The sequence below is a fragment of the Castellaniella hirudinis genome, assembly GCF_047468865.1.
Taxonomy (GTDB): Bacteria; Pseudomonadota; Gammaproteobacteria; order Burkholderiales; family Burkholderiaceae_B; genus Castellaniella; species Castellaniella hirudinis_A.
This window is the reverse complement of record NZ_JBLGTV010000002.1, coordinates 115,343-167,841: the sequence shown is the minus strand read 5'-3', so window position 1 is coordinate 167,841 and position 52,499 is coordinate 115,343. Positions and strand designations below refer to the sequence as shown.

The 52,499-nt window shown below is 64.8% G+C and carries 69 protein-coding genes (2 of these 69 running past the window's edge); 41 read left to right on the top strand and 28 right to left on the bottom strand.

The window, feature by feature from the left end:
* Together ACMHYJ_RS04375 and aroE are read left to right on the top strand one after the other, a co-directional pair.
* On the top strand, positions 1-1,965 hold the 3' portion of the coding sequence (locus ACMHYJ_RS04375) for a sensor histidine kinase (protein WP_414244989.1). Its footprint begins 186 nt before the window's first position; the window shows 1,965 of its 2,151 coding nt (coding positions 187-2,151); the start codon falls outside the window, past its left edge; the stop codon is at positions 1,963-1,965.
* A gap of 23 nt (positions 1,966-1,988) precedes the next feature.
* Positions 1,989-2,804: a shikimate dehydrogenase gene (aroE, locus tag ACMHYJ_RS04370; protein ID WP_414244988.1), complete on the top strand. Its 816-nt coding sequence runs from the start codon at positions 1,989-1,991 to the stop codon at positions 2,802-2,804.
* Positions 2,805-2,867: 63 nt separating this feature from the next.
* Here aroE and aroQ read toward each other — a convergent pair whose 3' ends face one another.
* On the bottom strand, positions 2,868-3,323 hold the full coding sequence (gene aroQ, locus ACMHYJ_RS04365) for a type II 3-dehydroquinate dehydratase (protein WP_414244987.1): 456 nt from the start codon (positions 3,321-3,323) through the stop codon (positions 2,868-2,870).
* Between the two features lie 265 nt (positions 3,324-3,588).
* Between aroQ and rpsL the strand changes: the two genes are divergently transcribed.
* The 17 genes from rpsL to ACMHYJ_RS04280 all read left to right on the top strand — a co-directional run bounded on the left by rpsL (position 3,589) and on the right by ACMHYJ_RS04280 (position 15,942).
* A complete protein-coding gene (rpsL, locus tag ACMHYJ_RS04360) occupies positions 3,589-3,963 on the top strand; it encodes a 30S ribosomal protein S12 (protein ID WP_322995767.1) in 375 nt (124 codons plus the stop codon).
* A 148-nt stretch (positions 3,964-4,111) separates the two neighbouring features.
* The gene (gene rpsG / locus ACMHYJ_RS04355) at positions 4,112-4,582 is read left to right on the top strand and encodes a 30S ribosomal protein S7 (protein WP_298014796.1); all 471 of its coding nucleotides are present in this window, start codon (positions 4,112-4,114) and stop codon (positions 4,580-4,582) included.
* 30 nt (positions 4,583-4,612) lie between these two features.
* Positions 4,613-6,715: an elongation factor G gene (gene fusA / locus ACMHYJ_RS04350; protein ID WP_414244986.1), complete on the top strand. Its 2,103-nt coding sequence runs from the start codon at positions 4,613-4,615 to the stop codon at positions 6,713-6,715.
* Positions 6,716-6,782: 67 nt separating this feature from the next.
* The gene (tuf, locus tag ACMHYJ_RS04345) at positions 6,783-7,973 is read left to right on the top strand and encodes an elongation factor Tu (RefSeq protein WP_414244985.1); all 1,191 of its coding nucleotides are present in this window, start codon (positions 6,783-6,785) and stop codon (positions 7,971-7,973) included.
* A gap of 55 nt (positions 7,974-8,028) precedes the next feature.
* Positions 8,029-8,340 (top strand): 30S ribosomal protein S10, encoded by a 312-nt coding sequence (gene rpsJ / locus ACMHYJ_RS04340; protein WP_132477883.1) that lies wholly within the window; start codon positions 8,029-8,031, stop codon positions 8,338-8,340.
* A gap of 417 nt (positions 8,341-8,757) precedes the next feature.
* Entirely contained in the window at positions 8,758-9,447 is a 690-nt protein-coding gene (gene rplC / locus ACMHYJ_RS04335; protein WP_414244984.1) for a 50S ribosomal protein L3, read from the top strand.
* Between the two features lie 2 nt (positions 9,448-9,449).
* Entirely contained in the window at positions 9,450-10,073 is a 624-nt protein-coding gene (rplD, locus tag ACMHYJ_RS04330) for a 50S ribosomal protein L4 (RefSeq protein ID WP_414244983.1), read from the top strand.
* On the top strand, positions 10,070-10,366 hold the full coding sequence (gene rplW, locus ACMHYJ_RS04325; RefSeq protein WP_414244982.1) for a 50S ribosomal protein L23: 297 nt from the start codon (positions 10,070-10,072) through the stop codon (positions 10,364-10,366). Before rplD ends, rplW begins: the two co-directional genes overlap by 4 nt.
* A complete protein-coding gene (rplB, locus tag ACMHYJ_RS04320) occupies positions 10,367-11,194 on the top strand; it encodes a 50S ribosomal protein L2 (RefSeq protein WP_414244981.1) in 828 nt (275 codons plus the stop codon).
* Positions 11,195-11,206: 12 nt separating this feature from the next.
* Complete coding sequence (gene rpsS / locus ACMHYJ_RS04315; protein WP_414244980.1) at positions 11,207-11,482, top strand: 30S ribosomal protein S19; 276 nt, start codon at positions 11,207-11,209, stop codon at positions 11,480-11,482.
* Positions 11,483-11,485: 3 nt separating this feature from the next.
* Positions 11,486-11,815 (top strand): 50S ribosomal protein L22, encoded by a 330-nt coding sequence (rplV, locus tag ACMHYJ_RS04310; RefSeq protein WP_043678994.1) that lies wholly within the window; start codon positions 11,486-11,488, stop codon positions 11,813-11,815.
* Between the two features lie 9 nt (positions 11,816-11,824).
* Positions 11,825-12,610: a 30S ribosomal protein S3 gene (gene rpsC, locus ACMHYJ_RS04305; RefSeq protein WP_414244979.1), complete on the top strand. Its 786-nt coding sequence runs from the start codon at positions 11,825-11,827 to the stop codon at positions 12,608-12,610.
* Positions 12,611-12,612: 2 nt separating this feature from the next.
* Entirely contained in the window at positions 12,613-13,029 is a 417-nt protein-coding gene (gene rplP / locus ACMHYJ_RS04300; RefSeq protein ID WP_414244978.1) for a 50S ribosomal protein L16, read from the top strand.
* An 11-nt stretch (positions 13,030-13,040) separates the two neighbouring features.
* Entirely contained in the window at positions 13,041-13,232 is a 192-nt protein-coding gene (gene rpmC, locus ACMHYJ_RS04295) for a 50S ribosomal protein L29 (protein WP_414244977.1), read from the top strand.
* A 1-nt stretch (position 13,233) separates the two neighbouring features.
* Positions 13,234-13,515: a 30S ribosomal protein S17 gene (gene rpsQ / locus ACMHYJ_RS04290; protein WP_414244976.1), complete on the top strand. Its 282-nt coding sequence runs from the start codon at positions 13,234-13,236 to the stop codon at positions 13,513-13,515.
* A gap of 137 nt (positions 13,516-13,652) precedes the next feature.
* Positions 13,653-15,446, top strand: a complete 1,794-nt coding sequence (ggt, locus tag ACMHYJ_RS04285; protein WP_414244975.1) for a gamma-glutamyltransferase — start codon at positions 13,653-13,655, stop codon at positions 15,444-15,446.
* A gap of 85 nt (positions 15,447-15,531) precedes the next feature.
* Complete coding sequence (locus ACMHYJ_RS04280) at positions 15,532-15,942, top strand: ribonucleotide reductase subunit alpha (protein ID WP_414244974.1); 411 nt, start codon at positions 15,532-15,534, stop codon at positions 15,940-15,942.
* A 118-nt stretch (positions 15,943-16,060) separates the two neighbouring features.
* Here ACMHYJ_RS04280 and ACMHYJ_RS04275 read toward each other — a convergent pair whose 3' ends face one another.
* From ACMHYJ_RS04275 to ACMHYJ_RS04260, 4 genes are all read right to left on the bottom strand, one after another.
* Positions 16,061-17,740: an AMP-binding protein gene (locus ACMHYJ_RS04275; RefSeq protein WP_414244973.1), complete on the bottom strand. Its 1,680-nt coding sequence runs from the start codon at positions 17,738-17,740 to the stop codon at positions 16,061-16,063.
* Positions 17,741-17,771: 31 nt separating this feature from the next.
* The gene (locus ACMHYJ_RS04270; RefSeq protein WP_414244972.1) at positions 17,772-18,398 is read right to left on the bottom strand and encodes a chalcone isomerase family protein; all 627 of its coding nucleotides are present in this window, start codon (positions 18,396-18,398) and stop codon (positions 17,772-17,774) included.
* 87 nt (positions 18,399-18,485) lie between these two features.
* Complete coding sequence (locus ACMHYJ_RS04265; RefSeq protein WP_414244971.1) at positions 18,486-19,826, bottom strand: OmpP1/FadL family transporter; 1,341 nt, start codon at positions 19,824-19,826, stop codon at positions 18,486-18,488.
* Positions 19,827-19,996: 170 nt separating this feature from the next.
* Positions 19,997-20,749, bottom strand: coding sequence for a TetR/AcrR family transcriptional regulator (locus tag ACMHYJ_RS04260; protein WP_414244970.1), 753 nt, complete (start codon positions 20,747-20,749; stop codon positions 19,997-19,999).
* 165 nt (positions 20,750-20,914) lie between these two features.
* Here ACMHYJ_RS04260 and ACMHYJ_RS04255 point away from each other — a divergent pair, with 165 nt between their 5' ends.
* The 22 genes from ACMHYJ_RS04255 to dsbD all read left to right on the top strand — a co-directional run bounded on the left by ACMHYJ_RS04255 (position 20,915) and on the right by dsbD (position 34,475).
* Positions 20,915-22,462 (top strand): EAL domain-containing protein, encoded by a 1,548-nt coding sequence (locus ACMHYJ_RS04255; protein WP_414244969.1) that lies wholly within the window; start codon positions 20,915-20,917, stop codon positions 22,460-22,462.
* Positions 22,462-22,635: a hypothetical protein gene (locus ACMHYJ_RS04250; protein ID WP_414244968.1), complete on the top strand. Its 174-nt coding sequence runs from the start codon at positions 22,462-22,464 to the stop codon at positions 22,633-22,635. Before ACMHYJ_RS04255 ends, ACMHYJ_RS04250 begins: the two co-directional genes overlap by 1 nt.
* A 147-nt stretch (positions 22,636-22,782) precedes the next feature.
* Entirely contained in the window at positions 22,783-23,151 is a 369-nt protein-coding gene (rplN, locus tag ACMHYJ_RS04245; protein ID WP_350382609.1) for a 50S ribosomal protein L14, read from the top strand.
* 10 nt (positions 23,152-23,161) lie between these two features.
* The gene (gene rplX / locus ACMHYJ_RS04240) at positions 23,162-23,482 is read left to right on the top strand and encodes a 50S ribosomal protein L24 (RefSeq protein WP_414244967.1); all 321 of its coding nucleotides are present in this window, start codon (positions 23,162-23,164) and stop codon (positions 23,480-23,482) included.
* An 11-nt stretch (positions 23,483-23,493) separates the two neighbouring features.
* A complete protein-coding gene (rplE, locus tag ACMHYJ_RS04235; RefSeq protein ID WP_414244966.1) occupies positions 23,494-24,033 on the top strand; it encodes a 50S ribosomal protein L5 in 540 nt (179 codons plus the stop codon).
* Positions 24,034-24,042: 9 nt separating this feature from the next.
* Positions 24,043-24,348: a 30S ribosomal protein S14 gene (gene rpsN, locus ACMHYJ_RS04230; protein WP_414244965.1), complete on the top strand. Its 306-nt coding sequence runs from the start codon at positions 24,043-24,045 to the stop codon at positions 24,346-24,348.
* Positions 24,349-24,359: 11 nt separating this feature from the next.
* Entirely contained in the window at positions 24,360-24,755 is a 396-nt protein-coding gene (gene rpsH / locus ACMHYJ_RS04225) for a 30S ribosomal protein S8 (protein WP_414244964.1), read from the top strand.
* Positions 24,756-24,769: 14 nt separating this feature from the next.
* Positions 24,770-25,303: a 50S ribosomal protein L6 gene (rplF, locus tag ACMHYJ_RS04220; RefSeq protein ID WP_414244963.1), complete on the top strand. Its 534-nt coding sequence runs from the start codon at positions 24,770-24,772 to the stop codon at positions 25,301-25,303.
* A 21-nt stretch (positions 25,304-25,324) separates the two neighbouring features.
* On the top strand, positions 25,325-25,690 hold the full coding sequence (gene rplR, locus ACMHYJ_RS04215; RefSeq protein WP_414244962.1) for a 50S ribosomal protein L18: 366 nt from the start codon (positions 25,325-25,327) through the stop codon (positions 25,688-25,690).
* 9 nt (positions 25,691-25,699) lie between these two features.
* Complete coding sequence (rpsE, locus tag ACMHYJ_RS04210) at positions 25,700-26,221, top strand: 30S ribosomal protein S5 (RefSeq protein WP_414244961.1); 522 nt, start codon at positions 25,700-25,702, stop codon at positions 26,219-26,221.
* A gap of 3 nt (positions 26,222-26,224) precedes the next feature.
* Positions 26,225-26,410 (top strand): 50S ribosomal protein L30, encoded by a 186-nt coding sequence (gene rpmD, locus ACMHYJ_RS04205; protein WP_043678932.1) that lies wholly within the window; start codon positions 26,225-26,227, stop codon positions 26,408-26,410.
* 14 nt (positions 26,411-26,424) lie between these two features.
* On the top strand, positions 26,425-26,865 hold the full coding sequence (rplO, locus tag ACMHYJ_RS04200; protein WP_414244960.1) for a 50S ribosomal protein L15: 441 nt from the start codon (positions 26,425-26,427) through the stop codon (positions 26,863-26,865).
* Positions 26,866-26,874: 9 nt separating this feature from the next.
* Complete coding sequence (secY, locus tag ACMHYJ_RS04195; protein ID WP_414244959.1) at positions 26,875-28,197, top strand: preprotein translocase subunit SecY; 1,323 nt, start codon at positions 26,875-26,877, stop codon at positions 28,195-28,197.
* Positions 28,198-28,203: 6 nt separating this feature from the next.
* On the top strand, positions 28,204-28,422 hold the full coding sequence (gene infA, locus ACMHYJ_RS04190; RefSeq protein ID WP_043678924.1) for a translation initiation factor IF-1: 219 nt from the start codon (positions 28,204-28,206) through the stop codon (positions 28,420-28,422).
* A gap of 28 nt (positions 28,423-28,450) precedes the next feature.
* Positions 28,451-28,564 carry a 50S ribosomal protein L36 gene (gene rpmJ, locus ACMHYJ_RS04185; protein WP_003805360.1) on the top strand — a complete coding sequence of 38 codons (114 nt, stop codon included), beginning with the start codon at positions 28,451-28,453 and terminating at the stop codon, positions 28,562-28,564.
* Positions 28,565-28,597: 33 nt separating this feature from the next.
* Positions 28,598-28,963: a 30S ribosomal protein S13 gene (gene rpsM / locus ACMHYJ_RS04180; RefSeq protein WP_414244958.1), complete on the top strand. Its 366-nt coding sequence runs from the start codon at positions 28,598-28,600 to the stop codon at positions 28,961-28,963.
* A gap of 12 nt (positions 28,964-28,975) precedes the next feature.
* Positions 28,976-29,374: a 30S ribosomal protein S11 gene (gene rpsK, locus ACMHYJ_RS04175; protein ID WP_322995735.1), complete on the top strand. Its 399-nt coding sequence runs from the start codon at positions 28,976-28,978 to the stop codon at positions 29,372-29,374.
* A 10-nt stretch (positions 29,375-29,384) separates the two neighbouring features.
* Positions 29,385-30,008 carry a 30S ribosomal protein S4 gene (rpsD, locus tag ACMHYJ_RS04170; protein WP_414244957.1) on the top strand — a complete coding sequence of 208 codons (624 nt, stop codon included), beginning with the start codon at positions 29,385-29,387 and terminating at the stop codon, positions 30,006-30,008.
* A gap of 177 nt (positions 30,009-30,185) precedes the next feature.
* Positions 30,186-31,184, top strand: coding sequence for a DNA-directed RNA polymerase subunit alpha (locus ACMHYJ_RS04165; protein ID WP_414244956.1), 999 nt, complete (start codon positions 30,186-30,188; stop codon positions 31,182-31,184).
* Positions 31,185-31,360: 176 nt separating this feature from the next.
* Positions 31,361-31,741 (top strand): 50S ribosomal protein L17, encoded by a 381-nt coding sequence (rplQ, locus tag ACMHYJ_RS04160; protein ID WP_414244955.1) that lies wholly within the window; start codon positions 31,361-31,363, stop codon positions 31,739-31,741.
* Positions 31,742-31,894: 153 nt separating this feature from the next.
* Entirely contained in the window at positions 31,895-32,296 is a 402-nt protein-coding gene (gene cutA / locus ACMHYJ_RS04155) for a divalent-cation tolerance protein CutA (RefSeq protein ID WP_414244954.1), read from the top strand.
* 145 nt (positions 32,297-32,441) lie between these two features.
* Positions 32,442-34,475: a protein-disulfide reductase DsbD gene (gene dsbD, locus ACMHYJ_RS04150; protein ID WP_414244953.1), complete on the top strand. Its 2,034-nt coding sequence runs from the start codon at positions 32,442-32,444 to the stop codon at positions 34,473-34,475.
* 12 nt (positions 34,476-34,487) lie between these two features.
* Here dsbD and tatC read toward each other — a convergent pair whose 3' ends face one another.
* The 23 genes from tatC to ACMHYJ_RS04035 all read right to left on the bottom strand — a co-directional run.
* Positions 34,488-35,297 (bottom strand): twin-arginine translocase subunit TatC, encoded by an 810-nt coding sequence (tatC, locus tag ACMHYJ_RS04145; RefSeq protein WP_414244952.1) that lies wholly within the window; start codon positions 35,295-35,297, stop codon positions 34,488-34,490.
* A 7-nt stretch (positions 35,298-35,304) separates the two neighbouring features.
* On the bottom strand, positions 35,305-35,811 hold the full coding sequence (gene tatB, locus ACMHYJ_RS04140) for a Sec-independent protein translocase protein TatB (RefSeq protein ID WP_414244951.1): 507 nt from the start codon (positions 35,809-35,811) through the stop codon (positions 35,305-35,307).
* Positions 35,812-35,840: 29 nt separating this feature from the next.
* Positions 35,841-36,071, bottom strand: a complete 231-nt coding sequence (tatA, locus tag ACMHYJ_RS04135) for a Sec-independent protein translocase subunit TatA (RefSeq protein WP_414244950.1) — start codon at positions 36,069-36,071, stop codon at positions 35,841-35,843.
* Positions 36,072-36,110: 39 nt separating this feature from the next.
* Positions 36,111-36,479, bottom strand: coding sequence for a histidine triad nucleotide-binding protein (locus ACMHYJ_RS04130; RefSeq protein ID WP_414244949.1), 369 nt, complete (start codon positions 36,477-36,479; stop codon positions 36,111-36,113).
* Between the two features lie 159 nt (positions 36,480-36,638).
* Positions 36,639-36,983 (bottom strand): phosphoribosyl-ATP diphosphatase, encoded by a 345-nt coding sequence (locus ACMHYJ_RS04125; RefSeq protein WP_414244948.1) that lies wholly within the window; start codon positions 36,981-36,983, stop codon positions 36,639-36,641.
* A gap of 91 nt (positions 36,984-37,074) precedes the next feature.
* The gene (gene hisI, locus ACMHYJ_RS04120; RefSeq protein ID WP_414244947.1) at positions 37,075-37,509 is read right to left on the bottom strand and encodes a phosphoribosyl-AMP cyclohydrolase; all 435 of its coding nucleotides are present in this window, start codon (positions 37,507-37,509) and stop codon (positions 37,075-37,077) included.
* Entirely contained in the window at positions 37,506-38,321 is an 816-nt protein-coding gene (gene hisF / locus ACMHYJ_RS04115; protein ID WP_414244946.1) for an imidazole glycerol phosphate synthase subunit HisF, read from the bottom strand. Before hisF ends, hisI begins: the two co-directional genes overlap by 4 nt.
* Positions 38,318-39,100, bottom strand: a complete 783-nt coding sequence (gene hisA, locus ACMHYJ_RS04110) for a 1-(5-phosphoribosyl)-5-[(5-phosphoribosylamino)methylideneamino]imidazole-4-carboxamide isomerase (protein WP_414244945.1) — start codon at positions 39,098-39,100, stop codon at positions 38,318-38,320. Before hisA ends, hisF begins: the two co-directional genes overlap by 4 nt.
* Positions 39,101-39,146: 46 nt before the next feature.
* Positions 39,147-39,788 (bottom strand): imidazole glycerol phosphate synthase subunit HisH, encoded by a 642-nt coding sequence (gene hisH / locus ACMHYJ_RS04105; RefSeq protein ID WP_414244944.1) that lies wholly within the window; start codon positions 39,786-39,788, stop codon positions 39,147-39,149.
* A 41-nt stretch (positions 39,789-39,829) separates the two neighbouring features.
* A complete protein-coding gene (gene hisB, locus ACMHYJ_RS04100; RefSeq protein ID WP_414244943.1) occupies positions 39,830-40,417 on the bottom strand; it encodes an imidazoleglycerol-phosphate dehydratase HisB in 588 nt (195 codons plus the stop codon).
* A 30-nt stretch (positions 40,418-40,447) separates the two neighbouring features.
* Positions 40,448-41,752, bottom strand: a complete 1,305-nt coding sequence (gene hisD / locus ACMHYJ_RS04095) for a histidinol dehydrogenase (RefSeq protein ID WP_414244942.1) — start codon at positions 41,750-41,752, stop codon at positions 40,448-40,450.
* A 102-nt stretch (positions 41,753-41,854) separates the two neighbouring features.
* Positions 41,855-42,526: an ATP phosphoribosyltransferase gene (gene hisG / locus ACMHYJ_RS04090; protein WP_414244941.1), complete on the bottom strand. Its 672-nt coding sequence runs from the start codon at positions 42,524-42,526 to the stop codon at positions 41,855-41,857.
* Between the two features lie 7 nt (positions 42,527-42,533).
* On the bottom strand, positions 42,534-43,787 hold the full coding sequence (murA, locus tag ACMHYJ_RS04085; protein WP_414244940.1) for a UDP-N-acetylglucosamine 1-carboxyvinyltransferase: 1,254 nt from the start codon (positions 43,785-43,787) through the stop codon (positions 42,534-42,536).
* Positions 43,780-44,031: a BolA family protein gene (locus ACMHYJ_RS04080; RefSeq protein ID WP_414244939.1), complete on the bottom strand. Its 252-nt coding sequence runs from the start codon at positions 44,029-44,031 to the stop codon at positions 43,780-43,782. Before ACMHYJ_RS04080 ends, murA begins: the two co-directional genes overlap by 8 nt.
* Positions 44,032-44,038: 7 nt before the next feature.
* Positions 44,039-44,830, bottom strand: a complete 792-nt coding sequence (locus ACMHYJ_RS04075; RefSeq protein WP_414244938.1) for an ABC transporter permease — start codon at positions 44,828-44,830, stop codon at positions 44,039-44,041.
* On the bottom strand, positions 44,827-45,615 hold the full coding sequence (locus tag ACMHYJ_RS04070; RefSeq protein WP_414244937.1) for an ABC transporter ATP-binding protein: 789 nt from the start codon (positions 45,613-45,615) through the stop codon (positions 44,827-44,829). The genes ACMHYJ_RS04075 and ACMHYJ_RS04070 overlap by 4 nt, the downstream gene beginning before the upstream one ends.
* A 51-nt stretch (positions 45,616-45,666) precedes the next feature.
* Positions 45,667-46,308 carry a phospholipid-binding protein MlaC gene (locus ACMHYJ_RS04065; RefSeq protein WP_414244936.1) on the bottom strand — a complete coding sequence of 214 codons (642 nt, stop codon included), beginning with the start codon at positions 46,306-46,308 and terminating at the stop codon, positions 45,667-45,669.
* A 69-nt stretch (positions 46,309-46,377) separates the two neighbouring features.
* Positions 46,378-47,220 carry a VacJ family lipoprotein gene (locus ACMHYJ_RS04060; RefSeq protein WP_414244935.1) on the bottom strand — a complete coding sequence of 281 codons (843 nt, stop codon included), beginning with the start codon at positions 47,218-47,220 and terminating at the stop codon, positions 46,378-46,380.
* Positions 47,221-47,280: 60 nt separating this feature from the next.
* Positions 47,281-47,760 carry an outer membrane lipid asymmetry maintenance protein MlaD gene (gene mlaD / locus ACMHYJ_RS04055; protein ID WP_414244934.1) on the bottom strand — a complete coding sequence of 160 codons (480 nt, stop codon included), beginning with the start codon at positions 47,758-47,760 and terminating at the stop codon, positions 47,281-47,283.
* A 50-nt stretch (positions 47,761-47,810) separates the two neighbouring features.
* The gene (gene mlaE, locus ACMHYJ_RS04050) at positions 47,811-48,602 is read right to left on the bottom strand and encodes a lipid asymmetry maintenance ABC transporter permease subunit MlaE (protein ID WP_414244933.1); all 792 of its coding nucleotides are present in this window, start codon (positions 48,600-48,602) and stop codon (positions 47,811-47,813) included.
* Positions 48,599-49,420: an ABC transporter ATP-binding protein gene (locus ACMHYJ_RS04045; protein WP_414244932.1), complete on the bottom strand. Its 822-nt coding sequence runs from the start codon at positions 49,418-49,420 to the stop codon at positions 48,599-48,601. Before ACMHYJ_RS04045 ends, mlaE begins: the two co-directional genes overlap by 4 nt.
* 74 nt (positions 49,421-49,494) lie before the next feature.
* Entirely contained in the window at positions 49,495-50,958 is a 1,464-nt protein-coding gene (locus ACMHYJ_RS04040) for a glutamate synthase subunit beta (protein WP_414244931.1), read from the bottom strand.
* Between the two features lie 11 nt (positions 50,959-50,969).
* Positions 50,970-52,499: the 3' end of a glutamate synthase-related protein gene (locus ACMHYJ_RS04035; protein WP_414244930.1), read on the bottom strand. It continues 3,276 nt past the right edge of the window; only the last 1,530 of its 4,806 coding nucleotides appear in the window; its start codon lies beyond the right edge, outside the window; its stop codon occupies positions 50,970-50,972.

Below are 52,499 nucleotides of genomic sequence, written 5' to 3'. Positions count from 1 at the left end.
GTCGGCAGTCAGCTGGTGGCTATCCAGGGCGGGGGCGATATCCACCGGTTCAGCGCGCTGGACTTCATTGTCGAGCCCGATGGCAATGTCCGCACATACCCCGAATATCATCAATTCTTGAAAAACATGGGGCAGCTGGCCGACATCCAGGATGCGCCCCGGGTGCAACTCAGCGACCGCCAGGGCCGGATATTCAGCCTGACGCCGGCGCCTTGGCGGCCGCTGTGGACGCTGCCCGTGGATTTCTGGGTGCAAGTCGCCGTGGGGCTGATTGCCTGGCTGATTGTCTCCGCCGTCTGGGCGTTTCGGCCCCGGCAAAGCGGCGTGCGCTACTTGCTGTTCAATGGGGCCACCACGCTGATGTTTGCTCCGGGTGCGGCGGTCTACACCACCCGGGAGCTGGCTATCCCCTTGAGCGAAATGATCGTCCTGAAAACCATGAATTTCGGCGGCGGCTTGATGTTTTGCGCCAGTTTTACCGCCTTGCTGCTGGTGTATCCGCGGCGCCTGGCCCCCGCCTGGCTGGGTTTGCTGATCCTGTCCGCCTATGCGCTGTGGTTCGTGGCCCAGGCCTTTGGCGCCTTCGACTCCGTCATGCTGGGGCGCCGGGTTCCGGTGTTCGCGGCGCTGATCGCCAGCACCGCGCTGGCATTGATCCAGTGGCTGAGGGCATACCGCGACCCCATCGCCCGGGCGGCGCTGCGCTGGTTTCTGCTGTCCTGGCTGGTGGGGGTCAGCCTGTTTGTCCTGCTGATCATGGTGCCGCAGATCATCGAGGTCGATACCGGGCGTCTGCAGGGTTACAGCTTTCTGCTGTTTCTCTTGATGTATGGCGGTATCGCGCTGGGGGTGCTGCGCTATCGCCTGTTCGACCTGGGCCTCTGGTGGTTCAGGGCGATTGCCTGGGTGGTGGGCGCGCTGGCCCTGGTCGGGTTGGATTTGCTGCTGGTATTCGGCCTGCAACTGCCCTCGGGCTGGTCGCTCAGTCTGTCGCTGCTGGTTTGCGCATTGTTGTGGCTGCCTTTTCGCAATTGGCTGTGGGCGCGGCTTGTTTCGCCGCCCGTGCCGCCGGGCAACCTGTTCAATAGTGTGACCCGCGTGGCGCTGGCCCCCAGCGCCGATGAATGCACGCGCCGCTGGAAAGCCCTGCTGCAGGCGCAGTTCGCTCCTTTGGAGATCCAGGCGGTTGCCGCCCAGGAGCAAGTGACCCTGGGTGACGATGGTCTCAGCCTGAGCTTCCCCGCCGCCGCCCACGCCCCCGCCTTGCGGCTGCGCTATCCCGGCCAGGGCCGGCGCTTGTTCAGTTCGCTGGACTTGGCCCGCGCGCGCCAGATCAGCGCCATGCTGGCCTATGCGGAAGAAAGCCGCGAAGCCTATGCCCAGGGGGCGCGTGAAGAACGCCAGCGCATTGCCCAGGATCTGCATGACGATCTGGGGGCCATTCTGCTGTCCGGCCTGCACCAGCGCAATCTGGATCAGGCCCACGACAGCCTGACCCAGGCCATGGGGGAAATGCGGGTGATCGTGCAGGGTTTGAGCGGCGAACAGCACCCCTGGGCCGCCGTGCAGGCCGATTTGCGCTCTGAACTGGCGAACCGCCTGGAAGCGGCCGGCATCCAGCTGGATTGGCGGGATCGGGCGCTCGACCCCGGCCTGCAGCTGGATTATGTCGTCTTCAAGCACTTGACGTCCGTTCTGCGAGAGCTGATCAGCAATGTGATCCGCCACGCGCAAGCCAGCCGGGTGGCCGTCGACATCCAGTGCGATCAGGGCGCGCTGATCCTGTCGGTCTCGGACAACGGCTGCGGCCTGAGCGCTGACCGGCCCGATTGCGGCGGCCATGGCCTGGCCAACCTGCGCCGCCGTCTGGATGCGCTGGGGGGATCGGTGCGGGCGTTAGAATCGACCCGACAAGGCACCGCCTTGCAGCTGTTCATACCGCTGGAAGCGGGCCGAAACACTTGAAAGCCAAGGATCGAAACACCGACATGACCGACCAATATGCCGTCATTGGCAACCCGATTGCGCAATCCAAGTCGCCCATTATCCATGCCGCCTTCGCCCGCCAGTTGGGGCACGATCTGTCCTACGAGGCTTTGCTGGCCGAGGTGGATGATTTCGACGCCACGGTGCGGGGGTTCATTGCGCGAGGCGGCAAGGGCATGAACGTCACCGCGCCCTTCAAGCTGCAGGCGCTGGCCCTGTCGGATCGCCTGAGCGCGCGCGCGCAGGCCGCCCAGGCGGTCAATACCCTGAGCTTTACGCCGGATGGCATTCTGGGCGACAACACGGACGGCCTGGGCTTGGTGCAGGATATCCGCGATCAGATCGGCAAGCCTTTGGCCGGGGCCCGGGTGCTGCTGGTGGGGGCGGGCGGCGCGGCGCGGGGCGTGCTGCTGCCCTTGCTGCAGGCCGGGCCGCGCCAGCTGCTGCTGCTCAACCGCAGCGTCGAGAAAGCCCGGGCCTTGATTGCGCCCTGGGCCGGCGCTTATCCGGTGGCCGCCGGCGATTTGGCGGCCGGGGCCGGCGGCCGCTTCGATGTGGTCATCAACGCGACTTCCGCCGGCTTGAGCGCGCAGGGGCTGGATCTGGGCGCCGGCCTGTATGCGCCCGATGCATTGGCTTACGATATGGTCTACGGCAAGGGCGACACGCCGTTCATGGCCGATGCCCGCCGCCAGGGCGCCGCGCGGGTGGCGGATGGGTTGGGCATGCTGGTGGGGCAGGCCGCCGAGTCTTTCGTCATTTGGCGGGGCGTGCGCCCGGACGTGGCGGCCGTGCGGGCCTTGTTGCGGCAATATTGAAGGGCCCTTGATTGAAGGGCCTTTGATTACCCCGCCGGGCCCTGTGCGCCGTGCCCCGGGCGGCTATTGCGTTTTTGCGCGGGCGGGGGAAATCGCCCCCACGGCCGCCCGCAGGCCCAGCAGATAACTGTCCGCGCCGAAACCGCAGATTTGCCCGCGCACGATCGGGGCCAGCACGGATTCGTGGCGGAAGGCTTCGCGGGCATGGATGTTGGACATGTGCACTTCGATCACCGGGCGGCGCAGGATCGCCAGGGCGTCGCGGATGGCGTAGCTGTAGTGCGTCCAGGCGCCCGCGTTGATCAGCACGGCGTCGGCGCCGTCGGCGTGCGCCTGGTGGATGCGCTCGACCATGACGCCTTCGTGGTTGGTCTGGAAGCAGTCCAGCCGTACCTGCAGTTCCGCCGCCAGCCGATGCAGTTGCCGGTCGATATCGGCCAACGTCACCGTGCCGTATTGGGCCGGGTCGCGCTGGCCGAACAGGTTCAGGTTGACGCCGTGCAGGACAAGGATGTTCATGGCTAGATCTTCTTGCTGTTCCAGAAGATTGCATGCTACACTGGATGGCTTATCAAATAAAGGCCCGCTTCTGGTATGCGCCAAGCAAGTGGGCTATTTGTGTAGTAGCCGCGCCCGGGAAACCACCCGGGCAAACCCGGGCCGCAAAAACCCGGGGTGGATTGTGCAAGGCCCGCTCTTTTACGTATTCGTGTCAGGCGGATTTTGTACATGTCACCTGAACATCGACGTAAAGTACGCAAGTACAAAGGAAGCATAAAAGGTCATGCCTACCATTGCTCAACTGCTGCGCAAGCCGCGCCAGGTCAGCCGCGAAAACAGCAAGAGCCCGGCCCTGGAAAACTGCCCCCAGCGCCGTGGCGTGTGCACCCGCGTGTACACCACCACTCCTAAAAAGCCTAACTCCGCCCTGCGCAAGGTCGCCAAGGTGCGCCTTACCAATGGCTACGAGGTCATCTCGTACATCGGCGGCGAAGGCCACAACCTGCAAGAACACTCCGTGGTTCTGGTGCGGGGCGGCCGGGTCAAGGACTTGCCGGGTGTGCGCTATCACATCGTGCGCGGGTCGCTCGACCTCCAAGGCGTGAAAGACCGCAAGCAGGCCCGTTCCAAATACGGCGCCAAGCGGCCCAAGAAGTAATCAACCGCCGTTCTGCCGTTCCCCATCGGCCGTGTATCGGCCAACAACGTGCAGCCAGGGCCATTTGGCTTTGGCAGGTAAGTGGCTCTCCTGATGGAAGCCGTGGCCGCACAGTGCGGCTCAACTGAATCGTCACAAGGAAATCGAAATGCCTCGTCGTCGCGAAGTACCCAAGCGTGAAATCCTCCCAGATCCCAAGTTCGGCAGTGTCGAGCTGGCCAAATTCATGAACGTCGTCATGCTGTCCGGCAAAAAAGCCGTGGCGGAACGCATCGTGTATGGCGCCTTTGACCAGATCCAGGCCAAAACCGGGAAGGAACCCATCGAAGTCTTCAATACCGCCATCAACAACATCAAGCCCGTGGTCGAAGTCAAGTCCCGCCGCGTGGGTGGTGCCAATTACCAGGTTCCGGTCGAAGTCCGCCCCGTGCGCCGCCTGGCCCTGGCCATGCGTTGGTTGCGCGAAGCCGCCAAGAAACGCGGCGAGAAGTCCATGGATCTGCGTCTGGCGGGCGAACTCATGGACGCCGCCGAAGGCCGCGGCGGCGCCATGAAAAAACGCGAGGACACCCACAAGATGGCAGAAGCCAACAAGGCCTTCAGCCACTTCCGTTGGTAATCCGACCGGCCATTCACCAGGAAACACATCATGTCTCGCAAGACCCCTATCCAGCGCTACCGCAACATCGGTATTTCCGCGCACATTGATGCCGGCAAGACCACCACGACCGAGCGCATTCTGTTCTACACCGGCGTCAACCACAAGATTGGCGAAACCCATGAGGGCTCCGCCACCATGGACTGGATGGAGCAGGAGCAGGAACGCGGCATCACCATCACGTCGGCGGCCACCACTGCCTTCTGGAGGGGGATGGAACACCAGTACGACGAACACCGCATCAACATCATCGACACCCCGGGCCACGTGGACTTCACCATCGAAGTCGAACGCTCCATGCGGGTGCTGGATGGCGCCTGCATGGTGTATTGCGCCGTGGGCGGCGTGCAGCCGCAGTCCGAAACCGTCTGGCGTCAGGCCAACAAGTACGGCGTGCCGCGCTTGGCCTTCGTCAACAAGATGGATCGCACCGGCGCCAACTTCTTCAAGGTCTACGAGCAGATGCGCACGCGTCTGAAGGCCAACCCTGTGCCTATCGTCATCCCCATCGGGGCCGAGGACACCTTCAAGGGCGTCATCGACCTGACCAAGATGAAAGGCATTATCTGGGATGAAGCCTCTCAGGGCACCAAGTTCGATTACATCGATGTGCCTGCCGAAATGGCCGAAGAAGCCGCCAAGTGGCGCGAAAACCTGGTCGAAGCCGCCGCCGAAGCCAACGAGGAACTGATGAACAAGTACCTCGAAGACGGCGAACTCACCGAACAGGAAATCGACAAGGGTATTCGCCTGCGCACCATCGCGGGTGAAATCCAGCCGATGCTGTGCGGCACCGCCTTCAAGAACAAGGGCGTGCAGCGCATGCTGGACGCGGTCATCGACTACCTGCCCTCCCCGGTGGACATCCCCCCGATGGAAGGCACGGACGACGAAGGCAATGTGGTCACCCGCAAGGCCGACGACAGCGAAAAACTGGCGGCCCTGGCCTTCAAGCTGATGACCGACCCGTTCGTTGGCCAATTGACCTTCATCCGCGTGTACTCGGGCGTGCTGAAGTCCGGCGATACCGTCTTCAACCCCATCAAGGGCAAGAAAGAACGCATCGGCCGCATCCTGCAGATGCACGCCAACAACCGCGCCGAACTCAAAGAAGTCGTGGCTGGCGACATCGCCGCCGTCGTGGGCCTGAAAGACGTCACCACGGGTGAAACCCTGTGCGACGTGGGCGATCACGTCCTGCTCGAAAAAATGGAGTTCCCGGAACCCGTGATTTCCCAGGCCGTCGAACCCAAGTCCAAGGCCGACCAGGAAAAAATGGGCATCGCCCTGTCGCGCCTGGCGGCTGAAGATCCGTCCTTCCGCGTGCACAGCGACGAAGAATCCGGCCAGACCATCATCTCCGGCATGGGCGAACTGCACCTCGAAGTGCTGGTCGACCGCATGCGCCGCGAATTCAACGTCGAAGCCAACGTCGGCAAGCCCCAGGTGGCCTACCGCGAAACCATCCGCAAGACCTGCGAAGAAGTCGAAGGCAAGTTCGTCAAGCAATCCGGCGGGCGCGGCCAGTACGGCCACGTCGTGCTCAAGCTCGAACCCCTGGAACCCGGCAGCGGCTACGAATTCGTGGACGCCATCAAGGGCGGGGTGGTGCCGCGTGAGTTCATCCCGGCGGTCGACAAGGGCATCCAGGAAACCCTGCCTGCGGGCGTGGTGGCCGGCTATCCGGTGGTCGACGTCAAGGTGACGCTGTTCTTCGGTTCGTACCACGACGTGGACTCGAACGAAAACGCCTTCAAGATGGCCGGCTCCATGGCCTTCAAGGAAGGCATGCGCAAGGCCAGCCCGGTGCTGCTCGAACCCATGATGCACGTGGAAGTCGAGACCCCGGAAGACTACGCCGGCACGGTGATGGGCGATTTGTCCTCGCGGCGCGGCATGGTTCAGGGCATGGATGACATCCCGGGCGGCGGCAAGAACATCAAGGCCGAGGTTCCCCTGGCCGAAATGTTCGGTTATGCGACCAGCCTGCGTTCACAGACGCAAGGCCGCGCCACCTACACGATGGAATTCAAGCAGTACGCAGAGGCCCCGCGCAACGTGGCCGAAGAAGTCATCGCCGCTCGCGGCAAGTAATTATTGGTCCCGGCCTGCGGGTCGGGGCGAAACCTCTTTTATTTCCTAGGAAATTACAGGAATCATCATGGCAAAAGGTAAGTTTGAACGGACCAAACCGCACGTGAACGTGGGTACGATCGGGCACGTTGACCACGGCAAGACGACGCTGACGGCGGCGATCACGACGGTGCTGGCCAAGGCGATGGGCGGCGAAGCCAAGGGCTACGACCAGATCGACAACGCGCCCGAGGAAAAGGCGCGCGGCATCACCATCAGCACCTCGCACGTGGAATACGAAACGGCCAACCGCCACTACGCGCACGTGGACTGCCCGGGCCACGCCGACTACGTGAAGAACATGATCACGGGCGCGGCCCAGATGGACGGCGCGATTCTGGTGTGCTCGGCCGCTGACGGCCCCATGCCGCAAACGCGCGAACACATCCTGCTGGCGCGCCAGGTGGGCGTGCCCTACATCGTCGTGTTCCTGAACAAGTGCGACATGGTCGACGACGAAGAACTGCTGGAACTGGTCGAAATGGAAGTGCGCGAGCTGCTCTCCAAGTACGACTTTCCGGGCGACGACACGCCGATCATCAAGGGTTCGGCCAAGCTGGCGCTCGACGGCGACGAAGGCCCCCTGGGTTCGCAGGCCATCATGGCCCTGGCCGAGGCGCTGGACACCTATATTCCCCAGCCCGAGCGCGCCGTGGACGGCACGTTCCTGATGCCTGTGGAAGACGTGTTCTCGATCTCGGGTCGCGGCACGGTGGTGACGGGCCGCATCGAGCGCGGCGTGATCAAGGTGGGCGAGGAAATCGAGATCGTCGGCATTCACGACACGGTCAAGACCACCTGCACGGGCGTGGAAATGTTCCGCAAGCTGCTGGATCAGGGCGAAGCGGGCGATAACGTCGGTATTTTGCTGCGCGGCACCAAGCGCGAGGAAGTCGAGCGCGGCCAGGTGCTGGCCAAGCCCGGCTCGATCCATCCGCACACGGACTTCGACGCCGAGGTCTACATTCTGTCCAAGGACGAAGGCGGCCGCCACACGCCGTTCTTCAAGGGCTATCGTCCGCAGTTCTACTTCCGCACGACGGACGTGACCGGCACGATCGAGCTGCCCGAAGACAAGGAAATGGTGCTGCCGGGCGATAACGTTTCCATGAAGGTCAGCCTGATTGCGCCGATCGCCATGGAAGAAGGCCTGCGCTTCGCCATCCGCGAAGGCGGCCGCACCGTCGGCGCCGGCGTCGTCGCCAAAATCAACAAGTAATTGGTGCGCTGGCGGGGGCTTCGCCCCCGCCTAGTCTCGTTCTTTAGGGATTCCCATGAAAAACCAAAAAATCCGCATCCGCCTGAAGGCGTTTGATTACAAGCTGATCGACCAATCCGCCGCCGAGATTGTCGATACGGCCAAACGCACGGGCGCCGTGGTTCGTGGTCCCGTGCCACTGCCCACGCGTATTCGCCGCTACGACGTGCTGCGTTCGCCGCACGTCAACAAGACGTCGCGTGACCAGTTCGAAATGCGCACGCATCAGCGCCTGATGGACATCGTCGATCCCACCGACAAGACCGTGGACGCGCTGATGCGCCTGGATCTGCCCGCCGGCGTGGATGTCGAAATCGCACTGCAGTAAACGGTTCGCAGCGCTTCCGGCCCGCCGGAAGCACCGTGCCAGCGCCCCCGTCGCACAGGATGCCACGGGGGCGTTCCGGTTTTTGCGGCTGCGTTTTCTGTCGCGCATGCGGCCGGCCTCCGCTCGACCGGGCAGCACACGCGGCGAGGTGCCTGCCGTCGTTGCGCCAACGCAAATAGGTAAATAGGGCCAACCACTTGATCAAAAACTGGTCAAGTGCTAGAATTTAAGGCTTGGTCGTATATTGGCAATAGGTGCACGCGCGCCCATTGCCTGTTTTCGGTCATGGGCTGGCTGTAAAACCGCAGTATCCAGGCGGCATACAAGCAGCCGCAGCACAAGCAACCGCAGTACCCAAGCCCCAAGCAATCGTACTTGGGATTCAAGCTTAAGGGCTTTAATGCCCCGGAGAAAACAATGTCGAATTCGACACCTACGCCCGCGGCCTGGCGCCTCGGGCTTGTGGGGCGCAAAGTCGGCATGACCCGCATCTTTACCGAGGAAGGCGATTCCATCCCGGTAACTGTGCTGGACGTGTCCAACAACCGCGTCGCCCAGGTCAAGACGCCTGAAATCGACGGCTATGCAGCAGTGCAGTTGGCTTATGGCACGCGTCGCGCTTCCCGCGTGGCCAAGGCCCAGGCGGGCCACTATGCCAAGGCCGGCATCGAAGCCGGCGCCATCCTGAAGGAATTCCGCCTCGACCCCGTCGTGGCCGCCGAATACACGGCAGGCGCCGTGGTGGCCGTGGAATCCGTCTTCCAGGCCGGCCAGCAGGTCGATGTCACCGGCACCAGCATCGGTAAGGGCTTTGCCGGCACCATCAAGCGCCATAATTTCGGCGCCCAGCGCACTTCCCACGGCAACTCGCGCTCGCACCGCGTGCCCGGTTCCATCGGCCAGGCTCAAGACCCCGGCCGCGTGTTTCCCGGCAAGAAGATGTCCGGTCACCTGGGCGATGTCACCACCACGGTGCAGAACCTGGATGTCGTGCGTGTCGACGCCGAACGCGGCTTGCTGCTGGTGCGCGGCGCCGTCCCCGGCCACAAGAATGCCGACATCGTCGTGCGTCCGGCCATCAAGGCCGCACCCAAGAAAGGAGCCTAATCATGGAACTCAAGCTCCTGAATGATCAGGGTCAGTCCTCGGCCACCGTTGCGGGCGCCGACGAAATCTTCGGCCGCGAATTCAACGAAGCGCTGGTGCATCAGATCGTGGTGGCCTATCAGGCCAATGCCCGCATGGGCAACCGCGCGCAGAAAAACCGCGAAACCGTCAAGCACTCCACCAAGAAGCCGTGGCGCCAGAAAGGCACCGGCCGTGCCCGTTCGGGCATGACGTCCTCGCCGATCTGGCGTGGGGGTGGCCGTGCGTTCCCCAATTCGCCCGACGAAAACTTCAGCCACAAGGTCAACAAGAAAATGTACCGCGCCGGCTTGCGCGCCATTTTCTCGCAGCTGGTGCGCGAAGACCGTCTGGCCGTGGTCGAATCCTTCACCCTGGAAGCCCCCAAAACCAAGCTGGCCGCGGCCAAGCTGAAGGATTTGGGCATTACCGAATCCGTCCTCATCATCACTGATGCCATGGACGAGAACGTCTATCTCGCGACGCGCAACCTGCCCAACGTGGCGGTGATTGAAACGCGCTACGCCGATCCGCTGTCCCTGGTCCACTACAAGAAAGTGCTGGTCACCAAGTCGGCGATCGCCCAACTCGAGGAGTTGCTGGGATGAATGCCGAACGTCTGATGCAAGTCATTCTGGCACCCGTGGTCACTGAAAAGGCCACGATGATTGCCGAAAAAAACAACCAGGTCGCTTTCCGCGTTGTCGCCGATGCCACCAAGCCCGAGATCAAGGCCGCCATCGAACTCCTGTTCAAGGTCGAGGTCGATTCCGTGCAGGTTTCCAACCGCAAGGGCAAGGAAAAACGCTTTGGCCGCTTCATTGGCCGTCGCCGCAACGAACGCAAGGCCTATGTGTCGCTCAAGGCGGGCCAGGAAATCGACTTTACGGAGGTGAACTAAATGCCGCTGGTAAAAGTCAAACCCACATCCGCCGGCCGCCGGGGCATGATCAAGGTCGTGCACCCCGAGCTGCACAAGGGCCCGGGCTATGCCCCCCTGCTGGAACCCAAATCCCGGGGCTCCGGGCGCAACAACAACGGCCACATCACCGTGCGCCATCGCGGGGGCGGTCATAAGCAGCACTATCGCGTCGTCGATTTCCGCCGCAACAAGGACGGCATCGTCGCCCGCGTCGAACGCCTGGAATACGACCCCAACCGCACCGCTCACCTGGCGCTGCTGTGCTATGCCGATGGCGAACGCCGCTACATCATCGCACCGCGCGGCCTGGCCGTCGGCGCGTCCGTGGTCTCGGGCCTCGAAGCCCCGATTCGCGCCGGCAACACGCTGCCGATCCGCGCCATTCCTGTGGGCTCCACCATCCACTGCATCGAAATGCAGCCGGGCAAGGGCGCCCAGATCGCCCGTTCGGCCGGCGCGTCCGCCGTGCTGATGGCCCGCGAAGGCGTTTACGCCCAGGTTCGCCTGCGTTCCGGCGAAGTCCGCCGCATCCACATCGATTGCCGCGCCACCATCGGCGAAGTCAGCAACGGCGAACACAGCCTGCGCCAGATCGGCAAGGCCGGCGCAGTGCGCTGGCGCGGGGTGCGTCCGACCGTTCGTGGCGTGGCCATGAACCCGGTGGATCACCCGCATGGCGGCGGCGAAGGCCGCACTGGCGAAGGCCGCGAACCCGTCAGCCCGTGGGGGACTCCCACCAAGGGCTACCGGACCCGTCGTAACAAGCGCACAGACAATATGATTGTCTCGCGCCGCAAGCGCAAATAAGGGGCGAACACTATGTCACGTTCGATCAAGAAAGGCCCATTCGTCGATGCGCATCTGATCAAAAAGGTCGATGCCGCCGTCGGGGGCAAGGAAAAAAAGCCGATCAAGACCTGGTCGCGCCGTTCTACCATTTTGCCCGAGTTCATCGGGCTGACTATTGCCGTGCATAACGGCCGCCAGCACGTTCCCGTCTATATCAACGAGAATATGGTCGGCCACAAGCTTGGCGAATTTTCCCTGACGCGCACCTTCAAGGGGCACGCAGCGGATAAAAAGGCCAAGAGGTAAGCCATGGAAACCACCGCAGTCATTCGTGGCGTGCATATTTCCGCCCAGAAGACCCGCCTGGTGGCGGATCTGATCCGCGGAAAATCCGTGGCGCACGCGCTCAACATCCTGACGTTCAGCCCCAAAAAGGCGGCCGGCATCCTCAAGAAAGCGCTCGAATCGGCGATTGCCAATGCCGAGCACAACGACGGTGCCGATATCGACGAACTGAAGGTCACCACCATCTACGTCGACAAAGCCCAGTCGATGAAGCGTTTCTCGGCGCGCGCCAAGGGCCGTGGTAACCGCATCGAAAAGCAGACCTGCCACATCGTGGTCAAGGTCGGGGCCTAAGGAGTCGCTATGGGACAGAAAATCCACCCAATCGGGTTCCGCCTGGCGGTCAACCACAACTGGACTTCTCGCTGGTACGCCAACGACAAGGTCTACGGCAGCATGCTGGCCGAAGACATTCGCGTGCGTGAATACCTGAAGAAGAAACTCAAATCCGCATCGGTTGGCCGCATCGTCATCGAGCGCCCCGCCAAGAATGCCCGCATCACCGTGTACTCGGCCCGTCCGGGCGTGGTCATCGGCCGTCGCGGCGAGGACATCGAAAACCTGAAGGCCGATCTGCAGCGCCTGATGGGCGTGCCCGTGCACGTCAACATCGAGGAAATCCGCAAGCCGGAAACCGATGCCCAGCTGATCGCCGACTCGATCGCCCAGCAGCTCGAAAAGCGCATCATGTTCCGCCGCGCCATGAAACGCGCCATGCAGAACGCCATGCGCCTGGGCGCCCAGGGCATCAAGATCATGTCCTCGGGCCGTCTGAACGGCATCGAAATCGCCCGTACCGAATGGTATCGCGAAGGCCGTGTGCCCCTGCACACCCTGCGCGCCCACATCGACTACGGCACGTCCGAAGCCCAAACCACCTATGGCATCATCGGGATCAAGGTCTGGGTCTACAAGGGCGATATGCAGCCCAATGGCGACTTCCCGGTTGAAACCGCCGCCGGCCCGCGTGACGACGAACGCCGTCCGCGCCGCGCGCCGCGTGGCGACCGTCCCGGCCGCCCTGGTGGCCGTGGCCGTGGCCCGCGCCGTGATGCGGCATCGGCCGCGCCCGCGCCCGAAGGAGAATAATCATGTTGTCACCCTCCCGCAGGAAATACCGCAAAGAGCAAAAAGGCCGCAACACCGGCCTGGCGACGCGCGGCGTCAATGTGTCTTTTGGCGAATTCGGCCTGAAAGCCACCGATCGCGGCCGTCTGACGGCCCGCCAGATCGAGGCCGCCCGTCGCGCCATCAACCGTCACATCAAGCGTGGCGGCCGCATCTGGATCCGGATCTTCCCGGACAAGCCCATTTCGCAGAAACCCGCCGAAGTTCGGATGGGTAAAGGCAAGGGCAATCCAGAGTTCTGGGTCGCTGAAATCCAACCTGGCAAAATGCTGTACGAAATGGAAGGCGTGTCCGAAGAAGTCGCGCGCGAAGCATTCCGTCTGGCTGCCGCCAAGCTGCCCTTGCGCACGACCTTTGTGTCGCGCCGCGTGGGCGCCTAAGGGGTAAACACATGAAAGCCAGTGAACTGCGCGAAAAAGACGCCGCCGGGCTCCAGTCCGAGCTCGAGAGCCTGCTGAAGGCACATTTCAACCTGCGCATGCAGCGTGCCACTCAGCAGCTTTCCAACACCAGCCAGTTGGGCAAGGTGCGCCGCGACATCGCGCGCATCCGCACCATCATGACTGAGAACGCAGGAAAGTAACATGACTACCGAAACCCAAAAAGACACCGCCAAGCGTCAACGCACGCTGGTCGGCAAGGTCGTCAGCAACAAAATGGACAAGACGGTCGTCGTCAGCGTCCAGACCCGCGTCAAGCACCCCGTGCTGGGCAAGTTCGTCAACCGCACCGCCAAATACAAGGCGCACGACGAAGCCAACCAGTTCAACGAGGGCGATACCGTGGAAATCGCCGAAGGCCGGCCCATCTCCAAGTCCAAGTCCTGGACGGTGGTGCGCCTGGTCGAAGCCGTGCGCATCATCTGATCGCACAGGCCGCCAAGACGGTCCTCCGCGCTTGGCGGCCCTTCGGCAGTCTGCAAAAAGCCCCGCTTCGGCGGGGCTTTTTGCATGGCGGCGGCTGTGGTAGGGTGGCGGCAGGCAAGCAGTGGAAGGAGAACACAATGAAGCCATCCTGTGGCCGATGGGCCGCGCCGGCGGTGCTGGCGCTGTTGCTGGGGGCTTGCGCCACGCCGCGGCCGGACGTCGCGGTCACGCCGCCGCGGGCATCCCCGCCGCCGACGACCGCCACGGCAGTGGCGGCCGCCGCCGCCTACGATTTCAGCATGGATATCTTCCATCCGGCGGTTGCCCGGCGCGGTATGGTGGTATCCGAGCAGGCGCTGGCCAGCCAGGCGGGCCTGGATATGCTGCGGGCCGGGGGCAATGCCGTGGATGCCGCCGTGGCGGTGGGTTTTGCCCTGGCTGTGGTTCTGCCCAATGCCGGGAACCTGGGCGGCGGGGGCTTCATGATGGTGCATACCGCCCGGGATGACCGCGACATCGCCCTGGATTTCCGCGAAATGGCGCCGCGCCGCGCCACGCGCGACATGTACCTGGATGAGCGCGGAGAGGTCGCCGAGGGCCGATCCCTGTTCACGCCCCTGGCGGTGGGGGTGCCGGGCAGCGTGGCGGGCTTGACCCATGCCCAGCGGCAGTGGGGGACACTGCCCTTGGCGCAGGTGATGGCCCCGGCCATCCGCCTGGCCGAGCGCGGCTATCCCGTCAGCCCGACGCTGGCCGAAGCCCTGGCCAAGACCGCCAAGACGATGGGCCGGTGGCCCGCCACCCGGGCGATTTTCTGGCGCGGCGGGCAGCCGCTGAGGGCGGGCGACTGGCTGGTGCAGAAGGATCTGGCGCAGTCCTTGCGCCTGATTGCCGCGCAAGGGGCCGAGGCCTTCTATCGCGGGGCCATCGGCCGGAAAATCGCGGCGGATATGGCCCGGCACGGCGGCCTGATCACGGCGCAAGACCTGGCCGAGTACCGGGTGGTCGAGCGCGACCCCATCGTGGGCGATTACCGGGGCTATCGCGTGGTCACGATGCCGCCGCCCAGTTCCGGCGGCATCCATCTGGTGCAGATTTTGAACATGATGGAAGCCTGGCCGGTCGGGAGCTGGGGCGCGGGCAGCGCCCAGACCATCCAGCACATGGCCGAAGCCATGAAGCTGGCGTATGCCGACCGCGCCGAATATCTGGGCGATACCGACTTCGTCCCGGTGCCCGTGGCGGGGCTGACCGCCAAGCCCTATGCCCGCGCCCTGGCGGCCACGATACAGGCCACGCGCGCGCGGCCATCGGCCGACATCCGGCCCGGCAGGCCGCAGCCCATTGAAGGCGATCAGACCACGCATTTTTCGGTGGCCGATGCGGCCGGCAATGCGGTGGCGGTGACCTACACGCTGAACACCCATTTCGGCAGCGGCATGGTGGCCGCCGGCACCGGCATACTGCTCAACAACGAAATGGACGATTTTTCGGCCAAGCCGGGTGTGGCCAATGTGTATGGCCTGATCGGCGGCGCGGCCAACGCCATTGCGCCGGGCAAGCGGCCGCTGTCTTCGATGACGCCGACCCTGGTTCTGAAAGACGGCCGGCCGTGGCTGGTGACCGGCAGTCCGGGCGGCGCACGCATCATCACGACGGTGCTGGAAGCCGTGGTGGATGCCATCGACTTCGGGATGAATCCCGCCGAGGCCGCCGCCATGCCGCGTTTCCACCACCAGTGGTGGCCCGATCAATTGCGGGTGGAAAAAGGCCTGAGCCCCGACACACTGGCGCTGCTGCGCAGCTATGGCCAGCACGTGGCCGTCATGCCGGCGATGGGCAAGACGCAGACCATCCAGATCCGCGAGGGCGTGATGTATGGCGCATCGGATCCGCGCAACCCGGACGGCGCGGCCCTGGGGCTGCCATGATGGTCTTGTCTGATGAACCGCAAAGCCACCTGGCGTCCGATCCTGTAGGATGGGGGCTGTTTCGACCACCGCCTGCGACAATCCTATGGACATCACCTGTTTTGACGACCTGCTGGCCGCCGCCCGCCAGCAGCCCGAACCGCAGCGCCTGCTGTTTGTGTTCGCGGCCAGCGGGGTGCCCGACGATGCCACCGTGGCCCAGAAAGCCAGTCATGCGCGTGGCGAGGGCGGCGAACTGACCCCTTTGCTGTGCGTGGACAAAACGCCGGCCGAAATCGCCGGCTTTGACGCCCTGGTGGCCGAATCGCGCCACACGGGACAGGACTGGCAGGTGATGTTTGTGGCCGCCATGGCGGATCAAAGCGCCTATCTGCCCGATAACAAGGATGTCGACATGGCTTTTCAGCGCATGACGCAGATGATCAAATACGGCACGATCGGGTCGCTGCTGGCGTTTGACCGTCAGGGCGACCCGTTGATCTTCGGGGCCGTTTGACGGTTTTCCGACGCGGCCTCCACGCCGGCTGCTGTGCGCCCGGCCCTGTGCGGCGCGACGCCATCGCGCCGGTTGCCCGTGCGCCTGGCCGGAACATCGCGCCGTGGGCGGGGCCTGGTCAGGCTGGGCCGGCCAGAACCTGATTGCGCAATTCTTTGCGCAGGATCTTGCCGACATTGCTGCGCGGCAGGTCTTCGCGGAATTCCACGAATTTAGGCACCTTGTAGCCGGTCAGCAGCTTGCGGCAGTGGGCGATGACGTCGGCCTCGGTCAGGGCGGGGTCTTTGCGGATCACGTACAGCTTGACGACTTCGCCCGAATGCCCGCTGGGCACCCCGATGGCGGCGGCCTCCAGGATGCCGGGGTGCTCGATGGCGGCGGCTTCGACTTCGTTGGGATACACATTGAAGCCCGACACCAGGATCATGTCTTTCTTGCGATCCAGCAGGAACACGTAGCCCTTGTCGTTGATGTAGCCGATGTCGCCGGTCAGCAGCCAGCCGTCGGCATCGAAGGTCTTGGCGGTTTCCTCGGGGCGGTTCCAGTAGCCCGCCGTGACCTGGGGGCCCTTGACGCAGATTTCGCCGGATTCGCCGATGGCCATTTCGCGGTTGTCTTCGCGGATGGCCACCAGGGTGGAGGGCACCGGCAGGCCGATGGAGCCATTGAAATCGACCTTGTCCAGCGGGTTGATGGTGACCGCCGGCGAGGTTTCGGTCAGGCCGTAGGCCTGGGCGATGGGCTTGCCGGTGACCTGCAGCCAACGCTGGGCGATGGCTTCCTGGACAGCCATGCCGCCGCCCAGCGACGTATGCAGGCTGCTGAAGTCCAGCTTGGCGAAATCGGGATTGTTCAGCAGGGCATTGAACAGCGTGTTGACGCCGGTGAGCGCGGTGAACTTGACCGTGCCCAGTTCTTTGACGAACCCGGGGATGTCGCGGGGATTGACGATCAGCAGGTTGCTGGCGCCCAGCTTCATGAAGGTCAGGCAGTTGGCCGTCAGGGCAAAGATATGGTAGAGCGGCAGGGCCGTGACCACGCATTCTTTTTCGCCCTTGCAATAGGGGCGAACCCAGTTGTAGGCCTGGATCACGTTGGAAACCAGGTTGCCGTGACTGAGCATCGCGCCTTTGGCGACCCCAGTGGTGCCCCCGGTGTATTGCAGGGCGGCCAGGTCGGCATGCGCCAGGGCGGGCCGCTGGAAGCCGGCCTGTTGGCCCGCCTTCAGGACGTCGTTGAAACGATGCGCGCCGGGCAGGTTCCAGGCGGGCACCATTTTCTTGACGTGGCGCACCACCAGATTGACGACCAGGCGCTTGGGAAAGCCCAGCATGTCGCCCAGGGCGGTGACCACGATGCGCTGGACGGCGGTGCCGGGCAGGGCGTCCTGCAGGGTGCGCGCGAAGTTTTCCGCCACCACCACGGTGGTGGCACCGGAATCGGCCAGCTGATGGTGCAGCTCGTGGGCCGTATACAGGGGGTTGGTGTTGACCACCACGGCGCCGGCCATCAGGGTGCCGAACAGGCAGATCGGATATTGCAGGAGGTTGGGCATCATCAGGGCGACGCGGTCGCCTTTCTTGACACCCTGGGATTGCAGCCACGCGGCGAAGGCCTGGGCTTTTTGCCGGGTCTGCTCGTAGGTGATGGAGACCCCCATGCTGATGTACGCCGTATTGTTCGCATACTGACGGCAGCTGTCTTCAAACAGCTCTGCCAGCGAGGCGCAGGCGGCAGCCTGGTCGGTGATGTCCGCCGGCACCCCCTTGGGGTAGTGTTCCAGCCAGATCGGTTCCATGGTGGGTTTCCTTCGTGCGATTGCTAAAAAATCAGTGGGCGGATGCCTGCCCCAGCAGGGCTTGTTTCAGGGATTCCTGGGCGGGCTTTTCACCCAGCCAGACCTTGAGCAGGGCGGTGGCGAAGCGCGGATCCGAGACTTCGCCCAGCGCCTTGCCCTTGAATGATACCGAGACCTTGCCCTGGTTGAAATGAATATCGACCAGATCGCCGGAAGCTCCTTCGCCGCCGGTTTTCATGAACGCCTCGAAAGTCTGGATGGTGTCGTGCATGGCGGCCAGCTGGGCGTCGGTGTTGTTGGCCTTCAGGCCGTCGTTCAGGGCGTCGGTCAGGGCTTTGCTGTTGATGTCGCGCAGCAGCGTCAGCCGCAGCAGCTGGGGTTCCGTGCTGTCCAGGATGGTTTGGACGTCTTGTGTGGCCTGGGGACGGTACAGGGCGGCGACATACACCTGGAAGACAAAGCGCTGGCGCAGGCCCGCGCCGTTGAGCACGAGGTTTGCGCCATTCACGGTTTGCTCCGCCGGGACGTCGATGGCGGCTATCGTGACCGCCTGGGCGGCGGGCGGCAGCGCCCAGAGGCCGGCGCCGGCCAGTATCGTGGCGGCCAGCATCAGGCGGTGGGCGGATCGGAAACGGAAAAGATGTGGATCGGTGTTCATCAGATTGCCAACTCCGGGTTGAAACATCGTGGATCGGATGATGCGTCCTCTCCCGGCAGCGGGGCCGCCGGGGAGGACGCCGCAGGTTTAGAATTGGTGCGAGAACTGCACGCCGATCAGGTCGGCGCTGCTCTTGTAGTCGCCCTTGAACGTGCCGGCCGTGGTGTCGGCCGAGTGGTTGTCCACCGAGGTGCTCTTGACGAACAGGTGGGCGTAGCCGATATCCACGCTGGTGGATTTATTGAAGTGATATTTGGCCCCCAACGAGACCCAGTAGCGGTCATTGTCGGGCAGGGCCGAGGGACGGTACGCGGCGTCGCGCACAGGGGATTGATCCCAGGCCACGCCGCCCTTGAAGGTCCAGCGGTCGCTGTAGCGGTAATGAGCGCCCAGGGCCACGCGCCAGGCGTCCTTGAAGCGCAAGTCCAGGTGGGCGTCCGGGATGGTGGCATTGTGGATCTTCAGCTCGGGGATGCTGCTCCAGCCGGTCCAGGACACGTCGCCCAGCAGGGTCCAGCGGTCGTCCAGTTGATGAACCAGGCTGAGGATGGCCGTGTCCGGCAGCTCGATCGAGGCATCCGCGTCATACGAACCCTGCAGGCCGCCGATGAGGGGGATGTTGATGGCGGCCCCGACGCTGCGGTTGGAAATATCGGTGGTGCCGTCCGCGTCGATCTTGACCTTCGAGCGGTACGACAGACCCACCCGGGTGGCCGGCGTGGCCTGCCAGGTCAGGCCGACGTTCCAGCCCCAGCCGTCGCCCTTGGCGTCGACCTTCGCATTGAGGTCGCCGCCCGAGCCCGGCCCGAGCAGGCCGGGGACGAACTGCGCCTTGCGGTAGTCCGCCTTCAGTTGCATCCAATTGACCCCGGCGCCCAGAGACAGGGTATCGGTGACCTTGAAGGCGACCGAGGGATTGACGTTGATGCTTTCGATGGAGAATTTTTCCGAGTGGTAGCGGCCCGCCCAGCCTTCTTCGTAGTCGGTCATCAGGCCGAAGGGCGCGCCGACGCCCAGGCCCAGCCACCAGCGATCGGCAACCTGCCAACTGAAGTAGGCATTGGGCACCAGGCCCCAGGAGCCCGCATTGCCGCCATTGCCGCCGCCGGTGGGGTTGCCGCCCAGCGGCCCCAGCGGGGCGCCGCCGAAGGTGGTCGGCCCGGTCGAGCCGCCGTCCGAGAATTCAAAATTGGGCTTGATGCCCACGGCGCCCGCGCTGACGTTCATGCCGGGCAGCAGCGTCATGCCGGCGGGATTGAAGTAAATAGTGCTGGCGTCTTCGGCGATGGCGGCGGATCCGGCATAGGCGCTGCCGATGCCGCTGGCGTTCTGTTCCAGCAACTGGAACCCGGCGGCGTGGGCGACGCCGATGCCGCCGAAGCCGATGATGAGCGCCGACAGGATGCGGGTCGGGTGGTGTGGTTTCATGGTGTCTGCTCCAGAGTGAATGGGATGGCCTGCCAGAATTCAGGCGCAAAAATACCCATGCCGACCTGCTTGGTACGGCTATTTGCTTAAGTAAAAGCCCAAACAACGCCGGTGGGCGTGTCGTGATGGGCGGTGCGGGACGCCGGGATCAGGCCGGCGGGCGTGCGGGGTTATCCATCGTTGATTTGCATAGAATCCCCCTGAAGAGATAAAGAAGATCGGGCCGCCGGGCCGTCGGCGGGCGTCGCCGGCGCCTCGGCGGCCCCCTTGGCCTGAAAAGGCAGGGGCGCGCGCAGCCCGCCCAGGAGAAAGGCCAGAAGGCGATCCAGCAGGATTTGCGCATCCAGGCCGCTGTCGCCGTTGAGGTTCAGAATCTGGCTGGAGCTTTCAGCCCCCAGGATGGCGTATGCGGTGGCGCCCAGCATGAAATGGAAGCGCCAGACGATTTCGGCCTCGGGCACGCCGGGCAGGGATGTCAGCAGGGCCCGGGTGAATCGGTGCGCCACCACCGAGCGCTCGGCCTCGAACAGGGCGGTGATGGCCCCGTTGGGGTCGGACTGGTTGGCGCTTTGCAGGGGAATGAAGGCGCGGCGTTCGGCCCCGGCGCTGCAGGCGTGTCGCACCAGCGGCCCGAAGTACGCCTCGACGATGGCCGAGGGCTTGAGCGGCAGGCCGTGCGCCTTGGCTTCGAGCGTATCCAGGATCGACAGCCGTTCGTTGTTCAGGGCCGTCAGGCGGCGCTGGAATACGGCTTCGATCAGGGCGTCCTTGGAGCCGAAATGGTAGTTGACCGCGGACAGGTTGACGTCGGCGGTCTTGGTGATCTGGCGCATGGATGTCTTGTCGTGCCCCTGTTCGGCGAACAGGTGCTCGGCGGCATCCAGAATGGCATCACGGGTGAGGGCGGATCGAGATAGTGTCATGTGTAGTTCAAACGTTTGTTTTAAAACTATACACAAACTGCCTGGAAAAAGTATCCGTGTTAGCCCTTAGCCCCTGGTATCCTGGTCTGGGTATATAGATACCTGTTGGGCTTTTGCCCGGCAAAGGATACACTTCCATGGTTACATAGTTTGCAATAGGAACGCATGATGGGATCGGTGCGGCGGCTGCTGATGATTTCGACGCTGGTCGTGGTGGGCCTGCTGTTTGGCATGCTGGCCATCGATGCGCCCTTGGTCTGGCTGGTGCTGGGGGTGGCGGGGCTCTGGGTGCTGTTCGTGGCGGCCCTGCTGGCGGTCTTGCGCCGGACGCCGGCGGCCGAAGCCTTTGCGGCCAGCCCTGAAATCAAGGTCAAGCCCCCTGAATCCATGGACGACGCCGAACTCCTCGACGAAGTGCGCGAACGCGTCGCCCCCTCCATGGACGAACAGATGGCGCGCATCGAGCAGCTCGAAATCGAGCTGAACCGCGACCCCGTGACGGGCTTGGCCAACCGGGCGTATTTCCTGAACGAACTGAAGCGCGTGCTGCGCGACGATGCGCGCCAGGGGGCCGTCAGCGGTTATGTCCTGCTGGTGCGCCAGCGCGACATGGCGCGTTTGCAAAACCAAAGCGACCGCCAGGAAATCGACGATTGGCTGCATCTCCTGGGCACCCGCGTCCACGAGACCCTGGCCGAGTATCCCCAGGCCAGGGCGCTGGCCGCCCGATTGAATGGCGCCGATTTTGCCGTTTTGTTGCCGGTGGGGGGCGGGCCCGAGGTCATGCGGCCCATCCAGCGCCTGCACGAACTGTTTGAAACCCTGCGCGTCAAACTGGACAGCCAGAATCTGTCCCGCTGGGCATTCGCCCTGACGGACTACACCGTCCAGTGCACGCCCAAGGAAGTCCTGACCCGGCTGGATTTGGCGCTGATGTGCGCCGAAAGCGCCGGGCACGACGAGGTGGAATTCCTCTCTCACGCAGACCGCGACAGCAGCGAACTGCGCATGGGGGAAGCTTCCTGGCGCACCTTGATCTCCCAGGCCCTGGATGAAGACCGCCTGTCGCTTGAGGTGCGCACGGTGCGCTACGAGGGCGACGACCTGACCGAGCGCCACGAAGCCTCACTGAGCCTGCGCGAAGACGGCGGGCTGCAGCCGCCCATGTCCGGTTATCTGTTCATGCCCGCCGCCGCCCGCCTGGGGCTGTCCTCCGATTGCGATATGCGGGCGCTGGCCCTGGCGTTGAGCTGGCTGGGCGAACACCCCGGGGTTCTGGTGGTGCGCATGTCGGTGTCCTCGCTGCTGAACTCGCAGTATCTGGACGAAGTCCGCCGCATCTGCGCCTTTGCTGACCAGGATCTGCTGCGGCGTGTGGTCGTCGAACTCGACGCCTACGGCTTGACGCGGTATCTCGACGCTTTCAAGGCATTTACCCAGGGGCTCAACCACGTGGGCATCGCCGTGGGCCTGCGCGGGCTGGATCAGCAGCCCGACGCCTTGCGGAAAATCCACGAAATCGACATCAGCTACGTCAAGCTGGGCGGCGCCTTCGTGCGCGACCTGTTGTCCAGCCCGGGCGGCGTGCAGATGATGGTGGCGGTCACCGAGACCGCGATCGGCATGGGTGTCCGGGTCTATGTGGATGATGCCGATGACGAGGCGACGCGCAGCATGGTGCTCGAATACGGGGCGCTGCCGCGACAGTATTGATGCAAAAACCCAACGCTGCGGCGGCGGTTTCGCCGGGCTTGGCGTTTTTTGCGGTTTTGATCTATAATCAGATTCTTGGCCCAAGTTCCGGTTTTCGGGTGGCAGGCTTTTTTGACCAAAGGGTTGGAAAGCTTGGCACAGGACGAAACAGCGGGGTGGGGCAAGATTGGTAATCTCGTTTCAGCGCAAAATCGTTTGCGCTAACAGGAATTTCAACCCAGAGCCCACACAGATTGTGCAGGCTTGACGGGACCAAAACTGGCTACGCGGCCTTGGGTGGATACTCTGGGCTTCGTTGTTAAGTTGGAACAGGAAAAATCATGATCCAAATGCAGACCACGCTAAACGTGGCCGACAACACAGGTGCGCGTTCCGTCATGTGCATCAAGGTGTTGGGCGGCTCGAAGCGCCGCTATGCCGCCATTGGTGACATCATCAAGGTGTCCGTCAAAGAAGCGGCTCCACGCGGGCGTGTAAAAAAAGGCGAAATCTACAATGCCGTGGTGGTGCGTACCGCCAAGGGCGTGCGCCGTAAAGATGGTTCGCTGATCCGCTTCGGCGGCAACGCGGCCGTGTTGCTCAATGCCAAACTAGAGCCCATCGGAACCCGTATCTTCGGCCCGGTCACACGTGAGTTGCGGACCGAGAAGTTCATGAAGATCGTGTCCCTGGCGCCCGAAGTGCTGTAAGGAGCAGATCATGCAAAATATTCGCAAAGGCGACGAAGTCATCGTCCTGACAGGCCGCGATCGCAGCCGTCGCGGCACGGTTGTTGCGCGCGTCGATGCCGACCACGTTCTGGTCGAAGGCATCAATGTCGTCAAGAAACACGCCAAGGGCAACCCCATGGCCGGCACGCCGGGCGGCATCATCGACAAGACCTTGCCGATCCATATTTCCAATGTGGCTGTGTACAACCCCGAAACCGGCAAGGGCGACCGCATCGGCGTCAAGGTCGTGGACGGCGCCAAGGTCCGCATTTTCCGCTCCAACGGCGCTGTCGTTGGCGCGAAGGCATAAGGGGCGCATAAATGGCACGTTTACAAGATTTCTACCGCAACAAGGTCGCGGGCGACCTGAAAGAAAAATTCGGCTATCAGTCGATCATGCAGGTGCCCCGCATCACCAAGATCACGCTCAACATGGGTGTGTCCGAAGCGGTTGCCGACAAGAAGGTCATCGAAAACGCCGTGGGCGACATGACCAAGATCGCGGGCCAGAAACCCGTGATCACCAAGACCCGCAAGGCGATCGCCGGCTTCAAGATCCGCGAGGACTACCCGATCGGCTGCATGGTCACCCTGCGCGGCCAGCGCATGTACGAATTCCTGGATCGCCTGATCGCCGTGGCCCTGCCGCGTGTGCGCGATTTTCGCGGCGTGTCCGGCCGTGCTTTCGATGGCCGTGGCAACTACAACATCGGTGTGAAAGAACAGATCATCTTCCCGGAAATCGAATACGACAAGATCGATGCGATTCGCGGGATGAACATCAGCATCACCACCACCGCAAAGACCGACGAGGAAGCCAAGGCGCTCTTGAGCGCATTCAGCTTCCCCTTCCGCAACTAAGGGGCTGACGTGGCTAAACTTTCCCTCATCAATCGCGACATCAAGCGCGCCAAGCTGGCCGAGAAATTCGCCGCCAAGCGCACCGCACTGAAGGCGGTCATCGCCGACCAGTCCAAATCCGACGAAGAACGCTACCAGGCCCGCCTGGCGCTGCAGGCATTGCCCCGCAACGCCAATCCCACCCGTCAGCGCAATCGCTGCGTCGTCACGGGCCGTCCCCGCGGCGTGTTCAGCAAGTTCGGGCTGACGCGTCACAAATTGCGTGAAATGGCCATGCGCGGCGAAGTTCCCGGCATGACCAAGGCCAGCTGGTAGGAGAATCACACATGAGCATGAGCGATCCCATCGCCGATATGCTGACCCGCGTGCGCAATGCGCAAATGGTCAACAAGACGTCGGTTTCCATGCCCTCCTCGAAGCTGAAGGCCGCCATCGCGGCCGTGCTGAAAGACGAAGGCTACATCGAAGATTTCAACGTGGCGGGCGAACAAGCCAAGCCGCAGCTGGAAATCACCTTGAAATACTACGCCGGCCGCCCGGTGATCGAGCGCATCGACCGCGTCTCGCGCCCCGGTCTGCGCATCTACAAGAGCAGCACCACCATTCCTCAGGTCATGAACGGCCTGGGCGTGGCGATTGTCTCCACCCCGCGTGGCGTCATGACGGACCGCAAGGCCCGCGCCACTGGCGTGGGCGGCGAAGTGCTCTGCTACGTGGCATAAGGGGGTAATTACATATGTCACGCATCGCCAAATATCCCGTTGCCCTGCCCAAGGGCGTCGAAGCCACCATCAGCGCGGGTCAAATCGTGGTCAAGGGCCCCTTGGGCACCCTGACCCAGCCGCTGGATGGCAACGTGCGCATCCACCAGGAAGACGGCAACCTCAGCTTTGCCGCGGCCAACGAGTCCCGCGAGGCCAATGCCATGTCCGGCACCATCCGTGCGCTGGTCAACAACATGGTCACGGGCGTCAACGCGGGCTTCGAACGCCGCCTCAACCTGGTCGGCGTGGGTTTCCGCGCCCAGGTGCAAGGCAATGAACTCAAACTGCAGCTGGGCTTTTCCCACGATATCCTGCATGCGATCCCTGACGGGATCAAGATCGAGTGCCCTACCCAGACCGAGGTCGTGGTCAAAGGCGCCGACAAGCAGGCCGTCGGTCAGGTGGCCGCCAACATTCGTGCCTATCGCAAACCCGAACCCTACAAGGGCAAGGGCGTGCGCTACGCCGATGAGCGCGTCATCCTGAAGGAAACCAAGAAAAAATAAGCACGCAGGCAAGGACGAATCATGGACAAGAAACTCTCCCGTTTGCGTCGTGCCGCGGCGACTCGCCGCAAGATTCACGAACTGCGCGTACACCGTCTGTCGGTGTACCGCACGAATCTGCACATCTACGCCAACATCATTTCGCCGGAAGGCGACCGGGTGCTCGTCAGCGCCTCCACGCTGGAACCCGAAATCCGCAAGGAACTCGCCAGCCAGAAGGCCAATGGCGGCAACACCGCCGCCGCTGGCCTGGTCGGCAAGCGCGTGGCCGAGAAGGCCAAGGCAGCCGGCATCGAACTCGTCGCCTTCGACCGTTCGGGCTTCCGTTACCATGGCCGCGTCAAGGCGCTGGCCGAAGCCGCGCGCGAAGCCGGCTTGAAGTTCTAAGGGAATCACATGGCTAAAGCACAAGGCAAGCACGCCGCCGAGCAAGAACGCGACGACGGCATGCGCGAAAAAATGATCGCGGTCAACCGCGTCAGCAAGGTCGTCAAGGGTGGTCGCACCATGAGCTTCGCTGCGCTGACCGTGGTGGGCGACGGCGATGGCCGCATCGGCATGGGCAAGGGCAAGGCCCGCGAAGTGCCGGTTGCCGTTCAAAAGGCAATGGAACAGGCCCGTCGCGGCCTGGTCAAGGTTGCCCTCAAGAACGGCACCCTGCACCACACCGTGGTGGGCAAGCACGGCGCCTCGACCGTTCTGATTTCGCCCGCGGCGGAAGGGACCGGCGTCATTGCCGGCGGCCCGATGCGCGCAATTTTCGAAGTCATGGGTGTGCGCAACGTCGTGGCCAAGAGCCTCGGCTCCAGCAACCCCTACAACATGGTGCGCGCCACGCTCAATGGTCTGCGCGCCTGCTCCACCCCGGCGGAAATCGCAGCCAAGCGCGGCAAGTCCGTCGAAGAAATCCTGGGGTAAGACATGGCACAGAAGCAAATCAAAGTCACGCTCGTGCGCTCTGTCATTGGCACGCACAAGTCCCACCGCGCCACCGTGCGCGGCCTGGGGTTGGGCAAGGTCAACAGCAGCCGCGTCCTGGTCGACACTCCCGAGGTGCGTGGGATGATCCGCAAGGTGGATTATCTGGTCACCGTCTCGGAAGCCTGATTAAAGGAAATCAGATGTCCGAAATTCAACTGAACACACTGGCCCCCGCCGAAGGCGCCAAGCGCCCCCGTCGCCGTTTGGGGCGTGGCATCGGTTCCGGTCTGGGCAAGACCGGCGGCCGTGGCCACAAGGGTCAAAAATCCCGCGCCGGCGGTTTTCACAAAGTCGGTTTCGAAGGCGGCCAGATGCCGCTGCAGCGTCGCCTGCCCAAGCGCGGCTTCACGCCGCTGGGCCGTCACCTGTCGGCCGAAATCCGTCTGTCCGATCTGCAAGCCCTGCCTGTCGACGAAATCGACGTCCAGGTGCTGAAGGCGGCCGGCCTGGTCGGTGAACTGGTGCGTTTCGTCAAGGTCATCAAGACCGGCGAAATCAGCCGCAAGGTCACCCTGCAGGGCATCAACGCCTCGGCCGGCGCGCGCGCCGCGATCGAAGCCGCCGGCGGGTCGCTGGCTTAAGGGGCGGCAGTGGCCAAAGCTCAGGCACACAAGCCCAGCGCGGGATACGGCGACCTCAAGCGCCGCATCCTGTTTCTCGTGCTGGCCATGATTGTCTATCGCATGGGGACGCACGTCCCCGTGCCGGGCATCAACCCGGACGCGCTGGCGGATCTGTTCCAGCAAAACCAGGGCGGCATCCTGGGGCTGTTCAATATGTTCTCCGGCGGGGCGCTGGAACGGTTTTCCGTCCTCGCCCTGGGGATCATGCCCTACATCTCGGCGGCCATCATCATGCAGCTGCTGGCCGTGGTGGTGCCTACCCTGGAAGCCATCAAGAAAGAAGGCCAGGCGGGGCAGCGCAAGATCACGCAGTACACGCGCTACGGCACGGTGTTTCTGGCGCTGTTCCAGGCGGTCGGTATTTCGGTGGCGCTGGAATCCCAGCCCGGCCTGGTCATCGACCCCGGTCTGCTGTTTCGCTTTACCACCATCGTGACCCTGGTCACCGGGTCGATGTTCCTGATGTGGCTGGGCGAACAGATCACCGAACGCGGGTTGGGCAATGGGATTTCCCTGCTGATCTTCGCGGGGATCGTGGCGGGCCTGCCCGGCGCGCTGGGCGGCATGCTGGATCTCGTGCGCACCGATGCGATGTCGATCCTGTCCGTGCTGTTCATTCTGGCGCTGGTGGTGGCGGTTACGTATTTCGTGGTTTACGTCGAACGCGGCCAACGCCGGATCACGGTCAATTACGCCAAGCGCCAAGTGGGCAACAAGCTGTATGGGGGCCAGTCCTCCCATCTGCCCCTGAAGCTCAACATGTCGGGCGTGATTCCGCCGATCTTCGCGTCGTCCATCATCCTGCTGCCGGCCACCATCACCAGCTGGTTCTCCAGCAACCCCAACATGCGTTGGCTGGGTGATCTGGCCGCCGCGTTGTCGCCGCGCCAGCCCCTGTACGTGACCTTGTATTCCGGCTTGATCATCTTCTTCTGTTTCTTTTACACGGCCCTGGTGTTCAACAGCCGTGAAACCGCAGACAACCTGAAGAAAAGCGGCGCTTTCGTGCCCGGGATTCGTCCCGGCGAACAAACCGCCCGCTACATCGACAAGATCCTGATGCGTCTGACGCTGTCCGGGGCCATCTATGTCACGCTGGTGTGTCTGTTGCCCGAACTGATGCAGATGCGCTGGAATGTTCCGTTTTATTTTGGCGGCACTTCGCTGCTGATCATTGTTGTCGTTGCGATGGATTTCATGGCCCAGGCTCAGGCCTACATGATGTCCCAGCAGTACGATTCTTTGCTCAAGAAGGCCAACTTCAAGGGCTCAGGTCTTCCAATGCGCTAAGAAATCATGTCCAAGGACGACGTCATCCAGATGCAAGGGGAGGTCATCGAGAACCTGCCCAACGCAACGTTTCGTGTCAAGCTGGAAAACGGCCACATGGTGTTAGGCCATATTTCAGGCAAGATGCGTATGCACTATATCCGGATCCTTCCGGGCGACAAGGTCACAGTGGAGCTCACGCCCTATGACCTGTCGCGCGCCAGGATAGTTTTCCGCTCCAAATAGGCGGCCGGTCAAAAACCAGGAGAATCCCATGAAGGTAATGGCATCGGTAAAGCGAATCTGCCGCAACTGCAAAATCATCAAACGTCACGGTGTGGTGCGCGTCATCTGCACCGACCCGCGTCACAAGCAACGCCAAGGCTAAGGCCGGGCATCACGGATTACACGAGGAATAGTCATGGCCCGTATTGCTGGCATCAACATCCCGCCGCATCAGCACGCCGAAATCGGCTTGACGGCAATTTTCGGTATCGGCCGTTCGCGCGCCCGCAAGATCTGCGAAGCGACCGGGATCGAATACTCTAAAAAAATCAAGGATCTGTCCGACGCAGAGCTGGAAAAGGTCCGCGAGCAGGTGCATGCCTTCACCGTCGAAGGCGACCTGCGCCGTGAAGTACAGCTGTCGATCAAGCGTCTGATCGACTTGGGCACCTACCGCGGCATGCGCCACAAGCGTGGCCTGCCGGTGCGTGGTCAGCGTACCCGCACCAACGCGCGCACCCGCAAGGGCCCGCGTCGCGCCGCAGCGTCCCTGAAGAAATAAAGAGGAACCACTATGGCCAAAGCACAAGCCGGCGCGTCGCGCGTCCGCAAGAAAATCAAAAAGAGCGTTTCCGACGGGATTGCCCACGTTCACGCTTCTTTCAACAACACCATCATCACCATCACCGACCGCCAGGGCAATGCCTTGTCGTGGGCGACTTCCGGTGGCGCCGGCTTCAAGGGCTCGCGCAAATCCACGCCGTTCGCCGCCCAGGTGGCGGCCGAATCCGCGGGCCGCGTGGCCCAGGAATACGGCATCAAGACGCTCGAAGTCCGCATCAAGGGCCCCGGCCCCGGCCGCGAATCCTCCGTGCGCGCCCTGAATGCCCTGGGGATCAAAATCTCCAGCATTTCAGACATCACGCCGGTGCCGCACAACGGCTGCCGTCCGCCCAAGCGTCGTCGTATCTAAGGGGAACATCTTGGCTCGTTACATTGGACCCAAATGCAAGCTTTCGCGCCGCGAAGGCACCGACCTGTTCCTGAAGAGCGCCCGCCGCTCGCTGGACTCCAAATGCAAGCTCGAATCCAAGCCCGGCCAGCATGGCCGCACCTCGGGTTCGCGCACGTCTGACTTCGGTCTGCAGCTGCGTGAAAAGCAAAAGCTGAAGCGCATGTACGGCGTGCTGGAAAAGCAGTTCCGCCGCTACTTCGAAGAAGCCGAGCGCCGTCGCGGCAATACCGGCGAAACCCTGATCCAGCTGCTGGAATCGCGCCTGGACAACGTGGTGTACCGCATGGGCTTCGGCTCGACGCGCGCCGAAGCGCGCCAGCTGGTCAATCACCGCGCCATCGAGCTCAACGGCCATACCGCCGACATCGCCTCGATGCTGGTGAAGGCCGGCGACGTGGTGGCCATCCGCGAAAAGGCCAAGAAGCAGATTCGCATCAAGGAATCCCTGGATCTCGCCAGCGGCAGCGGCCTGCCCCAGTGGGTCGAAGTGGATGCCGCCAAGCTGTCCGGCGTCTTCAAGCAAGCCCCGGATCGCGCCGATGTCGCCCACGACATCAATGAGTCCATGGTCGTGGAATTGTATTCCCGCTAATGGCTTCAGGCGGCTTGTGCCGTCCCGGGCCGCAGCGGCGTTTCGCCCGTTGCGGCCCGAATATTCAGCCCACGCCAGGCTCTGCCGGGGTGGGCTGAGGTCTTGCCGGCCTATGCGCCGGTTTTATCCGTCAGCCTTATCGGTGTAACGAACCGAGGGTATTGAAAAGGAATCACTATGTCTGCACAAGGTTTTCTGAAACCGCGCACCGTCAATGTCGAACTGGTGGGGGCCAACCACGCCAAGGTCGTCATGGAGCCCTTCGAGCGCGGTTATGGTCATACGCTGGGCAATGCCCTGCGCCGTATTTTGCTGTCCTCCATGACCGGCTATGCGCCGACCGAAGTGCAGATCAGCGGGGTGGTGCACGAATACTCCACCGTGACCGGCGTCCGCGAAGACGTGGTCGACATGCTGCTGAACCTGAAAGGCGTGGTGTTCAAGCTGCACAACCGCGACGAAGTCACGCTGCAACTCAGCAAGCAGGGCCCGGGCGAAGTCCGCGCACGCGACATCGACCTGCCCCACGATGTGGAAGTCATCAACCCGGATCACCTGATCGCCACCTTGACCGACAATGGCCGCATCGAAATGCAGATCAAGGTCGAGCAGGGTCGCGGCTATGTGCCGGGCAATGTCCGGGCACTGGTCGACGACCGCTCCGCCACCATTGGCCAGATCGTGCTGGATGCGTCCTTCAGCCCGGTGCGCCGCGTCAGCTATGCCGTGGAAAGCGCGCGCGTCGAACAACGCACCGACCTGGACAAGCTGGTGCTGGACGTGGAAACCAACGGCGTCATTAGCCCCGAGGAAGCCGTGCGCCAGTCGGCGCGCATCCTGATGGATCAGGTTGCGGTGTTCGTGTCGCTGGCCGACAAGGATGCCGGCCAGCTGACCACCAGCGCGCCCATGGGCGGCCAATTGGCCCCCATCGACCCCGTGCTGCTGCGTCCGGTGGACGACCTGGAACTGACCGTGCGTTCGGCCAACTGCCTGAAGGCCGAAAACATCTATTACATCGGCGACCTGATCCAGCGCACCGAAAACGAGCTGCTGAAGACCCCGAACCTGGGCCGCAAGTCGCTCAACGAAATCAAGGAAGTGCTGGCCGCACGCGGCCTGACCCTGGGCATGAAGCTGGAAAACTGGCCGCCCGTCGGTCTGGAACGCCCCTGAACCGTCCGGGTGTCCCGCTGGGCGGATTGACGTCCTGCGGGATCCGGGCACAGCGGGCCGTTCGCGGCCTGTGCTAAAATTTTGCGCCTGTCCGATTGTCGGGCAGGCGATACACCCCACCCGGGCCGCGCATCTTGCGATAGAAGATCCGGGTTGCAGATTCAAAGGAAAACCATATGCGCCATCGTCACGGCCTCCGTAAACTCAACCGCACCAGCAGCCATCGCCTAGCCATGTTTCGCAACATGGCAGTCTCTCTGCTGACCCACGAAGCCATCAAAACCACGCTGCCCAAGGCCAAAGAACTGCGCCGCGTCGTCGAGCCCCTGATCACGCTGGGCAAGAACCCCACGCTGGCCAATCGCCGCCTGGCCTTTGCCCGCCTGCGCGACCGCGATCTCGTGACCAAGCTGTTCAGCGACATCGGCCCGCGCTTTGCGGCCCGCAATGGCGGCTACACCCGCATCCTGAAAATGGGCTTCCGCCAGGGCGACAACGCCCCCATGGCCTACATGGAACTGGTGGATCGCCCCGAAGCCGAAACGGCGGCCGAATAAGCCGATGCCGCAGGGCGGCGGGCCTGGCTGCGCCAGGTCATCGCCGCCGGCCTGGTGCGCCGCCGCACCGAAAGCAAGCCCGATGCCGCGCGTATTGGGCTTCTTTTTTGCGTGTAGAATCAAGGGGTTTTCCCTTATTTCATACAGGCCGCCATGATGACTGATTCCGAAAATGCCCAGGCCGGGGCCGCGCCGCCGCAGGATGGCGTGGCGCGCCAGGAAGGCCGGCCCGACGATGTCGTGCTGGTTCTGACGAATGCGCCGGATGTCCTGCTGGCCAAGCGCATCGCTCATGTCCTGGTCGAGGAATCCCTGGTGGCGTGCGCCCAGGTGGGCAGTCCCATGACATCCATGTATCTCTGGCGGGGCAGGCTGGAAGGCTGTGAGGAAATCCCCTTGTCGTTCAAGACCACAGCGGCCTTGGTGCCTGCGCTGCACCGGCGATTGTCGCAGCTGCATCCCTACGAAATCCCCGAGTTCCTGGTTCGGGGGGTGTCCGCCGTCAGCGCGCCCTATCTGCGCTGGGTGCGCGACAATGTGTCTCGCCCGGGCTGACGGCGAGCCGGGCCGCCCCAAGGCAAAAACGGCCCCCTCGGGGGGCGGCAAACGGGCGCAGCCCGCGCAGTGTGGAGGCATTTTTTGGGGGCCGGGTCAGCTCGCCCCGGCATGAAGGTCTCGGATGCAAAAGGTAGTGCAAAGTATGGTGGTTCGTTTCTTTTTGGCTGTGTGGCTGCTGCTGGGCCTGCTGGGTCCCGCACAGGCCGAAGACGGTTTTCTGGACCCGGAAGTCGCGTTCGTCGCAACGGCGGCCATGCCGGATCCGCAGACGCTGGATGTGCACTATCAGATCGCGCCGGGCTACTACATGTACCAGGAGCGCTTCGAGGTGCGCATCGAGGATGCGCAGGGCCGGCTGCTGCTGTTCCTGCGCTCGGCCCTGACGCCCGATGACGCCGAGCCGCGCCAGCCGGCCTGGGACTCGGCGGTGCGGCTGCCCAAGGGGCAGGTCAAGTACGACCCGACCTTCGAACAGGACATGGCGGTGTTCCACAATGGGGTGACGCTGCGGGTTCCCCTGCGGCCGGGGGCGCCGGGGCCTTTGCGGGTCAGCGTCACCGGGCAGGGGTGCTCGGACAAGGGCCTGTGCTATCCGCCCATGACGCAAGATCTGACGCTGGTGGCGCGGGCCGATGGTTATCAGGCCAAGGGGCCTTTGGTGCGCGACCAGGTGCCTGCGCCGCGGGATGAAGCACCGGCCGCCGGGGCCGCGATGTCGCCGGCGGCCGGCGGGCTGGATTTGCTGGCCGCCCCCGCGTCCGTTTTCTCTCCGGCCGCGCCTGTTTCCACGCCGGCCGCGGCGGACGCCACCGCACCGGCCGATGCACCGGTGGGCTGGCTGGACATGGGCGACATGGGCATGGCGGCCTGGCTGCACCAGGCCCCCCTGTGGCAGATCCTGGGCCTGAGCTTTCTGCTGGGACTGCTGTTGTCGTTCACGCCGTGTGTCCTGCCCATGGTGCCGATTCTGCTGGCCATCATCGCCGGCAAGCAGCCTGGGCAGATCGGCCGTGGCCGCGGCCTGGGCCTGGCGGCGGCCTATGTGCTGGGGATGTCGCTGGTCTATACCGCTCTGGGGGTGGCCGCCGGGCTGCTGGGGGCGGGCTTGGCCGCTTGGCTGCAGTCGCCCTGGGTGCTGGGGAGCTTCGCGCTGCTGCTGGCCGTGTTCGCCCTGGCCATGCTGGATGTCTTCACCCTGCAGTCGCCCGTGGGCTTGCAGTCGCGTCTGCTGGCCTGGCAACAGGCTCTGCCCGGCGGCCAGGTGGGCGGGGTGTTCCTGATGGGCATGCTGTCGGCCTTGATCGTGGGGCCGTGCGTGGCGGCGCCGCTGGCGGGGGTGTTGCTGTTCATTTCGCAAACGGGCGATGTGCTGATTGGCGCCGGCGCTTTGTTTGCCCTGGCCTGGGGCGAGGGTCTGCTGCTGCTGCTGGTCGGCGCGGGCGCGGGCGCGCTGCTGCCGCGCGCCGGGGCCTGGATGGGTGTGCTGAAGTCCATCTTCGGTCTGCTGCTGCTGGCCACGGCCTGGTGGATGGCCCAGCCGCTGCTGGCGGACGCGCTGGCGGTTGCCGGCTGGGTGTTGTTGGCTTTCTGGGCCGCTTTGATGATCTGGGGGGCCGTTCAGGGGGCTGGTGCGGCGGGGGCCATGGGTTTGTTGGCGCGGGCGCTGGCGCTGATGCTGGCCCTGTGGGGGCTGGCCCAGGGGGCCGGCCTGCTGGCGGGGGGTGACGATATGCTGCGCCCGCTGGCCCCGTTCCGGGGCGGCGCCGTGGTGGCGGCGGGCTCGGGGGCAGGGTTCGATGCCCCGGCGGTGCGGGCGCGGTTCACCCCGGTGGCCTCGGTGGCCGAGCTGGACGCGCAGCTGCGAACCGCCGACCGGCCGGTAATGCTGGATTTTTACGCGGACTGGTGCGTGTCATGCCTGGAGATGGAGAAATTCACCTTCAGCGACCCCCGCGTTGCCCAGCGCATGGGGCAGATGCTGTTGCTGCAGGCCGATGTCACCCGCATGACCGCCGACGACAAAGCCCTGTTGGCCCGGTTTCATTTGTTCGGGCCGCCGGGCATTCTGTTTTTCGACCGGCACGGGCAGTTGCTGCCCCAGGCCCGGGTCATCGGTTTCAAGAAGGCGGATGCGTTTCTGGCCGTGCAGGCGCAGGTGCTGGGGGCGTCTAGGTAGTCGTCCGTCCGGCTATTGCGGGTCGCGGTCGTCCGGCTGGGTCGCCGCAAGCGCCTGGCCGGCGGGGTCGGCGTCGTCCCGGGGCTGGCGTTTTTCGATGAAGACGGCGGCCAGGATGCCGACTTCGTACAGCAGGCACAGCGGGGCGGCCAGCAGCACCTGGCTGAGGACGTCGGGCGGGGTGACGATGGCGGCCAGCACAAAGGCGCAGACAATCACATAGCCGCGGATTTCACGCAGTTTCTTGACGTTGACCACCCCGGTCTTGACCAGCAGGATGACGGCGACGGGGACTTCGAAGGTGACCCCGAAGGCAATGAACATGGTCATGACGAAGCTGACGTAGGCTTCGATGTCGGGCGCCGGCGTGATGGAATCGGGGGCGAAATTGGCAATGAAGCTGAACACCGTGTGAAACACGACAAAATAGCAAAATGCCATGCCCAGCAAAAACAAGAACGTGCTGGAAATGATCAGTGGCAGGGCCAGGCGCTGTTCGTGGCGGTACAGGCCGGGCGCGACAAAGGCCCAGGCCTGGTACAGCACCACGGGCAGGCCCAGCACGAAGGCCGCCATCAGGGTGACCTTGAGCGGCACCATGAAGGGGGTGATCACTCCGGTGGCGATCATGCGGGTGCCGGTGGGCAGGGAGGCTAGCATGGGCTGGGCCAGCACGTCGTAGAGGGCGGATGGCCCGGGGTACAGAAACAGCACGACAAAGATGCCCAGCACCACGCCCACGGCTTTCAGCAGGCGGTTGCGCAGCTCGATGAGGTGCGAGATGAACGTGTCCTGGGACGAGGCGTCGGATGCGTCGGTCATACGGTGTTCAGTGGCTGGATTCGGACGGGCTGGCGGCGGGCTGGCCGGTGAGCGGGGGGGCGTCCGGCAGCGCCGGGGCGGTCGGGCGGGTGTCCGGGGCTTGGCGGGGCTCCGCCGCCGGGGTGCTGACGGCGTCCGTTGCCGCGTCCGTTGGTGTCGCGGAGGCTGGTGGCTGTCCCGCCGCAGGGGGGATGTCCAGCGCTTTGCGGGCGTCGTCCAGGGAATCCTTCAGGGCCTGTGTCGGCTGGGTGACGGCGGCCTTCAGGTCGTCCACCGAGCTGGTCATGGACGATTGCACGGAGCGGGCGGCGTCTTCCATCTGGTGCTTGATGTCGCCGATTTCCTTGAGGTCGATTTCTTTCTGGATATCGGACTTGACTTCGTTGACATAGCGTTGGGCGCGGCCCAGCAAGTGGCCGACGGTGCGGGCGACTTTGGGCAGGCGCTCGGGTCCGATGACGATCAGCGCGATCACGCCGATCAGCATCAGTTCGCTGAAACTGACATCAAACATGCGGGTTCCGGTTGGGCTGGCGGCGGGGGTCAGGCGTCGGTTTTTTCTCGGGCCTGGACGTCCACGGTGTTGGAATCCTGTGTTTTTTGCGTGATGGACGGCTGGGTGTCGGTGTCTTCCTGGGCGTCTTTCATGCCTTTCTTGAAGCCTTTGACCGCGCCGCCGAGATCTTCGCCGATGTTGCGCAGTTTCTTGGTGCCGAAAATCAAGGCCACGATGACCAGGACGACCAGCCAGTGCCAGATGCTGAAACTACCCATGAGAGCTCCTTGAGGGTGGTTTGAATGAATTTCCCGGGGTCAGGCAGCGGGCGCTGCGCGATTGGACCAAGGGCGTGAACCGCCCAGGATATGAAAATGCAGATGATGGATTTCCTGGCCGCCTTCGGTGCCGCTGTTGGCCACCAGCCGGAAACCGCCTTCGGGCATGGGGTGGCAGCCGTTGTCGGCCGCCAGGCCGGGCACGAGTTGCAACATCCGGCCCAGCCAGCCGTGGTCGGCGGGGGCGATGTCGGCCAGCGAGGCGATATGGTGCTTCGGGATCAGCAGCAGGTGCACGGGGGCGGCTGGGTTGATGTCGTGGAAGGCCAGGAATTCGTCGTCTTCGTGCACGATTTCAGCGGGGATTTCGTGCCGGGCGATTTTACAGAATAGACAATCGTGACTCATGGATATGCTGGAACAGGGGGCCGGACATCGACCCGCTCAGTCCTGTATGTTGCCACATTTTGCCGGATGCCGTATGCGGAGATCGGGGAAATGCATCCGCTTGCGGGTATGTCCTAGTGCGCCGGGCCGGGTTTGGCCTGGCCTGTCTGGCCTGGGCGTTCAGTTTTTGGGCCGCGCCGCTTTTTCGGCCAGGCCGGACAGGCCCTCGCGGCGCGCCAGTTCGGCCAGCACGTCCTCGGGGCGCAGGTTGTAGTGGGTGAGCGCCACCAGGCAGTGGAACCAGAGATCGGCGGTTTCGGCCACGATGCGGTCTGGCTGGCCGTCTTTGGCCGCCATGACCAGCTCGGTGGCTTCTTCGCCGATTTTCTTGAGAAAAGCGTCGGGGCCGCGCGCCAGCAGCTTGGCGGTATAGGAGGTTTCCGGGTCGCCGCCGTGGTCGGGGCGGCGGCTGGCTAGCGTATCGGCCAGGCGGGCCAAGGTGTCGGACGGATCGGCAGTAGACATGGTGACAGGAAAAAGGAAACGTCTTGTGGCGGACGGGGGTGAATGACTGGCTGGCGGCGGGACGGGCGAGGGGCCGGCCCCGCCGAACGCATCAGGGCTTTGTGTGCTTGTAGATGGTGTGGGGGTCTTTCAGCACCGGGTCGGTCTCTGCCCACTGGCGGGCGGCGGTGTCCAGACGGCGGTAAAAACACCGCTGGCGGCCCGTATGGCAGGCGATCCCGCCCAGTTGGGTGACGGACAGCAGCAGCACGTCGCCGTCGCAATCCAGGCGGATGTCGCGCACTTGCTGGACGTGTCCGGATTCTTCGCCTTTGCGCCACAGGCGCTGGCGCGAACGTGAAAAATACACGGCCCGGCCCGTGCGCGCGGTTTCCTGGATGGCGTCGGCGTTCATCCAGGCCATCATCAGCACGACGCCGGTGTCGGCGTCCTGGGCGATGGCGGGAATCAGGCCCTGGGCGTCGAATCGCAGCGCGGCCAGCCAGGCGGCATCCGCCGGGCCGCCGGTGGGCTTGGGCGCGGTCATGGCCGGCGCACCTGGATGCCCTGGGCAGCCAGGTAGTCTTTCGCCTCGGCCAGGGTGTATTGCCCGAAATGGAAGATGCTGGCGGCCAGCACGGCGCTGGCATGGCCCTGCAGCACGCCGTCGGCCAGGTGCTGCAGATTGCCCACCCCGCCGGAGGCGATCACCGGGATCGGCACCGCGTCGGCGACGGCGCGGGTCAGGGCCAGGTCGAAGCCCGACTTGGTGCCGTCGCGGTCCATGCTGGTGAGCAGGATTTCGCCCGCGCCCAGGTCGGCCATGCGGCGTGCCCATTGCACGGCGTCCAGGCCCGTGCCGCGCCGCCCGCCGTGGGTGTGGATTTCCCAGCGCGGGGCTTCGCCGTCGGCGGACACGCGGCGCGCATCCAGCGCCACCACGATGCACTGCGAGCCATGGTGCGCCGCCGCTTCGGCCACGAGTTCGGGGCGGGCCACGGCGGCGCTGTTGATGGAGACTTTGTCGGCCCCGGCGTCCAGCAGGCGCTGGATGTCGGCCACTTGGCGCACGCCGCCGCCCACGGTCAGGGGGATGAATACCTGCTTGGCGACGGATTCGATGATGGGCAGGATCAGGTCGCGGTCGTCGGTGGTGGCGGTGATGTCGAGAAAGGTGATTTCGTCGGCGCCTTGCTCATCGTAGCGGCGGGCGATTTCGACGGGATCGCCGGCATCGGCCAGGTTGACGAAGTTGACGCCTTTGACGACCCGTCCGGCGCTGACGTCCAGGCAGGGGATGATGCGGCAGCACAGGCCGGAATCCGGCTGGGGCGCGGGGGGACGGTTGGCGGCGTTCATTGGGCCGGCTCGTCGGCCGCCGGGGCATCGTCGGCATCCGGGTCGTGCAGGGAATCGGCCAGGGCCTGGGCCTGGGCGAAATCCAGCGTGCCTTCGTACAGGCTGCGGCCCAGGATGGCGCCGTCGATGCCGTCCCGGGCGGCGGCGCACAGGGCGCGGATGTCGTCCAGCGAGGCCACGCCCCCGGAGGCGATGACGGGCATGCGCACGGCCTGGGCCAGGCGCACCGTGGCTTCGATGTTGACACCGTTGAGCATGCCGTCGCGGCCGATGTCGGTGTAGATGATGGACTCGCAGCCGTAGTCTTCGAATTTGCGGGCAAGGTCGATGACGTCGTGGCGCGTGAGCTTGGACCAGCCGTCGGTGGCGACCTTGCCGTCGCGGGCGTCCAGGCCGACGATGATGTGGCCGGGGAAGGCCGTGCAGGCGTCGCTGAGGAAGCCCGGGTCTTTGACGGCGGCGGTGCCGATGATGACGTAGGCAATGCCGTTGTCCAGATAGTATTCGACGGTGTCCAGGTCGCGGATGCCGCCGCCGATCTGGATGGGGATGTCCTCGTCGATGGCGTCCACGATGGCCTGGATGGCCGCGCCGTTGCGGGGCTTGCCGGCCACGGCGCCGTTCAGGTCCACCAGGTGCAGGCGGCGGGCGCCCTGTTCGGCCCACTGGGTGGCCATGGCGGCGGGGTCGTCGGAAAATACGGTGGCGTCGGCCAGGTCGCCTTGGCGCAGGCGCACGCAGCGCCCGTCTTTGAGGTCGATGGCGGGGATCAGGAGCATGGTCGTCGTGTCAGTACGGGTGAAATGAAAAAACAGGCAGCGGGTATCAGGGCTGCCAGCGGGTGAAGTTGCGGTAGATCTGCAAGCCGGGCGCTGCGCTTTTTTCTGGATGAAACTGTACGGCAAAAATGTTGTCGGCTGCAACGGCGCAGCAGAATTCGTGGCCGTAGCGGCAGGTGGCGGCCACCAGGGCGGCGTCTGTCGGGACGGCGTAGTAGCTGTGGACGAAGTAGAAAGGCGTGTCGGGGGCGATGCCGTCCCAGAGCGGGTGGGGGCGGGTGCGCGCGACCGGATTCCAGCCCATGTGGGGGACTTTCAGGCGGCCGGCGCCGCCGTGGCCCTGGAAGGCTGGGCCCTGGAAGCGGCGAACCCGGCCGGCGAACAGGCCCAGGCCCGGGGTATGGCCTTCGTCGCTGGCGTCGAACAGCATTTGTTCGCCCACGCAGACGCCCAGCAGGGGTTTTTCGCGGGCGGCCTGCAAAAGCGCGTCGCGCAGGCCCGAGGTGTCCAGGGTGCGCATGCAGTCGGGCATGGCGCCTTGTCCGGGGAAGACGATGCGGTCGGCCTGGCGGATGCCGGCGGCGTCCCGCACGATGCGGATCTCATCCTGGGGGGCGGCGGCCTGCAAGGCGCGTGCCACCGAGTGAAAATTGCCCATGCCGTAGTCGACGATGGCGATGCGAGTCACGATGTGATGGTCCTGGGTGCGGGAAACGGTGCGTGGAGGCGTTACAGGGCGCCCTTGGTGGATGGGATGGTGTTGCCTGCGCGGGGGTCGATTTCTGTGGCCATGCGCAGCGCCCGGCCAAAGGCCTTGAAGATGGTTTCGCACTGATGGTGGGCATTTTCGCCGCGCAGGTTGTCGATGTGCACGGTGGCCAGGGCGTGGTTGACGAAGCCCTGGAAGAATTCCCGGGCCAGGTCGACGTCGAAGCGGCCGATCAGGGCGCGGGCGTAATCGACGTGGTAGTACAGGCCGGGCCGCCCGGAGAGATCGACCACTACCCGCGAGAGGGATTCGTCCAGCGGGACGTAGGCGTGGCCGTAGCGGCGCAGCCCGGCCTTGTTGCCCGCGGCGGCGGCAAAGGCCTGGCCCAGGGTGATGCCGACGTCTTCGACGCTGTGGTGGTCGTCGATGTGGGTGTCGCCGTCGCAGTGGATGTCCAGGTCGAACAGGCCGTGGCGGGCGATCTGATCCAGCATGTGATCCAGGAACGGCACCCCGGTGTCGAGGGTGCGGGCGCCCGTGCCATCCAGATTGATGGTGGCGCGGATGCGGGTTTCCTGGGTATTGCGTTCGATGGTGGCGGTGCGCATGATGATAAGGCGGGGTCCGGCAAAAAAGGGCTAGCGGGCCGATAGGCGGGCGGTGGCGCTGGCGGCGTGGGCGTGCAGGCCTTCGCCGGTGGCCAGGGTGGCGGCGATGCGCCCCAGGGTCTGGGCCCCGGCGGCGGAAACCTGGATCAGGCTGCTGCGTTTTTGGAAATCATAGACGCCCAGCGGGGATGAGAACCGCGCCGTGCGGGCGGTGGGCAGGACGTGGTTGGGCCCGGCGCAGTAATCGCCCAGGGATTCTGAACTGTAGGCCCCCAGGAAAATCGCGCCGGCGTGGCGGATCAGGGGCAGCAGGGCCTGCGGATCCTGGGTGGAGATTTCCAGGTGTTCGGGGGCGATGCGGTTGACCAGTTCACAGGCCTGTTCGAGGCTGGCGGTGTGGATCAGGGCCCCGCGGTTGGCCAGGCTGGTGCGCAGGATGTCGGCGCGTGGCTGGCTGGGCAGCAGTTTTTCGATGGCGGCATGGACGGCGTCCAGATAGGCGGCGTCGGGGCACAGCAGGATGGCCTGGGCCAGTTCGTCGTGCTCGGCCTGGGAAAACAGGTCGATCGCCAGCCAGTCGGGCGCGGTGCTGCCGTCGGCCAGGATGAGGATTTCGGAGGGCCCGGCGATCATGTCGATGCCCACGGTGCCGAAGACGCGGCGCTTTGCGGCGGCGACGTAGGCGTTGCCCGGGCCGACGATCTTGTCGACGGCGGGCAGGGTGGGCGTGCCGTAGGCCAGGGCGCCCACCGCCTGGGCGCCGCCGATGGCCAGGACGCGATCCGCGCCGCCCAGGGCGGCGGCGGCCAGCACCATGGGGTTGCGCGCGCCGCCCGGCGTGGGGGTGACCATGATCAGCTGCGGCACCCCGGCGACCTTCGCGGGGATGGCGTTCATCAGCACCGATGACGGATAGGCGGCCTTGCCGCCCGGCACGTACAGGCCCACGCGATCCAGCGGCGTGATCTGCTGGCCCAGCAGGGTGCCGTCGGCTTCGGTGTAGGTCCAGGTTTCGGCCCGCTGGCGCTGGTGGTAGCCGCGGATGCGCTCGGCGGCGGCGTGCAAGGCGTCGCGTTGGTCGGTGGGCAGCGCGGCCAGGGCGGCGTGGCAGGCTTCCAGGGGGATTTCGAGATCGGCCAGACGCTGGGCCTGAACCTGGTCGAAGCGGGCGGTGTAGTCCAGGACGGCGGCGTCCCCGCGCGTTTGCACGTCGTGCAGGATGTCGCGCACAGTGGCTTCGATGCGGTCGTCCTGCGACGCATCGTAGGCCAGCAATTGGGTCAGGGCCGCATCGAAATCGGCGGAACAGGCATCCAGGCGGTTGATCAGGGACATGACGGCGGCAACAGAGGGGGTAAATGTCTATCTTACCGAATTTATGGGCCGGGTCGCGCAGGCGCTGCTTTTTGGCATCGGAAGGCGATGGTTTGCCGGGGTTCAGGCCGCCCCGTTGTCGCCGGATGCCTGGGCAAAGGCGTCCAGGAAGGGCTGCAGGCGGGCGCCGTGCATTTTCAGGGCGGCCTGGTTGACGATCAGGCGCGAGGAAATCTGGCTGATTTCTTCGAGTTCGACCAGGCGGTTGGCGCGCAGGGTGCCCCCCGAGGATACCAAGTCGACGATGGCGTCGGCCAGACCCACCAGGGGGGCCAGTTCCATGGAACCGTACAGTTTGATGATGTCCACGTGCACGCCCTTGGCGGCGAAGTGTTCGCGCGCGGCGCGCACGTATTTGGTGGCGATGCGCAGGCGCGAACCCTGGCGCACGGCGGCTTGGTAGTCGAAGCCTTCGGGGGCGGCTACGCACAGGCGGCAGTGGGCGATGTTCAGGTCGATGGGCTGGTACAGGCCGCCGGGGTTGTGGGCCAGGTGTTCGTGCAGGACGTCCTTGCCGGCGATGCCGAAATCGGCCGCCCCGTATTGCACGTAGGTGGGCACGTCGGAGGCCCGCACAATGATGATGCGCAGATCGGGCGAATCGGTGGGCAGGATCAGTTTGCGCGAGGATTCCGGGTTCTCGGGCACGCCCACGCCGGCGGCGGCCAGCAGCGGCAGGGTTTCTTCGAAGATGCGGCCCTTGGAAAGGGCCAGGGTCAGCGGCGTTTGTGCCATGTCGTGCCTATTGAATGCGTTGGATGTCGGCGCCCAGCGCCTGGAGCTTGCTTTCCATGTGTTCGTAGCCGCGATCCAGGTGATAGATGCGCTCGACCGTGGTCTGGCCTTGCGCGGCCAGGCCGGCGATGACCAGGCTGGCGGAAGCGCGCAGGTCGGTGGCCATGACGGTGGCCCCCAACAGCCGGGGATGCCCCTGCACCACGGCGGTGTGGCCGTCGATCTCGATGTCGGCCCCCATGCGGCAGAGTTCCTGCACGTGCATGAAGCGGTTTTCGAAGATGTTTTCGGTGATGACCGCCGTGCCTTCGGCGACGGTGTTGAGCGCCATCAGCTGGGCCTGCATGTCGGTGGGGAAGCCGGGATATTCGCTGGTGCGAAAGCCGATGGCCCGGGGCCGGCCCCGCATGCGGGCGCGAATCCAGTCGGGGCCCGTGGTGATGTGCAGCCCGGCGTCGCGCAGCTTGTCGAGCACGGCCCCCAGGGTATCGGGGGCGGCGTTGCGCAGGGTGATGTCGCCGCCCGTGGCCGCCACGGCGCACAGAAAGGTGCCGGCTTCGATGCGGTCGGGCACGATGCGGTGGCGCGCGCCGTGCAGGCGATCCACGCCCTCGATGACGATGCGGTCGGTGCCGTGGCCTTCGATGTGCGCCCCCATGGCGATCAGCACTTGGGCGAGGTCGATGATTTCGGGTTCGCAGGCGGCGTTTTCCAGCACGGTGCGGCCTTCGGCCAGGGTGGCGGCCATCAGCAGGTTCTCGGTGCCGGTGACGGTGACCATGTCGGTGAGGATGCTGGCCCCCCGCAGGCGCTGCGCCTGAGCCACGACGAAGCCGTGGTCGATGCGGATGCTGGCGCCCATGGCGGCCAGGCCTTTGATGTGCTGATCGACGGGGCGCTGGCCGATGGCGCAGCCCCCGGGCAGGCTGACGCGCGCCTGGCCGAAGCGCGCCACCAGCGGCCCCAGCACCAGGATGGAGGCGCGCATGGTCTTGACCAGGTCGTAGGGGGCCTCCTGGCTGTGGATCTGGTCGGCCTGCAGGGTGACTTGATGGGGGGCCGGACGCTGTGTCCGCACCCCCATGCGTTCGAGCAGACTGAGGGTGGTGCCGATGTCGCGCAAGGCGGGGACGTTGTCCAGCACCAGGGGGTCGTCGGTGAGCAACGCCGCGCACAGGATGGGCAGCGCGGCGTTTTTCGCCCCGGATATGGCGATCTCGCCCTGCAGCGGGCGGCCGCCCTGGATCAGCAGCTTATCCATTGCTCTTGGCGTCGGCGTATTCGGCGGGCGTCAGGTTGCGCATGGACAGGGCATGGATTTCGGCGCGCATGCGGTCGCCCAGGGCCTGGTAGACCGTGCGGTGGCGCGCCAGGGTGTTCTGGCCCTCGAAGGCTTTGCTGACGATCAGGGCTTCAAAGTGGGCGCCGTCGCCGTAGACTTCCAGGTGGTCGCAATCCAGGTGGTCGGTAATGTATTGGCGGACTTGGTCGGGGGTGGGTTGCATAGTGGAATTAGCTCCTGAGTTTATAGCCGCGCGCCAGCAGGCGCAGGGCAAACAGGCTGAGGGCGATGGCAACGGCCAGCACGATGGCCAGCCCATGCCAGGGGGACACATCCGAAACGGCGAAGAAGCCGTAGCGGAAGCCGTCGATCATGTAGAAGACGGGATTCCACCCGGAAACGGCCTGCCAGAATGGCGGCAGGCTGTGGATGGAGTAGAACACGCCGGACAGGAACGTGGCCGGCATGATGAGGAAGTTCTGGAAGGCGGCCAGCTGGTCGAATTTTTCGGACCACAGGCCCGCGATCAGCCCCAGGGTGCCCAGTATCCAGCACGACAGCACGGCGAAGACCAGCAGCCACAGGGGGGCCTTGACGGGCAGCACCACGAAGAACAGGGCCACCAGCCAGATACAGGCCCCCACGATCAGGCCCCGGGCGACGGCGGCCAGCAAGTAGGCCAGGAAAATCTGGCGGTGCGAGAACGGCGGCAGCAGGACGAAGATCAGGTTGCCCGTGATGCGGCTTTGGATGAGCGAGGACGACGGGTTGGCGAAGCTGTTCTGCAGCATGCTCATCATCATCAGGCCGGGGATCAGGAAGGCGGTGTACGGCAGGCTGCCGTATACCTGAACGCGGTCTTCGAGCACGTGCGAGAAGATCAGCAGGTACAGCAGGGCGGTGACCACCGGGGCGGCGATGGTCTGCAGGCCGACCTTCCAGAAGCGCATGAACTCTTTGTGCAGCAGGGTCGGGAAACCCGAGCCCATGGCGGGGCGGATCTGGGTGGCGGGGCGGATCATAGTTCTTCCAGCAGGGCGTCGTCGTGCATGATGTGCACGAAGGCGTCTTCGAGATCGGCGCCGCCGAAGCGCGCCATGATGGCCTGGGTGGTGTCCAGCGCCACCAGGTGGCCGGATTTGAGCATGGCCACGCGCCCGCACAGGGATTCGGCTTCTTCCAGGTAGTGCGTGGTCAGCAGGATGGTGTGGCCCGCCTGGTTCAGGCGGGTGATGAAATCCCACAGCGTGCGCCGCAGGTCGACGTCCACCCCGGCGGTGGGTTCGTCCAGGATGATGACGGGGGGGCGGTGCACCAGCGCCTGGGCCACCAGCACACGGCGCTTCATGCCGCCCGAAAGGGCGCGCATATTGGTTTCGGCCTTGTCCAGCAGGCCCAGGTTGGCCAGGATTTCGTCGATCCAGTCGTCGTTGTCGCGCAGGCCGAAATAGCCCGATTGCAGGCGCAGGGTTTCGCGCACGGTGAAGAATGGATCGTAGACGATTTCCTGGGGCACGACCCCCAGGGACTGGCGCGCCAGGCGGAAATCGGCCACGACGTCGTGGCCGCATACCCGGGCGCTGCCGTGTGTGGCGTGCGCCAGGCCGGCCAGGATGGAGATCAGCGTGGTCTTGCCGGCGCCGTTGGGGCCCAGCAGGCCGAAGAATTCGCCGTGCTCGATGGTCAGGTCGATGTCGTGCAGGGCCTGGAAGCCCCGGGGCGCGGGCCGCCCGGCCAGGCGGTCGCGCAGGGAGAGCCGGGGGGCGGCGTAGGTCTTGGAGATGTTTTTCAGTTCGAGGGCGGGCATGTCGGGCCAGGGCGCCGGAGGCCGGCGCCAGCAGAGAATGGAGGCGGCCGGCTACTGGCCGCTTTTCGTGTTCAGGGCCTGGATCAGGCCGTCGATGCCGCTGCGGCCGATTTCCTGGGAAAACTGGTTGCGGTAGTTCTGGATGAGCCAGATGCCTTCGACGTTGAGGTCGTAGACTTTCCAGCCATCCGGGGTTTTTTCCAGGCGATAGTCGACCCCGATGTCCGCGCTGTTGGGCTGCGACACCAGGGTGCGCACGACCACGTCATCCGCGCCGGGGTCTTGGCGAAAGGGCTGCAGGGTGATGCGGGTGGCGGGCGTGACCCGGGTAAAGGCCCCGCTGTAGGTGCGGATCAGGGTGCCGGTAAAGGCTTTGACCAGGTCGTCCTGCTGGGGCTTGGAGGCCTGGCGCCAGTAGCGCCCGGCGGCCAGCCGCGTGGTTTTGTTTATGTCGACGTAGGGCAGGGCGTATTGGCGCACCAGGCTGGAAATCGCGCCGACATCGCCCTTGAGGGCGTCGGGGTCGGCCTTGACGGCATCCAGCATGGTGTTGGCCACGGCGTCCAGGAAGACGTCGGGCGCGGCATGGGCGTCGATGGCCTGGGCCGCCCGGGCGGCGGTGGCGCTCAGGCCCAGCAGGCCGATGGCCAGGCCGAGCATCAGGGGGCGAATCATGCGGGTCAGTGGGTTCATGGCGGTTGGAATCGTTTGGCGCTTCAAGGGGTGTGCAGCGCCCGGCGGGCCGCTGCACGATTTGAGTGGTTATTGCGGTGTGGCGGGATCGTCCGGGTCGTCGTACACGGGCAGGGCGCCGGACGCGGCGGGCGACTGGCCCAGGGCGTCTTCGGTGGTGGCGTGTTCGCCTTGTTGGCGGCTGTTCAGCATGGCCTGGCGCCGCTGCAGGTAGGCGTCGCGGATGAAGCTGTATTTGTCCAGGGCGATCTGGTCGACCAGGCGGTCGGCTTCGAGGAGATTGGCCCGGGCATCCACGAAATACAGGCCCAGGATGCTGTTGCGCACCGGGACGTTGTCGATGGCGAAGACGGCGGCCGTGGGCGTGACGGGGGCGACGAGCGTGACCGCCGTGCCCACGCCGTCGCGCACGGTGCTGGGGCCCAGGAAAGGCAGCACCAGATAGGGGCCCTGCCCGAACCCCCAGACGCCGAGGGTCATGCCGAAATCGTTGGGGATGCGGCGGGCCCCGTGCATGGAGGCCACGTCGATGCAGCCGCCCAGGCCCGCCGTGCTGTTGAACAGCACCCGTCCGAAGGTGTCGACGAAGTCGCGCCCGCGGCCTTGCAGCAGGCTGTTGACGCCGGACCAGACATCCAGGAGATTGCCGAAGATGTTGTGGACACAGGTGCGCACGGGGCGCGGGGTGATGGTTTCGTAGCCCGTGGCGATGGGTTTGAGCACGGCGCGGTCGACTGTGTCGTTGAACTGGGTCATGCCGCGGTTATAGGATTCCCAGGGGTCGTTGGCGCTGGGGTTGGGCACCTGGGCGCACCCGGCCAGCAGCGCGGCGGTCGCCAGCGCCAGGGCCGCGCGGCGGCCGGCGAAGCGGGAAGATCGGGGCGGGACAGGGACGGGGGTGGTGGTGGGCATGTGGGTGGTCGGGATAAATGACAGCCAATCCGGCTGAACTGGACATTGTAGCCTTTGCGCTTATTTCGCGGCAGGGCCGGCGCCTTCCTTTTCGGCCGAGTCGTACAGGAATTTGCTGATCAGGTCTTCGAGGACGACCGCCGATTGGGTCATCTGGATGGTGCCGCCGTCGGCGAGGTTCTTGTCTTCGCCGCCGGGCGTCAGGCCGATGTATTGTTCGCCCAGCAGGCCGGACGTCAGGATGGCGACCGAGGAATCCGTGGGGAATTCGTATTGCGCGTCGAGGTCGAGGGCCACGCTGGCCTGGAACCGCTGGTTGTCGAAGCCGATGGCGGCCACCCGGCCCACCACGACCCCGCTGCTCTTGACGGGCGCGCGAACCTTCAGCCCGCCGACATTGTCGAAGTACGCGTGCACCCGGTAGGTGGGGGCGAACGAGAACGCGCTCATGTTGCCGGCGCGCAGGGCCAGGAACACCAAGGCGATCAGGCCCAGCAGGATGAAAAGTCCGACCCAGAAATCAGTTTTTTCGCGTGTCATGAATAGGGTTCCTTGGGGGCGTGCGGCAGTGGCGCAAGGGTGAAAACGGTTTAATGGGCGAACATCAGCGCGGTCAGCAGGAAGTCCAGCCCCAGCACGGCCAGCGCGCCGTTGACGACGGTGCGGGTGGTGGCCCGCGACACGCCTTCGGGGGTGGCTTGGGCGGCCCAGCCCTGGTGCAGGGCGATCAGGGTGACCACGATGCCGAAGACCAGGCTTTTGATGACGCCGTTGAGGACGTCGTCGACGACGTCGACGCCGCCCTGCATCTGGGACCAGAATGCGCCGGGGTCGATGCCGATCAGGATCACCCCGACGAACCAGCCGCCCAGGATGCCGACCATGGAAAAGACCGCCGCCAGCACGGGCATGGCGATCACCCCGCCCCAGAAGCGGGGGACGAGCACGCGGCGGATGGGGTCGACGGCCATGACTTCCATGGCGGAGAGCTGTTCGCCGGCTTTCATGAGACCGATTTCGGCGGTGAGCGAGGTGCCCGCCCGGCCGGCGAACAGCAGGGCGGTGACCACGGGGCCGAGTTCGCGGGTGAGCGACAGGGCCACCAGCAGGCCCAGGGCTTCTTCGGAGCCATAGCGGTTGAGCGTGTAGTAGCCTTGCAGGCCCAGCACGAAGCCGACGAACAGGCCCGAGACCCCGATGATGAGCAGGGAGTGGTTGCCGATGAAATGCACCTGCTGGGCGACCAGGCGGGGGCGGCGCAGCAGGATGCCGCTGCGCGCCAGGATGACGGCGAACAGGCGGGCGAAGGCCCCCAGGCCGGCCAGCAAGGCGGCCGCGGCATGCCCCAGGGCGGCGATGCGGCGGGACAGGGGGTTGTTCATGCCAGCCCTCGTTGGGTGGTCAGCCAGCGGTCGAAGGCCGGCGTCTGGGGGTAATGAAAGCCGATGGGGCCGTCCGGGCGGCCCTGCAGGAATTGCTGCAGGTAGTCGTCCTGGGCGGCCGACAGCTGGGCCGGCGTGCCCTGGGCGATCAGGCGGCCCTGGCCGATGAGATAGACCTGGTCGGCGATGGCGAAGGATTCGGCCACGTCGTGGGTGATCAGGATGGAGGCGCAGCCCAATTGGTCGGTCATGGTGCGGATCAGCTGGGCGGTGATCCCCAGCGAGATCGGATCGAGCCCGGCGAAGGGCTCGTCGTAGAGGATGAGCTCGGGTTCGAGCACGACGGCGCGGGCCAGGGCCACGCGCCGCGCCATGCCGCCGGAGATTTCGGAAATCCGCAGATGGGCCGCGTGTCGCAGGCCGACCGCCTGCAGTTTGTCCAGGACCTTTTCGAGAATCTGGCCTTCGGAGATGCAGGTGTGCTCGCGCAGCGGGAAGGCGACGTTTTCAAAGACGTTGAGGTCGGTGAACAGGGCCCCCCCCTGGAACAGCACCCCCATGCGCTGGCGGATTTCGCGCAGCGGTTCGCCGCGCAGCCCGGCCATGTCCTGGCCGAATACGGCGATGTCGCCCGACTGGGCGCGCAGCTGGCCGGTGACGGCCCGCAGCAGCGTGGTCTTGCCCGAGCCGGAGCCGCCCATCATGGCCACGACCTGCCCCGGCATGACCCGCAGGTCGATGTCGCGCAGCACGGTGAATTCGCCGTAGCCCAACGAGACTCGGGCGAAGGTCACCAGGGGGGAAGGAGGGGGGGTCATGGATACGCGCAAGGGTCTCTTACTATTGACTCCGATTGTACCTTGACCTAGTGAACCGCTGGGTCAGCGGATCACTAACGCGGCAGCACCGAGTCGCCCATCAGGTATTCATCCACCGAGCGCGCGCATTGACGCCCTTCGCGGATGGCCCAGACCACCAGGGACTGGCCGCGGCGCATATCGCCGGCGGCAAAGACCTTGGCGCGGCTGCTGCAGTAGTCGTCGGTGTTGGCCTGCGCATTGCCCCGGGGGCCGACGGCCACGCCGAAGGCGTCCAGCACGGCCCGGACGGGCGACACGAAACCCATGGCCAGCAGAATCAGATCGGCTTGGATTTCAAAGCGGGAGTCCTTGATTTCACGCATTTTCAGCTGGCCGGTGGCTTTGTCCTTGACCCATTCCAGGCGGGTGGCCACCAGTTTTTCGACCCGGCCGTCGGTGCCCTCGAACGCCTGGGTGCCCACGGCCCAGTCCCGCTGGCAGCCTTCTTCGTGCGAGGACGAGGTGCGCAGGCGGATGGGCCAGTAGGGCCAGGTCAGCAGCTTGTTTTCTTCTTCCGGCGGACGGAACATCAGCTCGAACTGCGTGACCGAGGCCGCCCCCTGGCGGTTGCTGGTGCCGACGCAATCCGAGCCGGTGTCGCCCCCGCCGATGACCACGACGTGCTTGCCCCGGGCGTCGATGGGGCGGGCGATGCGTTCGCCGTGGTTGATTTTGTTCTGCAGGCGCAGAAAATCCATGGCGAAATGCACGCCGTCCAGTGCGCGCCCGTCCACGGGCAGGTCGCGCGGCTGTTCACAGCCGCCCGCCAGCACCACGGCGTCGTGCCGGGCCAGCAGCTCGTCCGGGGGGATGACGGTCAGGCCGTCCTCGGCGTCGGCGGCCAGGCCGATGTAGGTGGAGGGGAAAAACACCACGCCCTCGGCCTCCAGTTGGGCCAGGCGGCGGTCGATGTGCGTTTTTTCCAGCTTGAAGTCCGGTATCCCGTAGCGCAGCAGGCCGCCGATGCGGTTGCTTTTTTCATACACCGAGACCGCATGGCCCGCCCGGGCCAGTTGCTGGGCGCAGGCCAGCCCGGCGGGGCCGGAACCCACGATGGCCACTTTCTTGCCGGTTTTGCGCATGGGCGGCTGGGGGACGACCCAGCCTTCCTGCCAGCCGCGCTCGATGATGGTGTGCTCGATGGACTTGATGCCCACGGCGGTGTCGTTCAGGTTCAGGGTACAGGCGGCCTCGCAGGGGGCGGGGCAGATGCGTCCCGTGAATTCCGGGAAGTTGTTGGTGGACAGCAGGGTATCCAGGGCGCGCTTCCAGTCCTGGCGGTAGACCAGGTCGTTCCAGTCCGGGATGATGTTGTTGACCGGGCAGGCGTGGGTGCAAAAGGGCACGCCGCAGTCCATGCAGCGGGCGCCTTGCACCCGGGCTTCTTCGTCGGTCAGGGGCGAAACGAATTCCTTCCAATGGCGCAGGCGGGTTTCGGGGGCCTCGTAGGCGGGCTTGACCCGGTCGAACTCCATGAAGCCAGTGATTTTTCCCATGATGTGTTCCTTCAGGCGGCCAGCGAACGGGTCTGGGCGGCTTGCCACAGTTCGCCCAGGGCGCGGTGGTATTCGGCGGGGGTGACTTTGACGAAGGCGCGGCGCGTCTGCGGCCAATCGTCCAGGATTTCCCGGGCGCGGAAGCTGCCCGTCTGGCGGAAATGGTTCTCCACCAGGCGGCGCACGATGGTTTCGTCGGTTTCGCGTTCACTGTCGCGCGTCTGGTGGTGCCAGTGCGCGACGTCGCCCGCCCGGGCCTGGTCTTCGTGCAGGGGCAGGGGGGCCAGCCCCACCATGTCCGTGTTGCAGCGCCGGGCGAAGACCTGGGCCGGATCCCAGACATAGGCGATGCCGCCGGACATGCCGGCCGCGAAATTACGCCCGGTTTCGCCCAGCACCACGACGGTGCCGCCGGTCATGTATTCGCAGCCGTGGTCGCCCGTGCCTTCGACGACGGCGACGGCCCCCGAGTTGCGCACGGCGAAGCGCTCGCCCACGACGCCATTGAAGTAGGCTTCGCCCCCCGTGGCGCCGTACAGCACGGTATTGCCGGCGATGATGTGATCCGGGCCGAAGCCGCGGAAATCGTTGGGCGAACGCACGATCAGGTGCCCGCCGGACAGGCCCTTGCCGACGTAGTCGTTGGCCTCACCCACCAGATCCAGCGTGATGCCGTGCGCCAGGAATGCGCCGAAGCTCTGGCCGGCCGACCCGTTGCATTGGATGTGGATGGTGTCGTCCGGCAGGCCCTCGTGGCCGTAGCGCCGGGCGACCTCGCCGGACAGCATGGCGCCGATGGTGCGGTTGCGGTTGCGCACCGGGGTGATGAAGGAGACTTTGTCGCCGCGTTCCAGCGCCGCCTTGCTGCGTTCGATCAACTGGTGATCCAGCGCATGGGCCAGGCCGTGATCCTGGACAGCCGTGTGGTGCACGGGCGCGTCGGCCGGCGCTTGGTGGAAGATGCGGCTGAAGTCCAGTCCGCGGGCCTTCCAGTGATGGATGCCTTTGCGCATGTCCAGCAGGTCGGCGCGCCCGATCAGTTCGTCCAGGGTGCGCATCCCCAACTGGGCCATGATTTCGCGCACTTCCTCGGCCACGAAGAAAAAGTAATTGACGACGTACTCTGGTTTGCCGTTGAATTTCTTGCGCAGTTCGGGGTCTTGCGTGGCGACCCCGGTGGGGCAGGTGTTGAGATGGCATTTGCGCATCATGATGCAGCCTTCGACGATCAGCGGCGCGGTGGCGAAGCCGAATTCATCGGCCCCCAGCATGGCGGCGATGGCGACGTCGCGCCCGGTCTTCATCTGCCCGTCGGCCTGCACGCGGATGCGGCTGCGCAGGCGGTTCAAGACCAGGGTCTGCTGGGTTTCGGCCAGACCCAGTTCCCAGGGGATGCCCGCATGCTTGATGGACGACAGGGGCGATGCGCCGGTGCCGCCGTCGTGGCCCGCGATGACGACGTGGTCGGCCTTGGCCTTGGCCACGCCGGTGGCGACGGTGCCCACGCCCACTTCGGCCACCAGCTTCACCGAAATCGACGC

What these genes read in the sequence shown, in the direction of transcription:
- aroE (WP_414244988.1), top strand. Translation starts at nt 1,989, where the DNA reads ATGACCGACCAATATGCCGTCATTGGCAACCCGATTGCGCAATCCAAG.
- aroQ (WP_414244987.1), bottom strand. Translation starts at nt 3,323, where the DNA reads ATGAACATCCTTGTCCTGCACGGCGTCAACCTGAACCTGTTCGGCCAG.
- rpsL (WP_322995767.1), top strand. Translation starts at nt 3,589, where the DNA reads ATGCCTACCATTGCTCAACTGCTGCGCAAGCCGCGCCAGGTCAGCCGC.
- rpsG (WP_298014796.1), top strand. Translation starts at nt 4,112, where the DNA reads ATGCCTCGTCGTCGCGAAGTACCCAAGCGTGAAATCCTCCCAGATCCC.
- fusA (WP_414244986.1), top strand. Translation starts at nt 4,613, where the DNA reads ATGTCTCGCAAGACCCCTATCCAGCGCTACCGCAACATCGGTATTTCC.
- tuf (WP_414244985.1), top strand. Translation starts at nt 6,783, where the DNA reads ATGGCAAAAGGTAAGTTTGAACGGACCAAACCGCACGTGAACGTGGGT.
- rpsJ (WP_132477883.1), top strand. Translation starts at nt 8,029, where the DNA reads ATGAAAAACCAAAAAATCCGCATCCGCCTGAAGGCGTTTGATTACAAG.
- rplC (WP_414244984.1), top strand. Translation starts at nt 8,758, where the DNA reads ATGTCGAATTCGACACCTACGCCCGCGGCCTGGCGCCTCGGGCTTGTG.
- rplD (WP_414244983.1), top strand. Translation starts at nt 9,450, where the DNA reads ATGGAACTCAAGCTCCTGAATGATCAGGGTCAGTCCTCGGCCACCGTT.
- rplW (WP_414244982.1), top strand. Translation starts at nt 10,070, where the DNA reads ATGAATGCCGAACGTCTGATGCAAGTCATTCTGGCACCCGTGGTCACT.
- rplB (WP_414244981.1), top strand. Translation starts at nt 10,367, where the DNA reads ATGCCGCTGGTAAAAGTCAAACCCACATCCGCCGGCCGCCGGGGCATG.
- rpsS (WP_414244980.1), top strand. Translation starts at nt 11,207, where the DNA reads ATGTCACGTTCGATCAAGAAAGGCCCATTCGTCGATGCGCATCTGATC.
- rplV (WP_043678994.1), top strand. Translation starts at nt 11,486, where the DNA reads ATGGAAACCACCGCAGTCATTCGTGGCGTGCATATTTCCGCCCAGAAG.
- rpsC (WP_414244979.1), top strand. Translation starts at nt 11,825, where the DNA reads ATGGGACAGAAAATCCACCCAATCGGGTTCCGCCTGGCGGTCAACCAC.
- rplP (WP_414244978.1), top strand. Translation starts at nt 12,613, where the DNA reads ATGTTGTCACCCTCCCGCAGGAAATACCGCAAAGAGCAAAAAGGCCGC.
- rpmC (WP_414244977.1), top strand. Translation starts at nt 13,041, where the DNA reads ATGAAAGCCAGTGAACTGCGCGAAAAAGACGCCGCCGGGCTCCAGTCC.
- rpsQ (WP_414244976.1), top strand. Translation starts at nt 13,234, where the DNA reads ATGACTACCGAAACCCAAAAAGACACCGCCAAGCGTCAACGCACGCTG.
- ggt (WP_414244975.1), top strand. Translation starts at nt 13,653, where the DNA reads ATGAAGCCATCCTGTGGCCGATGGGCCGCGCCGGCGGTGCTGGCGCTG.
- ACMHYJ_RS04280 (WP_414244974.1), top strand. Translation starts at nt 15,532, where the DNA reads ATGGACATCACCTGTTTTGACGACCTGCTGGCCGCCGCCCGCCAGCAG.
- ACMHYJ_RS04275 (WP_414244973.1), bottom strand. Translation starts at nt 17,740, where the DNA reads ATGGAACCGATCTGGCTGGAACACTACCCCAAGGGGGTGCCGGCGGAC.
- ACMHYJ_RS04270 (WP_414244972.1), bottom strand. Translation starts at nt 18,398, where the DNA reads ATGAACACCGATCCACATCTTTTCCGTTTCCGATCCGCCCACCGCCTG.
- ACMHYJ_RS04265 (WP_414244971.1), bottom strand. Translation starts at nt 19,826, where the DNA reads ATGAAACCACACCACCCGACCCGCATCCTGTCGGCGCTCATCATCGGC.
- ACMHYJ_RS04260 (WP_414244970.1), bottom strand. Translation starts at nt 20,749, where the DNA reads ATGACACTATCTCGATCCGCCCTCACCCGTGATGCCATTCTGGATGCC.
- ACMHYJ_RS04255 (WP_414244969.1), top strand. Translation starts at nt 20,915, where the DNA reads ATGATGGGATCGGTGCGGCGGCTGCTGATGATTTCGACGCTGGTCGTG.
- ACMHYJ_RS04250 (WP_414244968.1), top strand. Translation starts at nt 22,462, where the DNA reads ATGCAAAAACCCAACGCTGCGGCGGCGGTTTCGCCGGGCTTGGCGTTT.
- rplN (WP_350382609.1), top strand. Translation starts at nt 22,783, where the DNA reads ATGATCCAAATGCAGACCACGCTAAACGTGGCCGACAACACAGGTGCG.
- rplX (WP_414244967.1), top strand. Translation starts at nt 23,162, where the DNA reads ATGCAAAATATTCGCAAAGGCGACGAAGTCATCGTCCTGACAGGCCGC.
- rplE (WP_414244966.1), top strand. Translation starts at nt 23,494, where the DNA reads ATGGCACGTTTACAAGATTTCTACCGCAACAAGGTCGCGGGCGACCTG.
- rpsH (WP_414244964.1), top strand. Translation starts at nt 24,360, where the DNA reads ATGAGCATGAGCGATCCCATCGCCGATATGCTGACCCGCGTGCGCAAT.
- rplF (WP_414244963.1), top strand. Translation starts at nt 24,770, where the DNA reads ATGTCACGCATCGCCAAATATCCCGTTGCCCTGCCCAAGGGCGTCGAA.
- rplR (WP_414244962.1), top strand. Translation starts at nt 25,325, where the DNA reads ATGGACAAGAAACTCTCCCGTTTGCGTCGTGCCGCGGCGACTCGCCGC.
- rpsE (WP_414244961.1), top strand. Translation starts at nt 25,700, where the DNA reads ATGGCTAAAGCACAAGGCAAGCACGCCGCCGAGCAAGAACGCGACGAC.
- rpmD (WP_043678932.1), top strand. Translation starts at nt 26,225, where the DNA reads ATGGCACAGAAGCAAATCAAAGTCACGCTCGTGCGCTCTGTCATTGGC.
- rplO (WP_414244960.1), top strand. Translation starts at nt 26,425, where the DNA reads ATGTCCGAAATTCAACTGAACACACTGGCCCCCGCCGAAGGCGCCAAG.
- infA (WP_043678924.1), top strand. Translation starts at nt 28,204, where the DNA reads ATGTCCAAGGACGACGTCATCCAGATGCAAGGGGAGGTCATCGAGAAC.
- rpmJ (WP_003805360.1), top strand. Translation starts at nt 28,451, where the DNA reads ATGAAGGTAATGGCATCGGTAAAGCGAATCTGCCGCAACTGCAAAATC.
- rpsM (WP_414244958.1), top strand. Translation starts at nt 28,598, where the DNA reads ATGGCCCGTATTGCTGGCATCAACATCCCGCCGCATCAGCACGCCGAA.
- rpsK (WP_322995735.1), top strand. Translation starts at nt 28,976, where the DNA reads ATGGCCAAAGCACAAGCCGGCGCGTCGCGCGTCCGCAAGAAAATCAAA.
- ACMHYJ_RS04165 (WP_414244956.1), top strand. Translation starts at nt 30,186, where the DNA reads ATGTCTGCACAAGGTTTTCTGAAACCGCGCACCGTCAATGTCGAACTG.
- rplQ (WP_414244955.1), top strand. Translation starts at nt 31,361, where the DNA reads ATGCGCCATCGTCACGGCCTCCGTAAACTCAACCGCACCAGCAGCCAT.
- cutA (WP_414244954.1), top strand. Translation starts at nt 31,895, where the DNA reads ATGATGACTGATTCCGAAAATGCCCAGGCCGGGGCCGCGCCGCCGCAG.
- dsbD (WP_414244953.1), top strand. Translation starts at nt 32,442, where the DNA reads ATGGTGGTTCGTTTCTTTTTGGCTGTGTGGCTGCTGCTGGGCCTGCTG.
- tatC (WP_414244952.1), bottom strand. Translation starts at nt 35,297, where the DNA reads ATGACCGACGCATCCGACGCCTCGTCCCAGGACACGTTCATCTCGCAC.
- tatB (WP_414244951.1), bottom strand. Translation starts at nt 35,811, where the DNA reads ATGTTTGATGTCAGTTTCAGCGAACTGATGCTGATCGGCGTGATCGCG.
- tatA (WP_414244950.1), bottom strand. Translation starts at nt 36,071, where the DNA reads ATGGGTAGTTTCAGCATCTGGCACTGGCTGGTCGTCCTGGTCATCGTG.
- ACMHYJ_RS04130 (WP_414244949.1), bottom strand. Translation starts at nt 36,479, where the DNA reads ATGAGTCACGATTGTCTATTCTGTAAAATCGCCCGGCACGAAATCCCC.
- ACMHYJ_RS04125 (WP_414244948.1), bottom strand. Translation starts at nt 36,983, where the DNA reads ATGTCTACTGCCGATCCGTCCGACACCTTGGCCCGCCTGGCCGATACG.
- hisI (WP_414244947.1), bottom strand. Translation starts at nt 37,509, where the DNA reads ATGACCGCGCCCAAGCCCACCGGCGGCCCGGCGGATGCCGCCTGGCTG.
- hisF (WP_414244946.1), bottom strand. Translation starts at nt 38,321, where the DNA reads ATGAACGCCGCCAACCGTCCCCCCGCGCCCCAGCCGGATTCCGGCCTG.
- hisA (WP_414244945.1), bottom strand. Translation starts at nt 39,100, where the DNA reads ATGCTCCTGATCCCCGCCATCGACCTCAAAGACGGGCGCTGCGTGCGC.
- hisB (WP_414244943.1), bottom strand. Translation starts at nt 40,417, where the DNA reads ATGCGCACCGCCACCATCGAACGCAATACCCAGGAAACCCGCATCCGC.
- hisD (WP_414244942.1), bottom strand. Translation starts at nt 41,752, where the DNA reads ATGTCCCTGATCAACCGCCTGGATGCCTGTTCCGCCGATTTCGATGCG.
- hisG (WP_414244941.1), bottom strand. Translation starts at nt 42,526, where the DNA reads ATGGCACAAACGCCGCTGACCCTGGCCCTTTCCAAGGGCCGCATCTTC.
- murA (WP_414244940.1), bottom strand. Translation starts at nt 43,787, where the DNA reads ATGGATAAGCTGCTGATCCAGGGCGGCCGCCCGCTGCAGGGCGAGATC.
- ACMHYJ_RS04080 (WP_414244939.1), bottom strand. Translation starts at nt 44,031, where the DNA reads ATGCAACCCACCCCCGACCAAGTCCGCCAATACATTACCGACCACCTG.
- ACMHYJ_RS04075 (WP_414244938.1), bottom strand. Translation starts at nt 44,830, where the DNA reads ATGATCCGCCCCGCCACCCAGATCCGCCCCGCCATGGGCTCGGGTTTC.
- ACMHYJ_RS04070 (WP_414244937.1), bottom strand. Translation starts at nt 45,615, where the DNA reads ATGCCCGCCCTCGAACTGAAAAACATCTCCAAGACCTACGCCGCCCCC.
- ACMHYJ_RS04065 (WP_414244936.1), bottom strand. Translation starts at nt 46,308, where the DNA reads ATGAACCCACTGACCCGCATGATTCGCCCCCTGATGCTCGGCCTGGCC.
- ACMHYJ_RS04060 (WP_414244935.1), bottom strand. Translation starts at nt 47,220, where the DNA reads ATGCCCACCACCACCCCCGTCCCTGTCCCGCCCCGATCTTCCCGCTTC.
- mlaD (WP_414244934.1), bottom strand. Translation starts at nt 47,760, where the DNA reads ATGACACGCGAAAAAACTGATTTCTGGGTCGGACTTTTCATCCTGCTG.
- mlaE (WP_414244933.1), bottom strand. Translation starts at nt 48,602, where the DNA reads ATGAACAACCCCCTGTCCCGCCGCATCGCCGCCCTGGGGCATGCCGCG.
- ACMHYJ_RS04045 (WP_414244932.1), bottom strand. Translation starts at nt 49,420, where the DNA reads ATGACCCCCCCTCCTTCCCCCCTGGTGACCTTCGCCCGAGTCTCGTTG.
- ACMHYJ_RS04040 (WP_414244931.1), bottom strand. Translation starts at nt 50,958, where the DNA reads ATGGGAAAAATCACTGGCTTCATGGAGTTCGACCGGGTCAAGCCCGCC.